Here is a 54,747-nt window from a genome sequence, read left to right on the forward strand (position 1 = left end):
ATGGGCCGCCGCGCTGCGTCCGCCGTGCACATGGCCGGCGTCCAGGAGCGCGCCGACGTGCCGCAGGCCGCGCGGGTGGCTGCGGAAGTCGGCCTTGCCGACCGTGGCGGAGCCGCCCGTGGGTCTGTCGAGGCCGAGGATCATCCTCAGGGTGGTGGTCTTGCCGGCTCCGTTGGGACCGAGGAAGCCGGTGACCTGTCCCGGCCGCACGGCGAAGGTGAGGCGCTCGACAGCCGTCTTGTCGCCGTAGCGCTTGGTGAGTTCGTTGACTTCGATCACGGCGACAACGGTGCCGGGTGGCGCACGGTGCGGGCATGAAGCCGTGGGTGGCAAACACGCACGGCGAATTGGCCCACGGGTGTACGTCCCGGGGCCGATGCCGCGGCCTCGGGCGGCTGGTTAGTCTCGCGGCATGACCACCAACGACCCCCCGGCTGCCACCGCGTCCTTCGCAGCGCCACGGGACCGCCGGAACCGCGCACGTGCGGGGACGAGCGCGACGCTCACGGCCTGGGCGGGTGGCGTTGTGTACGTCCTCCTGCTGCTGGTCCTGGTAGGGGGCGCGCCCCGGGACTCGGGCCCCCTTGTCGCCGTCGGGTCGCTGCCGGCGGTGGCCCTGCTCGTCGGGGTGCTGCGCCGGGCGCCGCTGACGGCCCTGCTGCTGACGCTTCTCGGTGCCACCGCCGTGGTGGTCGTTCCTCAGCGCTCCACCCGGGTGAGCATGAGCCTGTTTTATCAGGGCCAGTTCCTGTCGTATCTGGCGGCGGACCTCGTCCTGGGGTACATCGTCGCCACCTGCAGGCGCCGGGTCTCCATCGTCGCCGTGTCTCTGGCTTTCGTCGTCCAGTTCATGGCGATCGGCCTCTTCGCACACGGCCCGGTGGTGATCGTCGACGGTGTGATCGGCCTGCTGACGATGGCGGCGTCGTGCATGCTCGGGCTGTTGAGCCGCGAGCGCCATGAGCACGCGGTGGCGCTGCGCGCGCAGGAGGTGGCCGAGGCGGTCACCGCGGAACGGCTGCGGATAGCGAGGGAGTTGCACGACATGATCGCGCACTCCGTCGGCATCATCGCCATCCAGGCGGGGGTGGGTAGCCGGGTCATCCACACCCAACCCGATGCGGCCCGCGACGCCCTGCAGGCCATCGAGAGCACCAGCAGACAGACCTTGTCCGGCCTGCGGCGCACCCTGGTGGCACTCCGTCAGGCCGAGCCGGACACCGCGCCGGCAGGGCAGGCTCCGCTCGCTCCCTCGCCCGGTCTCGCGGACGTCGAACGGCTGGCGGCGGTGACGGCGGAAGCCGGGGTACGTGTCGAGGTGCGCGTCAGCGGGAAGTGGCGGCCGCTGCCGCCCGACGTCGATCTGTCGGCCTACCGTATCGTGCAGGAGGCGCTGACCAACGTGATCCGTCATGCGGGCACCGGGCACTGCACGGTCGCCATCGGCTACGGGAACGAGGAGCTGTCCGTGGAGGTCGTCGACGACGGGCGTGGTGTCCCCGGGGACGGCACGGGCCACGGCTTCGGCATCGTCGGCATGCGGGAGCGGGTCGCCCTGCTGCACGGCCGGTTCAGCGCGGGCCCGCGTCTTGAGGGTGGCTTCCGGGTGGTGGCCCGGCTGCCGCTGCCCGAACCTGCCGGCGTCTCGGCGGACACCCGATGAGCATCCGGATCGTCCTCGCCGACGACCAGCAGCTGGTGCGGTCCGGTCTACGGGTCCTCATGGCCGACCACCCCGATCTGGAGGTCGTCGGCGAGGCCGCAACCGGTGAGGAGGCCGTCCAGCGGGTCCGGGAGACCGCCCCCGACGTGGTGGTCATGGACATCCGGATGCCCGGCATGGACGGCATCGAGGCCACGCGCCGGATCACGGCCGGCGACGCGTCGGCCCGCGTGCTGATCCTCACCACGTTCGACGAGGACGACCATGTCTACGGCGCGCTCCGGGTCGGGGCCAGTGGCTTCGCCGTCAAGGACATGGCCCTGGACGACATCCTCGGCGCGATCCGCGTGGTCGCCGCTGGTGACGCGCTGATCGCGCCGAGTGTGACACGCCGCCTGATCGCGGACTTCGTCGAACACCGGGCGGCCACACCGCGGCACTCCGCCCGGCTGCCCGAGGGCATCACCGAGCGCGAACGGGAAGTGCTGACCCTGGTCGGACGCGGGCGGTCCAACACCGAGATCGCGCAGGACCTCTTCATCACGGTGGCCACCGCCAAGTCACATGTCTCCCGGCTGCTCAGCAAACTCGACGCCCGGGACCGGGTGCAGCTCGTGATCACCGCGTATGAGGCGGAACTGGTCACGCCGTGGAGCTGAGCGCCGTACGGCCACCCCCGGCCCTCGCCATGGACGCATCAGGATGCCCCGCGCTGCCGCCTGATCGGTTCTCCCACCCGGTGCATATGCGTGAGGGCCTCGCGGTAGGACCGGATCAGGCCGGTCTCGTGGTACGGCACGCCGATCTCCGCGCAGTAGTCGCGGACGATGATCTGGGCCCGCCGCAGATGGGGGGTGGGCATGCTCGGGAACAGGTGGTGCTCGATCTGGTAGTTGAGCCCGCCGAGCATCACATCGGTGAGCCGGCCGCCGCGTACGTTGCGGGAGGTGAGGACCTGGCGGCGCAGGAAGTCGGGTCGTTCGTCGCCGGTGAACGTGGGCATGCCCTTGTGGTTCGGTGCGAAGGTGCAGCCGAGGTAGACACCGAAGAGACACTGGTGCACGAAGAGGAATGCGATCGCCTTGCCGGGCGAGAGCACCAGGAACAGCGCGGACACATAGGCCGCGAGGTGAAGGAGGAGCAGGCCGCCCTCCAGGACCCGGTGCTTCATGGCGGGCGAGCGCAGCGCCCGTAGGCTCGCGACGTGCAGGTTGAAGCCCTCCAGCGTCAGCAGGGGGAAGAACAGCCAGGCCTGGTGTCCTCCGATGAGACGGGCGAGGCCACGACTGTCGCGGGCCTGGGCGGTGGACCACACCAGGATGTCCGGGGCGACATCCGGGTCGAGTTCCTCGTGGTTGGGGTTGGCGTGGTGGCGGGTGTGCTTGTTCATCCACCAGCCGTAGCTCATACCGATGCCGAGGTTCCCGAAGAAGCGGCCCCAGGTCTCGCTCGGCCGGCCGCGCCGGAAGACCTGACGGTGCGCCAAGTCATGGGCCACCAGGGCGACTTGACCGAACCCGAAGGCCAGCAAGGCGGCCACCGCCAGCTGCCACCAGGTGTCGCCGAGCACGAGGAAGGCGCCCCAGCCCGCCGCCAGCAGCGCGGTCACCAGACCGAGCCGTGCCGTGTAGTAGCCGGGGCGCCGCTTCATCAGACCCGCCTCGGCGATACGCCGGGACAGCCGGGCGAAGTCGCTGCCGGCTCCGGCATCGGACGTGCGGGAAGGGGCGGTGGGCGTGCCGGAAGCGACCGGGGCTTGCGGGGAGATCGTCATGCCGTCGAGTCTCGGCCGGCCCGTTCGCCCGCGACAGCCGGTCAGGCACCGTACGGGATGGGGGGCTTTCCCCAGGAAGTCCCAGGGCGTTGCCACCATGCCAAGCCGCTGACCTGGTCTTTCTCGCGAAAGGTGCAGCACTGGGAGCGGACGGCGCGGTCCGCTCCCGGTCTGCGATCAGTGCCCGGCGAGGAGTTCGAGCGTGTCGATCACGCGGTTGGAGAAGCCCCACTCGTTGTCGTACCAGGCGACCACCTTGATGTGCCGGCCGTCGACGCGGGTGAGGGCCGAGTCGAAGATCGACGAGGCCGGATTGCCGGTGATGTCGGACGACACGAGCGGGTCGTCCGAGTACTCCAGGATGCCGGCGAGCGGGCCCTGTGCCGCGGCGCGGTACGCGGCCAGGACGTCGTCGCGGGTCACGTCACGTGCGACGGTCGTGTTGAGTTCCACGATCGAGCCGACCGGGACGGGGACGCGGATCGAGTCGCCCGACAGCTTGCCGTCGAGGTTCGGCAGCACCAGGCCGATCGCCTTGGCCGCGCCCGTCGTGGTGGGCACGATGTTGACGGCGGCGGCGCGGGCCCGGCGGGCGTCGCGGTGCGGGCCGTCCTGCAGGTTCTGCTCCTGGGTATAGGCGTGCACGGTCGTCATGAACCCGTGCTCGATCCCGGCGAGTTCGTCCAGCACGGCGGCCAGCGGCGCGAGCGCGTTGGTGGTGCAGGAGGCGTTGGAGACGATCGTGTGCAGCTCCGGGTCGTACGCGTCGGTGTTGACCCCGTAGGCGAGCGTGACGTCGGCTCCGTCGGACGGCGCGCTCACGAGCACCTTCTTCGCACCGGCGTCGAGGTGGGCCCGGGCGGCCTTGGCCGAGGTGAAGCGGCCGGTCGCCTCCAGGACGACATCCACGCCGAGTTCGGCCCACGGCAGCTGCGCCGGCTCGCGTTCGGCGAGCACCCTGATACGGCGGCCGTCGACGACGAGGGCGTCCCCGTCGACGGTCACGGGTCGGCCGAGCCGGCCGGCCGTGGTGTCGTAGGCGAGCAGCCGCGCGAGGGTCGCGGGCTCGGTGAGGTCGTTCACGGCGACGACCTCCAGGGCGCTGCCGCGTTCGAGCAGAGCGCGCAGCACGTTGCGTCCGATACGGCCGAATCCGTTGATGGCGATGCGAGTCATGAGTGGTGTCCCTTCGGTTCCCCTCGTTGCCCCACCAGCGTCGCGTGCCGCCGGCGCGCATGACCGTGTCGAGAGCGCCATGGTTCGCAAGGATCGCGCCAGGCGGCTATTCGCCCTGGGTGAAGGTGCGCCGGTATTCGCTCGGGGTGGTGCCGAGGATCTGCTGGAAGTGGGTCCGCAGATTCGTGCCGGTGCCGAGGCCGACGTCGGCGGCGATCTGCTCGATGCTGCGCTCGGAACGTTCGAGCAGTTCGCGGGCCAGGTCGATGCGGGCGCGCATCACCCACTGCATGGGCGTGTATCCGGTGTCCTCGACGAAGCGCCGGGAGAGCGTGCGCGGGGAGACCGCGGCATGCTGGGCGAGCACCGTCAGGGTGAGCGGCTCGCCGAGGCGGTGCAGCGCCCACTCGCGGGTCGCGGCGAACCGCTCGCCGAGCGGCTCGGGCACACTGCGCGGCACGTACTGGGCCTGGCCTCCGCTGCGGTAGGGCGCTGCGACCAGGCGCCGTGCCGCGTGGTTCGACACGGCGACCCCGAGGTCCTTGCGCAGGATGTGCAGGCACAGATCGATACCGGAGGCGGCGCCGGCCGAGGTCAGCACGCTGCCCTCGTCGACGAAGAGAACGTTCTCGTCGACCCGGACCAGCGGGTGCTTCGCGGCGAGGGCCCGCGCGTAGTGCCAGTGCGTCGTCGCCCGTTTGCCGTCGAGCAGCCCCGTGGCCGCGAGCGCGAAGGCCCCGGTCGAGATGGCGGCGAGCCGGGTGCCCCGGGCGTGGGCGGCGAGCAGTGCCTCGACGACGGACCGGGGCGGATCCTCACGGTCCGGGAACCGGTATCCGGGGATGAAGACGATGTCCGCCCACGCGAGTGCGTCGAGCCCATCGGCGACGTGGTACGACAGCCCGTCACCGCCCGCCACCAGCCCGGGCTCCGCCCCGCACACCCGCACCTCGTACGGCATGCTCGCCCGCGTCGTGAACACCTGCGCGGGGATCCCGACATCGAGCGGTTTGGCGCCTTCGAGGACCAGGACGGCGACGCGTTGCAGACGGGGGGACGGCACGGGACACAGGGTACGAGAGGCTCGGGAGACGCTGCCGGGATCAGCGGCGGTTCCGCGACCGGGCTCCGTCTCCGTGCACTCGCCGAGGCCCGTGCGTCCGGGTTCTCAGCCGGGCGGCGTACGACGACGGGCCCCGTCGGTGCTGTCCGACGGGGCCCGCTGCCCAAGGGGTGTGCGGCCGGTGAGCGGGGTCAGTCCGTGCCGGATTCCATCGCGGCGCGGTCCAGGGCCTCGGCCTCCTCCGAGATCTCGCCGCGGGAGGCGATCGCCTCGGCGCCGCCCTGCGGCATGGCGCCGATCAGGCCGGTGGAGGCGGCCTGGGCCGCACCGATCAGGGCCGGGTGCTCGGTGCCGACCATGCCGAGACCGGCGTACTGCTCGAGGCGCGCGCGGGAGTCGGCGATGTCGAGGTTGCGCATGGTGAGCTGGCCGATCCGGTCCGACGGGCCGAACGCGGAGTCCTCGGTGCGCTCCATGGAGAGCTTGTCCGGGTGATAGCTGAACGCCGGGCCCGTGGTGTCGAGGATCGAGTAGTCCTCACCGCGCCGCAGCCGCAGCGTCACCTCGCCGGTGACCGCGGCGCCGACCCAGCGCTGCAGCGACTCGCGGATCATGAGCGCCTGCGGGTCCAGCCAGCGGCCCTCGTACATGAGGCGGCCGAGCTTGCGGCCCTCGTTGTGGTACTGCGCGAGGGTGTCCTCGTTGTGGATCGCGTTGACGAGGCGCTCGTAGGCCGCGTGCAGCAGGGCCATGCCCGGGGCCTCGTAGATGCCACGGCTCTTGGCCTCGATGATCCGGTTCTCGATCTGGTCCGACATGCCGAGGCCGTGCCGGCCGCCGATGGCGTTCGCCTCCATGACCAGCTCCACCGGCGAGGCGAACTCCTTGCCGTTGACCGTCACCGGGCGGCCTTGGTCGAAGCCGATCGTGACGTCCTCGGCGGGGATCTCGACCGTGGGGTCCCAGAACCGCACGCCCATGATCGGCTCGACGGTCTCGACACCGGTGTCCAGGTGCTCCAGGGTCTTGGCCTCGTGGGTGGCGCCCCAGATGTTGGCGTCGGTCGAGTACGCCTTCTCCGTGCTGTCGCGATACGGCAGCCCGTGCGCGAGCAGCCACTCGGACATCTCCTTGCGGCCGCCCAGCTCGGTCACGAAGTCGGAGTCCAGCCAGGGCTTGTAGATCCGCAGGTGCGGGTTGGCGAGCAGACCGTAGCGGTAGAACCGCTCGATGTCGTTGCCCTTGAACGTGGAGCCGTCGCCCCAGATCTGCACGTCGTCCTCGAGCATCGCCCGAACCAGGAGGGTGCCGGTGACGGCGCGGCCGAGGGGCGTGGTGTTGAAGTAGGCACGGCCGCCCGAGCGGATGTGGAACGCGCCGCAGGCGAGCGCGGCCAGTCCCTCCTCGACCAGGGCCGCACGGCAGTCGACCAGGCGCGCGATCTCGGCACCGTAGGCCGTCGCACGGCCGGGGACCGAGGCGATGTCGGGCTCGTCGTACTGGCCGATGTCGGCGGTGTAGGTGCACGGGACGGCGCCCTTGTCGCGCATCCACGCGACGGCGACCGAGGTGTCGAGGCCGCCGGAGAAGGCGATGCCGACGCGCTCGCCGACCGGAAGGGAAGTGAGGACCTTGGACATAGGAAGAGTATGCATCATCGCGCATGCCCATGCATAGCCCGACGGGCAACCGTGTGAACCTCTTTTCACTCCCGCCTGGTAAGAGGCCCCCGTACGCGAAACCATGGAACCGTCACGGAAGACACCCCTCCGGAGATCCGGTCATGGCCATGCTCAGCACCACCCAGTCCCCGCGCACCACCCCGCAAGGACTTCTCTGGGAGCCCAGTGCGCGCTGGGTGCGCGGCCGGAAGGGTGATGTCACCGTTGTCGACAGCCGGCACCCCGTCCTGGTGTGGGAGCCCGGCGTCCCCGTGCCGCTGTACGCCTTCCCGCGTGCGGAGATCCGCGAGGACCTGCTGCGGCCGGCGAGGAACCCGACGGCCGGGGCGCACACCGGGTCGACGGTCTTCTACGACCTCGAAGTGGACGGCGAGCTGCTGGAGAACGCGGCATGGACGTTTCCCGCCGCCGATCTGGCCGGCCACATCGCCTTCGAGTGGTTCGAGCGCACCGGCCGGGGCCTGGACCACTGGTACGAGGAGGAAGAGGAGATCTTCGTCCACCCCCGCGACCCGCACAAACGCGTCGACGCCCTGCCCAGCAGCCGGCATGTCGTCGTCGAGATCGGAGGGCGGGTCGTCGCCGACACCCGCCGTCCGGTGCTCCTGTTCGAGACCGGCCTGCCCACCCGCTACTACCTTCCCCGCGAGGACGTCCGCCTCGACCTGTTCCGCCCCACCGACCACCACACCGGCTGCCCCTACAAGGGCACCGCCGAGTACTGGTCCTGGCACGGGGAGCAAGGCGAGGCGGACGTTCCGCCCGACATCGTGTGGAGCTACCCCGAGCCGCTGCCCGCGGTGGGCGCGGTCAAGGGGCTGCTCGCCTTCTACAACGAAGCCGTGGACATCACCGTGGACGGTGAGCGCCTCGCACGCCCGGTCACGCACTTCACCGCGCCGCCATCCTGACGCGAGACGGTCGCTCCGGCCTCGCGGTAGCGCCGAACCTCGGCGGCGACGGTCTCCTCGTCGCCGATGACCGCGAGGTCGACGGCCCGGGTGCCGCCGGACAGCTCGATCACGCGCCGGCAGGAGAGGAACCTCTCGTAGAAGGAGAGCGACTCGTTCGCGGCCTTGCGCACCGCCTCGACGTCGGCGGTGACGACACCGGGCACGAAGGCGACGATCCGCGGGGCCGGCCGGCCCTCCGGCCCTCCGACCCGGAGTACCTGGAGTGACCCCTGAGGCTCACTCTCGGGAGCGTCATCGACGGGACAACGTGGTCCGCGAGGGCGCGGTCACCGAAGCGGCGAGCGACTACCCGCGCGTGCAGGGCGTGCGCCGCTTCACTTGAGTGCGTGACCGGCGGGACATCAACGCCCGCCGGCGGCGGCACGCCGACCGCCGCCGAGGACGCCGCTTTCCGGCAGGAGCGGTCACCCTCCCGCCGGGGGCCACGGTTCAGCTGCCGGTCAGCAGCCGTCGTACGACATAACCCGCCGAGTCCACGCCCGAGCTGCCGCCCTCGACGAGCGCCGCGGCCGAGATACGGGAGTTGTAGGCCGTCAGCCAGCCGTTGGTGTGGTCGCCTTCCTCCGCGGTGCCGGTCTTGGCACCGACACCCACCAGCCCGCCCAGGCGCGGCGCCGCCGTACCGCTGGTGGCCACGTTGCGCATCATCGACTGCAGATAGCCGGCCGTGCGGGCGGAGATGGGCCGGGACGCCGTCTCCTGGTGCTGTCCCGGCAGGATGACCGGCTGCTCGAAGCCGGCGCCCCGGACGGTGGCCGCCACGGACGCCAGGAACAGGGGCGTGGCGGTGACCTTGCCCTGGCCGATGAACTGGGCCGCCTGGTCGCCGCCCTGGACGTCCGGCGGAATGCTCGGGTCTGTGGTGGCGACTCCCCCGCCGATGGACCAGTTACCCATGCCGAAGACGTTCGCCGCCTCGTCGTGCAGCGCGGAGGCGTCGCCGTCGTGCACCAGGTAGTGGAAGCCGTCCTTGATGAAAGACGTGTTGCAGGACACCGTGAACGCCTGGGCGAGGGAGGAGCCGGGGTCGGCCCGCACGCCGGAGTCGTTGTGGAACAACTGGCTGTTGGCCATCAGCGAGTCCGTGCACGGCGCCGGGCTGCTCGGATTGAGACCCGCCTTGTCGAAGAGGGCCGCCGAGGTGATGATCTTCATCGTGGAGCCGGGGGACTTGATGCCGTTGATGGCGATGTCGCCGTCGTCGCCCGAGTGCGCGATCGCCAGGATGTGGCCGTTGCGCCAGTCCAGCGCCACGGTGCCGGCGGGCTTCTGCTGAAGGTGGGCATCCTTCACGGCGCGCTCGGCCACTGCCTGGAGACCGGCGTCGATGGTGGTCCTGACGACCGCGGGGCGGCCCTTGGAGAAGACCTTCAGCGACTTCACGCCCGCGCCGCCGGAGTCGACGACGGCCACACCCGTTCCGGGGGTGCCACCCGTGGGCTTCGCGTTCTTGCCGATCGTGGCCGCGATGTCCCGCAGCGACGCGAACCCGGAGAGATCGGTCTTGCCGTCGCTCGCCACGACCTTCGTGCCGCCCGCGCCGGCCGGCAGCCCGCCCGCGGTCAGCGACTGGCCGTCGCTCAGGCCCGGATAGAGCACCGAACTGTTCCAGTGGACCGCCGTCCCGCCGTTCGCGCTCTTCAGCACGGCCACCGCGCTCGGGTAGCTCCAGGTGCCGCCCGCGACCTGGGCGGTCACGTCGAAGGTGACCTTGGTGGCGCCCTGCGTCACCGACGAGGGGCCCACCGACATGATGTGACCGAACGACAGCTTCTTCAGGTGCAGGCCGTCCGCGTAGCCCCGCAGCGCCTGCGAGGCCGTAGCGGCCACGTCGGTGTCCCCCGCCGCGCCTTCCAGGTGCTGCCGGGACCAGTCGTCCAGGAACGCGCGGGCCCGCTTCACCGCCTCGGCGTCCGACGGGGGCGTGCTGGACAGCGCCGAAGGGTCGAAAGCGCGCGCGTCCCGGGAGTCATTGCCGCCTGCCGAGCCCGAGGTCAGGCCGTGCAGGATGTTGTACGTACCGATTCCCCCAAGAACGAGCAGCGCGGTGCAGGTACCGGCTATGCCGATCTTCACAGCTCTGTTCATGTACAGGATTGTATGTATGTCCCATGAATGGATGTGCTGATCGTCGGTAGATCGTTATCGGAATGACAGGCTTGCTCATCGCCCGGCCGAAACTCGGCCCGGACCCGGACCTCGGCCGCTGCCCGAGCTGACGGTCCGACAACGCTCCATATACGTCGGAGGTGTTGACCAGTAGCGGCTGTCGAACTCATTGACACGCGAACAGGCCGTCCCTACGGTCCCCGATACACCCGATGTTTCGATGAACCGTCAGGTTTGGAGGGCCACGATGACCTCGCAGCCGGAGAAACGCTCGCCGGTTCCCCGCAGATCCTTACTCGGTACCGCGCTGGGCGGGGCGGCGGTGGCGGCGTTGCCCGGGACGGCCCGCGCCGCACAGTCCGCAGGGACGGTGCCGTCCGGTGGCGCCGGATCGAGCGGCGAAGGCGCCGGCCGGCCCTGGAGACTCCGCGACACCATGACCTCCGACAGCGCGTGGGACGAGTTCCTGCGCGGCCAGGACCTGCTGTGGACCAGGCTGCCGACGCTCTGGTACGAGGGCCCGTTCCTCGGGGACGGGCTGCTCGGCAGCATGGTCTACCAGGAGCCGGGCGCCAACCGGATCCGTTTCACCGTGCAGCACGGCCGAGTCCAGGACCACCGGCCCGAGTTCGGCAGCGGCTGGGGCACCTGCCGGCTGCCGGTCGGGCATCTCACGCTCGATCCGGTCGGCACCATCACCGCCGTCGACTGGCGGCTGAGCCTGCGGAACGCCGAACTCACCGGCACCGTGACCACCACCGCCGGCACATTCACCCTCTCCGCCCTGATCCACGACGAGGTCTTCGCCGCCCGCGTCACGGCCGGCGGCGGCGAGAAGGTCACCTGGACGTTCCACCCCGAGGAGGCCATCAGCCCCCGCAAGATCCAGGAGGCCCCGCCCGCCGGCTACACCGGCAACCCGCCCTGGACCACCCGGACCACCGCGGACGGCACCGCACAGGTGCTCCAGCCGCTGACCGGCGGCGGCCAGACCGCGACCTCCTACCGCCGCTCCGGCGACGACCTACTGCTCAGCGTCGGCCACAGCTTCCCCTCGTCCTCCGCCGCCGAGGCCGACTCGCTGCGCAACCTCCGGCGCGCGAAGTCGTACGGCGTCCTGCGGCGCCGGCACACCGGCTGGTGGCACGCGTTCTACCGGAAGAGCTTTGTGTCGTTCCCCGACCAGCGGCTGCAGAGCTTCCACTGGATCCAGCTCTACAAGGTCGCCTCCGCGAGCCGCGCGGGCGGCCCCGTGATGGCCACCTCCGGGCCGTGGCTGGAGCCCACGCCCTGGCCGGCGGTCTGGTGGAACCTCAACGTCCAGCTGGAGTACTGGCTCATCCAGGGCTTCAACCACTCCGAACTCGACTCGCTCGCCAGCACGTTGCGCCAGAGCCAGGAACAGCTCACCGCCAACGTGCCCGCCGCCTACCGCTCGGACAGCTCGGGCATCGGCCGCAGCTCCGACATGTTCTGCGACCGCGAGGTGGGACAACCGGGCACCGGAGCCGAGACCGGCGACCTCACGTGGGCGCTGCACAACGTGTGGCTGTCGTACCGGCACTCCATGGACACGTCGCTGCTCCGCGACACGATCTACCCCCTGCTGCGCCGGACGATCAACTACTACCTGCACTTCCTCACCCCGGGCAGCGACGGCAAGTTCCACCTGCCGAGCACACTCTCACCGGAATATCCCGTCGTACCGCCGCAGGACACCAACTACGACCTGGCCCTGATCCGTTGGGGCTGCCAGACGCTCCTGGACTCGGCGCAACTGCTCGGGATCGACGACGAGTTGAAGCCGCGCTGGCAGGAGGTGCTGGCCCGGCTCACGCCGTACCCGGTCGACGACAACGGCTTCATGATCGGCGCCGGCACCCCGTACGCCCAGTCCCACCGGCACTACTCGCACCTGCTCATGGTGTACCCGCTCCACCTCGTCAACTGGGACCAGCCCGAGAACCGCGACCTGATCACGAAGTCGGTGGTCCACTGGCACGCGCTGACCGGAGCCCACCGGGGCTACAGCTACACCGGCGCCGCCTCGATCTACGCGATGACCGGGGACGGTGACACCGCGATCGGCTACCTGCGGAAGTTCTTCGACCCCAGCACCCGGTATCCGTGCCGCGCCAACACCCACTACACCGAGGCCGGTCCGGTGATCGAGACGCCGCTGTCCGCCTCCCAGTCGCTGCACGACATGTTCTGCCAGAGCTGGGGCGGTGTGGTCCGGGTGTTCCCGGCCGTTCCGTCCGCCTGGAAGGACGTGACCCTGCACAACTTCCGTACGCAGGGCGCCTTTCTGGTCAGTGCCGTGCGCAAGGCGGGGGCCACCCGGTTCATCCGGGTCAGGAGCCTGGCGGGCGAGCCGCTGAGGCTCCGGCACGGTCTGAGCGGGACCCTCACCGCGGTGCTGGACGACGGCACCCCGGCCCCCACCCGGGACCTGGGCGACGGCACCCTCGCCATCGACCTGCCCAAGGGGCGCGAGGTGCTCGTGCACCCCGGTGCCCGGCCCGACCTCGTCATCGCGCCCGTCGCCGTCAGCGAGCCGGGCGCGGCATGGGGCCTGCCGTGACCGCCGTCCAGAAGGGAGGATTTCCGCGGCTGTTCCACTGACCAGGGCGAGATCCGGTACGGTCAGCGAGCCGTCGACCCTCGGTATCGTCACCGAACGGGCCGATCTGTCCCGGGGGTTGCACTTCGCGCAGCGCAAGGGCCGTACGGTCGAGGAGCGTTACCGGACGACGTCCGGGAAGCGGCTCGACCGCAGGGTCCGGATGCGCGAGATCCGGCTGTCCTTCGCCTCCGCCGCCGACGTCCTCGCCCGGAGCAGCGGCGACGGCTGGTTTCTCGGCGGGGTGTACGCGAGCGCCGCCCGTACGGCCGAGGTCCCGCTGCCGATCGGACCTGGACGCCGGCTGGTCGAGACGATCCGGGACGGCGCCGACGGACTCGTCCTGGACCGGCGAGTGCTGCGCGGCGGCGACGCGTTCTCCGTCGGCACCACCGCGAACGGCGGTTTCGCCGGCGTCGCCTGCCTCTGGCATCCGGGCATCACCACCTGCTACCGCTGATCCCTCGCGCGCACGAGCGGCCGAACTGCCCTGCGCCGACGGGGCGGTTGGGTCGCGCGCACGACCGGGCCGGGCAGCACCGGTTGCCGTGCGTGGCCTAGGCGCCCGAGGTCACAGCCTTCAGTTCGGTCAGTGACTCCCGGATCAGCTGCTGCATGGCGCGTTCCTCGCCCGGGGCGATCCAGCGTTCGAAGGCGACCTTGAAGACGGCGACCGCAGCCTCGGCGGCCAGGCTCGCGGTGGGCGCCGGGATGCCGCGGCCGCGCAATGTGTCGGCGAGCGCGGCCGCCAACGACGCGAGCTTGATCAGCTCGCGCTCCTGGAGTTCCGCGTTCGCCGTGATCACGGCCTGCCGCCGGCGTGCGAACTCGCGCCGGTCGGCGAACAACTCGGCGACGGCGTCGAGCCCGACCGTCAGGGCGTCGAGCGGGACCGCGGTCTGCGGAGCGCCGGCGACCGCTCGGACGAACAGGTCCTCCAACTCGCCCGCGCCGGCGAAGAGCACCTCGCGCTTGTCGGCGTAGTGCCGGAAGAAGGTCCGTTCCGTGAGCCCGGCCCGCTTGGCGATCTCCGCCACGGTGGTCTGCTCGTACCCGTGCTCGGCGTAGAGCTCCAGCGCGGCTTTCGCCAGGCGTCCGCGCGCGTCCGGCTCCCATCTACCCATGCCGAGATCTTACGTGATGACAGAGACTGGCATCAGGTGTAGGGTCTATGACAGTCACTGACATCGAAGGGTCTGGGGTCTCCTCATGCGCATCTTCGTCACCGGCGCTTCCGGCTGGATCGGATCCGCCGTCGTACCCGAGCTCATCGGGGCGGGTCACCAGGTCGTCGGGCTCGCCCGCTCCGACACCTCGGCCACCGCGCTCACCGCGGCGGGCGCGGAGGTCGTCCGCGGCACGGTCGACGACCTCGACCTGCTGCGGGACGCGGCCGCCGCGTCGGACGGGGTGATCCACCTCGCCTTCAAGCACGACATCGCCTTCAGTGGCGACTTCCAGGGCGCCGCCGAGGCCGACCGCCGCGCCGTCGACGTCTTCGGCGAGGCGCTCGCCGGCAGCGACCGGCCCTTCGTCCTCGCCTCCGGCCTGGCCGGTCTCGCACCCGGACGGGTGGCGACCGAACGGGACAGGGCCGCGTTCGACGGCTCGCCGGTCTCGATCCGCGCCACCACCGCACAGGAGGTGCTGGCGTTCGCCTCGCGCGGTATCCGCTCCTCCGTGGTACGGCTCTCGCCGACCTGTCACGGCGAGGGGGACAACGGATTCATGGCGACACTGGTCGCCATCGCCCGCGAGAAGGGCGTCTCCGGTTACATCGGTGACGGCGCCAACCGCTGGCCGGCCGTCCATCGCCTCGACGCCGCGCATCTGTTCCGTCTGGCGGCCGAGCAGGCCCCGGCCGGATCGGTGCTCCACGGCGTCGCGGAAGAGGGCGTCGCGATCCGTGACGTCGCCGAGGTGATCGGCCGGCACCTCGATGTGCCGGTGGTCTCCGTGGCAGCCGAGGAGGCGGCCGGGCACTTCGGCTGGATGGCCGGCTTCATCGGCCTCGGCCTTCCGGCGTCGAGCACGGTGACCCGCGAACTGCTGGGCTGGAAGCCGACCCAGCCGGATCTCCTCGAAGACCTCGACAAGGGCCACTACTTCCACGCCCCTGCCACCGGCGCCTGAAAGGGACTTGGTCGCCCGGGGGTGCCGTGACGCCGAGTGCCTACGGCAGGAAACGGGCGATCGGCACATCACCGGGCTCGACGCCCCGGCCGTAGCTGCCGATCGCCACCGGGCCGATGACCAAGCGCACTGCGCATAGAGCCCGCTCACCTCGCGGACGGCCGCCTCGACCCGGGGCCGGTCGTCGACGCGGGCATGGATGAGAGGAGGGTCAGAAGTCCCTGGGCGGAAGGCCGGCCAGCCCGGTGTCGCGCATGATGCGGTCGACCGTCTCCGGCAGGCAGCTGTCGGAGCCGATGACCGTCTCCACTCCGCCGGGCAGCAGGTCGCGCTGCCGGTACCAGTCCCGCAGGTCGGCCTCGCTCACCCGGGTGGCGATCGACTTGGTCGCGTGGCGGGCGAGGGTCTCGGCGAACGGCACGTCGAGGTAGTAGCCGTGGGTCGGCCCCCGGTGGTCGGCGCGCAGCCGCGCGAGCATGTCGCCGTAGCGGTCGGCGTACAGGATGCCCTCGACGACCACGTGATAGCCGGCGTCCAGGGCATAGCGGGCCACCGTGTCGATCAGGCCGATGTTCGCCGCTCCCGGCCGGTCCCGCTCACGCAGCACGACCCGGCGGAGGTTGTCCTGTGCCACCAGCGCCAGCCCACGCCCGAACCGGTCGCGGATGCCCGCCGCCACGGACGACTTGCCGGAGGCGCTGTTCCCACGGAGCACCACCAGCCGGGTCTGTTCGGTACCGACTCGCATCCGACGCAGGGTACCGGCGGCACCGCCCTAGCCGAGTTCCAGCCGCCCGTGGGAGTTGGCATCGAGGGTGGCGGCCATGTTGACGAGGATCGCCGGGTGACCGTTGAACGCGAAGCTCATCGCCTCAACTCGGCCCTGGCATACGGCTGTCGAGATGAGTCAGGTAGGCGTTGAGCTGTGTGGCCGCGTGCAGCATGGCCAGGCCCTGGGCGGTGAGTTTGTGCTGCCAGGCCGCCAGGGAGGAGGCGAGTGCCTCCGTGCCGCCTGCGGTGCGGATCTGCTGGACCACGGTGGCGATGTGGTCGAGCGGATAGCCCCCGCGTCGCAGGAGGTGGGCGAGTTCGGCGTCGCGGATGTCGTCGGCATGGAAGACGCGGTATCCGGTGGCCGGGTCCCGGGTGGGCGTGAGGATGCCGGCGTCCTCCCAGTTGCGCAGGGTCGCCGGTGTGACGCCGAGTCGGTGCGCGAGTTCGCCGACCGTGCGGGTACCGGGATCCCGGGCGGCAGCCAAGGTGGCCTCGGACTCCGCCGTCAGGTGGGACACCGCGGTGCGCACCGCGGCGAGGGTGTCCCGGTCGCGGAGCAACTGACCGTGGCCACGGTCGATGATCGCGAGCGCCTCGTCGAGTGCGTCCCGGTGGAGGGCGTTCATGATCTGGCCGCCGGCCGCGTACCCGAACGCCGGGACGAGCGAGAGGTAGGCGCGGAGCGCTGCCGCGTGCGCCTCGGTGTAGATCCGGTAGCCGCTGGGGGTGCGCTCGGCGGGCGGGATGAATCCATGCCGCTCGTAGTTGCGCACGGCCTGGGTCGAGAGGCTGTGCTCGCGCGCGAGGTCGGCCGGTCGCAAGGTACTCACCGGTTGAGACTTTACCGCAGGCTCTGACCGCCACCAGCGGCCTATCTGACCGCCGAAGGCTCCCAAAGTCTCAATTGTTCTTTCAAGGATACGATTGAGGCTCATGAGTCATGACATCCGAGACTTCGTCACCCCGTCATGCGACCTTTTGGCACTGGGTGAGCCGACCCACCAGGAACCGGCCTTCGGGCGGATCCGGAACGACCTCTTCGCCCGGCTGGCCGGGCACGGCTTCCGGTCGATCGCCCTCGAGACCGACCGCGTGGCGGCGCTCGCCGTGAACGACTACGTCCAGGGAGGAGCCGGAAACCTCGACGCACTCATGCGCGAGGGCTTCTCCCACCGGTTCGGGGAGCAGGACGCCAACAGGCGGCTGGTCGGCTGGATGCGGGACTACAACCGGCACCGGCCGCCGGCCGAACGCCTGGCCTTCCACGGCTTCGACGCGCCGCTGGAGAACACCTGCGCACCCAGCCCCCGGACCTATCTGGAACACGCCCGCGACTACCTGGCACTCGACCTCGACATCGCCGGCCTCACCGGCGACGACTCTCGGTGGAGCCGACCGGAGGCCGTCCTGGACGCCGCAATGTCACCCGGCGCCACGGCTGAGGCCGAGCGGCTGCGGTCGATCGCGGACGACATGCTCACCACGCTCCACGCACGCGCCCCGGAACTGATCGCGGCGACCTCACGCGACGAGTGGTTCAGGGCCAGGACCCGTCTCACCGCCGGCCTCGGCCTGCTGCGCTACCACAGGCAGTCGGCACGGCCCCTGGAGCCGAGTGCCCGGATCGCCGGCCTGCTCGCCACCCGCGACGCGCTCATGGCGCAGAACCTCCTGGACATCCGGAGCACCGAGGACAGGCGAGGCGCGACCCTGGTCTTCGCGCACAACCTCCATCTGCAGCGGAATCTCAGCATCTGGCAGCTGGGCGACCGGGGCGCCGAGTGGTTCTGCGCCGGTGCCATCGTGGCGTCCCTGCTGGGCGAGCGGTACGTCTGTGTCGCCGGCAGTCTGGGGCGCAGCGAGGCCCTCGGGCTTCAGGACCCCGCCCCTGACACCTACGAGGGCCTCCTCCAGAGCCGTATACCGACCTGGGGTCTGGAGGCGGCCACCACTCCCCCGTCCGCCCACACGCGGACGGACACACATCCCCGGCAGGGCTACTTCCCGCTCGACCGGGCGACGTTCGACGCGGTGGACGCGGTCCTGCACATCAGCGACGGCACGACCGCCGGCACACCGGCACGCATCTGATCGCGACCGGGAGGCGACGGCGACGCCATGACCGGCACCGCCCGCCTCCGGGGAGAGCGGCCGGTCGGCCCGTAGGCTGGAGCCGTGACCGGCGAGACTGATCTGCAGACACTGCTCAGCGGCATGCGTCCGGAACTGAATCCGGGCCGCTATGTCTTCACCATGGCGGAGGGCGGCGTGCCGTCCGGTGTCACCCCGGTGGTGACGGTGGCCGAACAGGAAGGCCTGACCCTAGTCGTGCCCCAGGCGGACGCGGACGCGGCGGGGATGGCGTACGACTATGTGGCCGGATGGATCACCCTGCGGGTCCAATCCGCACTGGCATCGGTGGGGCTGACCGCCGCTGTCTCCCGGGCCCTCGCCGACGCGGAGCTGAGCTGCAACGTCGTCGCCGGCTTCCACCACGACCACCTCTTCGTGCCCTACGACCGCGCCGAAGAGGCCGTGGACGTCCTGCGGCAACTGGCGCGCGACTCCTCCTGACCCGTCGATGACGGTGCCGCAGTGGGCGGTGCCCCGGCCGTACGGTGACGGCCGCTGGGAGGTGCGGCTCGTGCTGTCGCTTCGTGGCCGCTCGGTTCTCCGCCCTGTCGCCGCGGTCGGTCTCCATGCTGTTCCGAAGTCGGGTGCGCCAGGCGTTCGCCGACACGGAGGACGGGCCGCGCCTCGGAACGCCTTGACCTTGCCGCTGAGGGCAGGGTTTAGCGTGTGAGCGAGGTGAACGGCATGAGGATCAGTGAGCTGGCGCGGCAGGCCGGTGTGACGACCAAAGCAGTGCGGTACTACGAGTCGCTGGGGCTGATCACACCCGAGCGCCTGGCCAATGGCTACCGGGACTACGGCGAGGACGACGTACGCCTCGTACGGGAGATCAGGACGCTCCACCGGCTCGGTATCCCCGTCGAGCGCACCCGGCCCTTCCTCGAGTGCCTGGCCGCCGGACGGGCGCACGCGGACGACTGTCCCGCCTCTCTGGCGAGCTACCGCGAGGCCATCGACGAGCTCACCGGGCGCATCGAGTCCCTGACCGCCCGCCGCGCGACGCTGATCGCCAACCTGAACGCGGCCGCGCACCGGGGCAGGGGTGGCACACCGGCCGAGGAAAGCGGCACCGGACGCCTGGACTATCTGACACTGCCCGCGGATCTGCCCGTCCCCGAGGACGACGGTGCGGCGGACCATCTCCCCGGCATGAAGGTGCCTGGTCTCGCCCTGCTCGACACGGCGGGCCGAACGGTCCGCCTGGACCTGCTCGGCCCACGGCGCACGGTCGTCTATGTCTACCCGCTCACCGGCCGCCCGGGCACGGACCTTCCCGAAGGCTGGAACTCGATTCCCGGAGCCCGCGGCTGCACACCCGAGTCATGCGGCTTCCGCGACCACTTCCACGACCTGCTCGAAGCCGGCGCGGGCCGTGTCTACGGGCTGTCCAGCCAGGACACCGACTACCAGCACGAGGTCGTGGAGCGGCTGGGACTGCCCTTCGACATGCTCTCCGACCCCGCCCTCGGCCTGGCCGACGCGCTCGGTCTGCCCACGTTCGAGGTCGAGGGGATGCGGCTGTTCAGGCGCCTGACGCTCGTGCTCCGCGACGGAGTCATCGAGCATGTCTTCCACCCGGTCTTCCCGCCGAGCGAGCACGCCCAGCAGGTGCTGACCTGGCTGCGCGAGAACCCGCTGTAGGCACCGGACCGGCCTGCCGAGGCCGGCCCGGCGGCCGGACTACAGCGTGCCGGCCCTCTTCGGCGGGATCTCGCGACGGCCCATGGTGTCTCCGTGCACGGCCGCGTGCCGCTGCCGGTGCCGGTGCAGGGCTGGGAAACGGCTGGAATGCCCGGTCCGGCGGCGCGACACTCCGTTGGTCGTGCGTGGATGCCGTACAGGGAGGACCGGCCGGATGAGGACGACCCGGCTGGGGCGCAGCGCGGTGAAGGTCACGGAACTGGCTTCGGCGGCGGTCCCCTCGGCGGCCTCTTCGTGCCGCTCGACGACGACACCGCCGAGAACACGCCGACGGCCGCCTGGAGTTGTGGCATCCGCTACTTCGACATGTCACCCTGCTACGGCATCGGGCACTTCGAGGACGCGCTGCGCGAGGGGTATCCGGCGCCGGCGGAGCTGCGTGCGCAGGGGTGGGCGCCGTCAGGGCCCGCATGTACCGCCCACAACACGCTCGACGACCTGCTGTCGGCCTGCGTCTCACGCGGGGTGTCCGTCCTCGCCGCCTCGATCTTCCACTCCGGCCTGCTCGCCACACCCGTCCCGCCCGGGAGCGTCCTTCGACCATGCCCCGCCCTCACCGGGGTCCTGCGGCAGGCACGGAAGATCGCTGGCGTGTGCGAGGCACATGGTGTGACGCTCTCCCATGTGGCGATGGCATTCCCTGGTCGCGGCAGGTCTCCTCGACGATCGGGCGTCGATGCGGGGATGAGTGCCGGGTGACACACCGTTCGCATTCGGCTTTCGGCGGCTATGGCTCTTCGTTCGCACCACGGACGTGGCCTGCGGACACATGGGCGGGCATCGGCTCGCGGACCATGAACACATCCACCGGGTCCTCGGTCTCGACCTCGAATCCGTGCCGCTCGTAGAGCCGTCGGGCCCGGCTGCCCCGGAGCACGTTCAACCGGATCCGGGTGCCGTCGCGGTCGCAACACTCCGACAGAAGCCGGAGCACGGCCGATCCGATGCCCCGGCCCTGCAGGCTCGGGTCCAGGTAGAAATGCTCCAGCCAGTGCGCGTCGTCCGCCGGCCGCAGCGCCACGCATCCGGCCAGGACTCCGCCCGTCTCGATCACCCAGGTGTGCTCCGGTGCGAACCCGTCCCGCAGCCGCTGCCGCACCCGGTACTCGTCGTACCGCCCGAGACGCTCCAGGTCCGCTCTGAGCACCACGGCCCGCAGCGCGGCCACCGCCTCGACGTCCGCCGCCGATGCGGGACGCATCTCCCAGTCCGCCATGATCGCGATGCTAGCGCGGCGGAATTCGGGCCGGCTCCGGGGACCACCGGTCGGCCGCGTCCAGCCATGGGAAGTGTCGCGCCGGGTGGCTCCCGGGGGACACGTTGGGCGACAGGGATGGCACAGGGGTGCGACGGCACACGGAAGAACGGCACATCGAGGCGCAACGCACAGGGTTCACTCAGTGGAAACCCGCCGGACCATCCGTATCATCCATGTGTCGGGGGACCCGCAGGACAACTCCCGCTCCCCGCCTGCCGCAACCGCGGGCGACGGAGCGCACCAGAGTCACGATTGGAGCCACAGATGCCTGAGCCCACCGCCCCCGTCACCGAGTTGACCTCCCAGTACGTCAGCCAGGTGACCAACGACCTCGAGCACAACGTCAAGGAGCAGGAACGCATCACCGCCGAAATCTCGGCGCTTCAGGAGCAGTTGGCCGCCCTGCAGCACGACCAGACGATCCTGGTGAACATGCGACAGGCACTCGGTGTCGCCACCCCGGTGAGCACACCCGCCCCGGCCGAGGGCGCCGTGGTGCCCGCCCCGCGCACGAAGTCCGGCACCGAGTCCGGGACGCGCCGATCGCCGAAGAAGGCGGTTCCGGAGCAGTCCGGGAGCAAGAAGCAGCCCGCCAAGAAGCCTGCGGCGACGAAGTCCTCGGCGAAGAAGGCGACCGCCCAGTCGGCCCAGCTCACCCTCATCGAACTGGTCCGCCGCCACCTTGCCGAACAGCAGGAGCCCCGCTCCGCGGCGGAGGTCACCGAGGCGCTCGACAAGGCACATCCCGAGCGGGAGATCCAGACCAAGGTCATCCGCACCACTCTGGAGAACCTAGTGGCCCGCAACTCCGCCCAGCGCACCAAGCAGGGCTCGTCCGTCTTCTACACCCTCACCCCCGCGTCCGATTCGGCGGCGTCGAACCCGGATGAGTCCCGGCCTGACGCGGCCGAATGAGCCGTGGCGACATCGCCCCGTCCCCCATCGACAAGTGTCAACGGGGTCCGGACGGGGCGATTCAGCGCATCTGACTCTCCCGCTCCGCCCAGCGCACGGTTGTTCGCTCGAATTGACGATGAATCAGAAAGTGGTACCACGACTCACAAACCGGCCGTGGCCCTCTGCCGGGTCTGGTCGAACTCGGTCACCGGATCGCCGCCGGTCTGCCAGGGCCACGCGGTGACGACACCACCGATCTGCTCGAAGACGGAGCCCGCCTCGGCGCGCCGGTCCGCGGCGACCAGGGCGTAGGCGAGGAGGTTGAGGTCGGCAAGCGCCTTGGCATGGCGCAGAAACCCCGGCTGGGTCCACGTGTGCGCCGCCCGGTCGAGGGCCTGTGTGGCCATGAGCTGGGACCAGTGGTTCCGGGCGACCAGCGCCTCCAGCCCGCCGCGGTCGAGGATGGCGTGGTACTGGTGGACCTGGGCGGTGAGTTCGGTCGCCACGCACGGCGCGTTGGCGGGCATGCGGGCGCGCAGGGTGTCCACGAACTCCAGGACCTGGATGCGCGATCCGGCCTCGTCCGGGCTGAGGTAGGCCAGCATGTTCAGATACGCCTCGCGGTTCCAGCGATCGCGTGCGAGCACCTCGTTCCACAGCCCGAAAACCTGCGACTGCTCCCGGCGGTCCAGGCGGGCCACGGCGAGGAGGGCCACCCAGGGAGTGGGGTCCTCCGGGGCGAGTTCGGCGGCGCGCAGACAGACATCGACCGCGCCGGCGGGGTCCTCCAGGTACCCCTGTGCGCGGGCCTGCGCGACCTGGGTCCAGGCCTGCAGGACGAGTGCGTCCACATTGCGGGGCTCGCGCGTGACCCACGACCGCGGCAGATGCGATCCGACGAGGTACCCCGCGAGTACGTCCATACGATGCGTCCGGCGGTCCCAGTCGCCGGGGTCCTGCCCCAGGAGGCGGGACATCTGCGCCACACACAGTTCGGTGGTCGCGATGGTGCCGGTCCTAGTGGTCGCCACAAGTGACTTCAGCAGCTTGCCCAGGTCCTGGTCATCGAGCTCGGGAGCAAGGCGGGCCCTTCTGCGGCGACTGGAAAGAAATGCCATGTGCGGAGGCTAGGGCGGATCCGTGGGCGCGCAAGGTCTCGGCCGAGATCGTTATGGTTTTACACGTACAACTTGCCCATATTCCCGTCCATGCCCGAGATACAGCCGCTCCGTCCGGCTCACGCCCCCGCGTTGTGCCCCTTCGAGCAGCAGAACCGGGCCTACTTCGCCGCGTCCGTCCCCGACCGGGGTGGCGACTACTTCGCCCGGTTCGACGAGCGGCTCCGTGCCCTGCTCGCCGAGGAGGAGGCCGGTCTCGGCTTCTTCCATGTGCTGGTGGACGAAGGGAGCGAGGTGCTGGGCCGCATTCAATCTCGTGGACGTCGCGGATGGCGGCGCCGACCTCGGGTACCGGATCGCAGAACGTGCCGCGGGCCGGGGGATCGCCACCTGGGCGGTGCGGGAGATCTGCCACCTGGCCGCCCACCGCTACGGGCTGACGGCCCTGCGTGCCGCGACCACCTCGACAATGCGGCATCGCGGGCCGTACTCGCCCGTTCTGGGTTCGCCGTCGTCGGCGAGACCCGGCTCTCCGGCCGCCCCGGTCTGTCGTATCTCCGCAGTCTGTCGGACTTCACCGCCCGGCCGGACGCAACGGCGGGCTAGGCCTGTGCGGAGTCGTGATCAATGAGTGGGTCGGAGGCGGGCGCATCGGAGCCCCACCGCGGGTTCCGGTGACCGTCGCCCGGCGCCCATGATGTGGCCATGAAGATTCCCGACCGACGGATCGAACTGTTCACCGGCACCGGCAGCGAGCACCGGTTCACGGGCCCCGCGACCGGTGACGAGCGAAGCGTGCTCGTGGCCGTGCTGGACGCCCAGCGCGCCACCTTGAAGCTGAAGTGCTCCGGGCTGGGGCCGGAGTTGGCCCTGCGGTCCGTGTCCCCCTCCTCGCTCTCCCTGCTCGGCCTCGTCCGGCACCTGGCCGACGTGGAACGCCGCTGGTTCCGGGCCGTGCTCGCCGGGCACGACGTCGAACTGCGCTTCTCCTCCACGGACGTGCCCGAGGGCGACTTCGACGGCGCCGCCCAGGACCCCGAGGTCGTCGCGGAGTCCTGGGCGGCCTGGCGGGCCGAAGTCGCCTTCGCGGAGGCGTTCGTCGCCGAGGCCTCGCACCTCGACATCGAGGGCCACGACCCCTGGCGCGGCACGGTCTCGCTGCGCTGGGTGCTCATCCACATGATCGAGGAGTACGCGCGTCACAACGGACACGCCGACCTGATCCGCGAACGGATCGACGGCGCGGTCGGCGTGTGACTCCCGGCGGCTGTGCCGCCCCCGCTACAGCGCAGATCAGCCTGGCCGGAAACACTCTTCGGACGCTTCGCCGGCGTGCAGTGGTACGGCGAAGAAGGCCGGCGCCGCGCAGGCCGCCACGCCCGCTGCGGTTGCCAGTGTGCCGGGAAGGGACCAGGTCGCCAGGGGGCCTGCGATCGCCGCGCCCATGGCGAAGGCGGTGATCTTCAGGCTGGCGCCGGTGGTGAAGATCTGGCCGCGCAGACGGTCCGGAGCCTCCCGGTGGCGTATCGCGAACAGGGCGGTGAGCTGCGGCCCTTCACCGATCCCGGCCAGCAGCAGGGCCACGACGAGCACGGCCGGGCGGCCTGTCGCCGCCAAGGCGAACGCGCCGGCCTGGATCAGGGCGCCGGCCCAGATGACCGGGTCGGGCGCGACGTGCTGCGGGAATCGTGCGATTACGGCGTTGGCCACCAGGGCCGAGACGGCCGCACAGGACAGCAGCAGCGCGCCGCGCCCCGCCGCGCCGAGGACTCGTTCTCCCAGCAGCGGCACGCAGGCCGTCAGCATGCCCTGCGCGGCACAGCACACGACCGAGGCCAGGGTCGCCCGCGCCAGCCGGGGATTGCCCACGATGACCCGCGTTCCGGCGGCGAGGTCACCGATCAGCGCACCGGGCTGCCGCTCCCGCACCCGCGCGGAAGGCGCCGGCAGGGTCCACGCCGCCGGTGCCGCCGAACCGATGAGCGCCGCGGACACCACGACGGCCGTCGGCGCCCCCAGCACCTCGGCCAGGCCACCGGCGAGGACCGGACCGGACAGGCTCGCCACGCCGAAGGTCATGGCATCGAGCGCGTTGGCCCGTGGCAGCCGGTCCGCTGCCGCCACCCTCGGCAGCTGACCCGTCCAGCCGCCCGACAGTGCCGGCCCCAGCAGGCCGGTCAGGACGGCGATCAGCACGGTGACGGCGAACGGGAGCCTGCCGAGCCCCACGAGGATCACCCCCACGCCGGTGGCGTAGAAGGCGAGCGCGGCGGCCAGCAGCCGTCCCGGCCGCCGTTGCCTGTCGAGCACCGCGCCCAGCACGGGGCCGCCTGCGGCCGCCGCGGCCGTGATGCCCGCGAGCAACGCCGCCGCTTCGGAGGCCGAGCCGGCGACCGCGTATCCCGCCAGCATCAGCGCCGGTCCCGACATCTCGTCCCCGACGCGGGCCATCGTCGCCCCCGCGAAATACCTGGTCAGCACGTAACGCCTGGTCACCCGAGCGACGTTACGGAGGTAACTCAAAACTCCGCAATATGCGTTACAGTGCGCTGGTGTCCCCCAGCAACGGCACCGACGGCGAATGGTCCGCCCGGCACTCCGTCCTGACCATGGCCCGCCGCACCGCCGCTCTCGTCAACGCCCTCGCCGAGGACCGCCCCCACCCGGGCCATGTGGCGGAGGTGCTGCTCGCCTACGGCGAGACGGGCCCCGTGCACCTCACCTCCCGGGATGTCGCGCAGATGCGGGAGGCCGCGGACCGGCTGCGAGAGGTCTTCGCCGCCGAGGGCGCCGACGAGGCCGCCGCCGTCCTCAATCGACTGCTCGGCGAACACACCGGGCCGCTCCGACTCACCTCACACGGTGGCGACACGCCCTGGCATCCCCACCTCGATCGCGACGACGACGCTCCCTGGGGTGAGTGGCTCCTCGCCTCGTCCTGCCTGGCCCTGACCGTACTCGTCTGGGACCGCCAACTCCCGCCCGGAAGGATCTGTGCGTCGGTCGCCTGCCGGAACGTCTTCGTCACCCAGGGCCCCGGCCCCCAACGCCGCTACTGCTCCCGGCGCTGCGCGACCCGCGAACGGGTCGCGGCCCACCGCAGCGCGCGAAGGAGCCGCACCAACTCGCCGCGGCTGCACACCACCTGAGGCGCGGACACCACGGCCCGACGGCTAGGAGCCGCTGCCCTCGCACATCGACCAGACCTCCCGGAGCAGGGCCGGGTAGTCCTCGCCGTACGTGGCGATGCCCGCGTACACCGCGTCGAGGGCCGCCCGCAGCGGGTCGGGATCCGCGGCGCCGAGCAGTGCGGGGACGGCCATGTGCGGCTGTGAGACGGGCAGCGACGGTCTCGGCTCGCCGATCGTGACGCACACGGTGTACTGCGTCGCTCCCGTGGGCTCGGGTACCGGCCATTCGGACGGCGTCGGTGCCGTCGCCCGGTCGGCCGCGGGACCGTGCGCCGTGGGCTCGGACTCGGGAATCGGCAAGGACACCTCGGCCCAGTCCGGCGCCGGTGCTTCGAACGGCGGGCGCTCGGGCGGCACGGCCTGGCCGACGGTCCGGTCCGGGACCCTCGGGTCGCCTTCGAGGGCCCGCCACACCTGGTCCCCGTCGTCCAGCGGCGGTGGCAGCGGCCGGCCCTCGGCGACGGCGGTGAGTCCCGCGGCGATCCAGTCCAGCTCCACGAGCCCCGCCGCCTCGCCCGCGCGGCGCGCGGCCAGCAGGGCCACCGCCCGCTGTGTGACGGGGCCCGCCGCGTCCATGGCGTGCACGAGCGCAGTGTCGAAGGCGAGCAGGCCGCGCACGTTTCCGCCGACGGCGCGCAGCGCCGGGCTCGGTGAGCGCCCGCCCCACTCCCAGCGTTCGTAGGCAAGTTCACGTTCTCTGTCCGCCTGTTCTTGCTTGAGGCGGGCCTGGCGCAGCGCCTCGGCGCGTTCGGCCGGTGTGGGAGGCGGCGGCAGCCGACGGGCGTAGTCGTGCCAGTACGCCGCCATCTTCGAGGTCTGCCGCAGGACACGGTCCGGCGCGGGTGGTGCGGGCCAGAACTGCAGGAGATAGCGGTCCAGTTGCGGCTCGTCGTCGAGTCGGGTGTCCTCCTCGTGTGCCGCGTCCACGCCCTTGGCGCTGTAGCGGACCCGGTAGTCGGTCTCCTCCAGGTCCAGCTCCCAGGAGCCCTCGCCTCCCCACAGCACGAGCGCGGTACTGTCCGAGACCCGCCGGAAGGACACCTCCACGACGTCCTCCCAGTCCGGGTCCAACGGCGGGGCCTCGTCGTGCACTTCGACGGTGAAGCCGACGTGACCCGTATGCAGTCCGGTCGTCAGCCACAAGGTCCCGGGAATCGCCGCGCCGCACAGCCCGGAACCCTGGCCTGCGAACGCCTCGGCGAGGTCCGGGCCGTAACTCTTCGGATCGCTCTCGACGTAGAGCTGGCCGTAGTGGACGTGGACTTCTCCTTCGACCGGCCTGCGCACCACCATCACCCCCATCGCCTCCGGGAACGGTCATGCTCGGCACACTACGACGCGCCACTGACAACGCCGTTCTTCCTCAGGTCGAGGTCCGTTCGCCGCCAGCCTTCCTCTCGCCTCGCCGGTGAGATGGAGGCATGACTTCACAGGCACCCCTTGGCGGTAAGAAGGCCCTGGTCACCGGCGGCAGCCGGGGCATCGGTGCGGCGGCGGCACTGCGCCTGGCGCGGCAGGGCGCGGATGTGGCCGTGACCTATGTGCACGGGAAGGAAGCGGCGGAGGACGTGGTGCGGGCCGTCGAGGCCCTGGGGCGGCGGGCGGTGGCCCTGCGCGCCGACGCCGCGGACGCGGAGGAGGCGGCGGGCGCGGTGGAACGTGCGGCCGAGGCACTCGGAGGCCTGGACATCCTGGTGAACAACGCGGCCGTCGGGCTGATGCAGCCGCTGGAAAGCCTGACCCTCGCCGACGTGGACCGCCTGATCGCCGTGAACATCCGCGGGATGTTCCTGGCCGCCCAGGCCGCTGCCGCGCTCATGGCGTCCGGCAGCCGGATCATCACCGTCGGCAGCTGTATCACCCATCACGCGCCGGGCCCCGGCGCCACCCTGTACGCGATGAGCAAGTCGGCCGTCGTCGGGCTGACAAAGGCACTGGCCCGCGAGCTGGGCGAGCGCGGGATCACGGCGAACGTGGTACATCCGGGCCCGACCGACACCGACATGAACCCCGCCGGCGGTCCCTTCGCGTCCGCTCAGGCGGCCATGACTGCCCTCGGCCGCTTCGGCACAGCCGAGGAGGTGGCCTCCGCCGTGGCCTATCTGGCGGGGCCGGAGGCGGTGTACGTGACCGGAGCGGAGCTCTCCGTGGACGGCGGGTACGCGGCGTGAGCGAGCGGGGCGCGCCGTGCTCCCGAGCCCCGGGGCACCCCGTTCTGAACCGCCGGACCGGTCATGTCTGGCGCAGTCGGCGTACGTCGTCCTCGTGCCACTTCCTGGTGTCGCGCGGCTGGGTGTAGGGCTCGGCCCCCGGCGGATGCCCGCCGGCGACGGCCCGCTGGCGCACGATCTCCGCGTCGAACTCCAGGCCGAGCAGGATCGCCAGATTGCTGATCCAGAGCCAGACCAGGAAGACGATCACGCCGGCCATGGTGCCGTAGGTCTTGTTGTAGGAGGCGAAGTTCGCGACGTAGACGGCGAACCCGGCGGAAGCGATCATCCAGATCGCCAGGGCGAGGACGCTGCCCGGGGTGATCCACCTGAAGCCCTTGGTCCTGGCGTTCGGGGTCGCCCGGTACAGGATCGCGATCATCACCGTGACCAGCAGGACCAGCACCGGCCACTTCGCGATCGACCACACCGTCAGGGCCGTGTCGCCGAGCCCCAGCGCCCGACCCGCGTAGCGGGCCAGGCCGCCGGTGAGGGCGACCATCAGCGCGCCGGCCACGGCGAGCACCATCAGCATGACAGTGACGCCGATCCGCAGCGGCAGGATCTTCCACACCGGGCGGCCCTCCGGCATGTCGTAGACGGCGTTGGCGGCCCGGATGAAGGCGGCCACGTACCCGGAGGCCGACCAGACCGCCAGTACGACGCCGACGACGGCCATGACCGATCCGGTGCCGGCGTTGTTCTGCAGCTGCTCCACGGACCTGATGACGATGTCCCGGGCGGAGCCGGGCGCGAGGTGCCGGAGATCGGCCAGCACCTTGCCGGTGACCGACCTGCCGGCGATGCCCAGCAGTGACACCAGGACCAGCAGCGCCGGGAAGAGGGCGAGGACCCCGTAGTAGGTCAGGGCGGCGGCCCGGTCGGTCAGCTCGTCGTCCTGGAACTCGCGCAGGGAGCCCTTCAGCACCGCACCCCAGGCCCGCTTGGGCAGTTGCGCCGATGTGTCGGGCGCGGCCCGCTCGATCCGTGGATCGGGTCCGGCGTCCTGCGGCGCCGGCACACGCGGCCCCGGTGCGTCGTCGCTGTGGCGGTGGCTGCGCCCGGCAGGATGCGGCTTCGGCATGCGGGCCGGGTAACCCGGGCTCGCGGTTCCAAGCAGGTGTGCCCGTCGGATCCGGCCGTGCATCCCGCGGTGGGCTGGGTACTGGGACCGAGAAGTCCCACGTATGAGCGGGCGCGCCTGAGACGGCACGGGTGCCGTGGACACGGGCGCAGCGGTGAAACGGCACCGAAGTGGAGGTGACGATGATGAGGTACGACGAGTTCCTCGCCCGTGTGCGCGAGCGCGGCGAGTACGCCAGCCAGGATGAGGCGGCGCAGGTCACGGAGGCCGTGCTGAGTGTGCTGGCGCAGCGGATCAGCCCTGGGGAGATCGACGACCTCGCCTCCCAGCTGCCCGGGCCGCTGGGCCCGAATCTGGCCGACGCGAAGCAGCCCCGGCCGGAGCGGTTCGGGGTCGAGGAGTTCCACCGCCGGGTCGCCGAGCGGATCGGGAGCAGGCCGCGTACGGCCCAGTGGGACGCCGGCGCGGTCCTGACCACGGTCGCCGACAGCGTCAGCGGAGGAGAGCTGAACCAGGTCTTCAGCCAGCTCCCGTCGAGCTACGCCGCCATGTTCGGCAGGACGGACCTGGCGGACTGAGCCCGGCACCCTGTGCCGGCATCGGGGCGTGCCTCCTGATTGACCGCGCCGGCGGCGTGGGATTTGATGTGGCGCATGCCGGGTGAAGCACAGACGGGTGGAGCACAGCACGGGGCCGATCCGGTCATGGCCTTCGCCACGCAGCAGGCGTGGGAGATGTGGCTGGAGGAGCATCACACCGATGTGCCGGGCATCTGGCTGAAGATCCCGAAGGCAGACTCCGGGCTCGACGGCGTCGGCTACGCGGAGGCGCTGGAGGCGGCGCTCTGCTTCGGCTGGATCGACGGGCAGAAGAAGAAGCTGGACGAGCGGCACTGGCTGCAGCGCTTCACCCCGCGGCGGCCGGGCAGCAAGTGGTCGAAGGTGAACCGGGAGAAGGCCACCGAACTCACGGAGCGGGGCCGGATGCGACCGGCCGGCCTGCGGGAAGTGGAGAAGGCCAAGGCCGACGGCCGCTGGGAGGCGGCGTACGAGGGTCAGCGCACGGCGACGGTGCCCGAGGACCTCCGGGCGGCTCTGGAGGCCTGTCCTCCGGCCCGGGACTTCTTCGCGACGCTGGACAGCCACAACCGGTACGCGATCCTCTACCGCGTCCAGGACGCCAAGAAGCCGCAGACGCGGGCGGCGCGCATCGAGAAGTTCGTCGCCATGCTCGCCGCGCAGCAGAAGCTCCACCTCTGATCCCGCGCCTCGGGCCCCCATCGCTTCCGATCCGCGCGGTACCGAAGAGGCGACGCACGGACCGCACTTGGAGGCGCGTCAGCGTGGTGTCAGCCGGTTCCGGCACCGTTGTCCATGTGAACGGCGGAGCGGGCGACCGCGCAGCCGGGAGCGAGGAGAGGTGCCCGGAGTGGTTGATCGGGGACCGGTGAGCGTTGGCTCGAGGTCGGATCCGTAGGGTCCACGCAGGTTCGAATCCTGCCCTCTCCGCACTGCCGAGGCCCTGGGCCTACGCCCGCCCCGTACAACCTGCGCGGTATCCGGGAGGCACTCCGCCCGTCGGCTGGCGTCACACGGTGGCCCTCAGGTGGCGGACGCGTGGCCCAGGGCGCCCAGTCCCGCGGCCACCACGACGTCCGTCACTCCGTCCATCGGGTGTCGCGGTTGGCCATCAGGGTGGAGGTCACCGCGCCGATCGCGGACACCACCCGCACCCGCCGCTCCTGGGCCTGTGCGAGGCGTTCGAGGATCTCGGGGTCGCGGGTGAGCCAGAAGGCGCCCACGATGAGCGCGCCCGTGCCCGGCCACTCCTCGATCATTTCGACGAGCGCGTTGAACAGGGCCGCGTCGCGCCGCTTTCCGACCGGGAGTCCGGCGGCCGCGGCGGCGACGCGCGTGATGTGTTCCTCGGTGCGGGCGACGACGGCGGCCTGGATGCGTTCCTTGGACCCGAAACACTTGAGGACGGCGGCCTTCGAGTAGCCGGCGGCGTCGGCGATGACCTGGACGGGCCCCTGGGCGAATCCGTGCCGGGCAGACACGAAGGCGGCCCACGTCGAGCAGTGCGCGGTCGATTTCCTCGCTCGTGAGCTTCAGATGGGGGCTCAGCGTGCCCGCGATCACCGCCGTGGCCGTGGTCGTCCAGAGCGTCCTCGCCCTGCTCGGCGGCCTGGGCATGGTGGTCAACCTCTTCCTGTTCATCGTCCTCTCGGTCCCGAGCGCCGGCGGTACGGCCCCGCTGGAGGCCACTCCGTCCGTCGTCCGCTTCCTCGGCACCTTCGAGCCGCTGCACCAGATCTACGTCGGCGTCCGCTCGGTGCTGTACTTCGGCGCCGTCTGGGACGCGGGCCTCGGTCGCGCGGTGACCGCCGCCGCGGCAGCTCTTGTCCTCGGCCTCGGGGCCGGCCTACTCGGCACCCTCGCCTACGACCGCAAGGGCCTGGCGCGGCGCCTCGGCACACCTGCCACAGAGCTGCCCGGGACGGCCGGAGCCGCGTGACCGCCGCCCCGGCCGGCATCTGCGAACACCGCCCGAGTCGGCTCCGGCCGGCGCCACCGTCCCCCAGGCGGTGCCGCCGGCCGTCCTCATGTGTCAGCGAGCGGCCCGCACCCCCAGGTGGCGCAGTGCGGCCGCCGCGGCTCCGGCGCCGCACATGCCGTGCGCGCCGGCACCGGGCGGGGTCGCCGCCGAGCACAGGAACACACCCGGCAGGCCGGTCGAGTACGGCTCGGTGGTCGGGCGAGGGCCCAGGAGAAGCTGAGGGTTCGTACTGGCCCCGGTGATGATGTCGCCGCCGGCGAAGTTGGGATTGGCGGCGGCGAACCCGGCGGGCGGGGTGACCCGGCGGCCCACGATGCGGTCGCGGACTCCGGGGGCGAACCGCTCCAGCTGACGGAGTATCGCCTCGGTCGCGTCCCCGTCGTAGCCGTACGGGACATGGGCGTAGGAGTAGACGGGGTGGACGTCGCCCACCGATCGGGCGGGGTCCGCCAGGTACTGCTGGCCGACCAGCACGAAGGGGCGTTCCGGCAGGCGGCCGGCCACCACGGCCCGCTCCGCGTCGGCCACCTCGGCGAGCGGGCCGCCGAGGTGTACGGTGCCTGCCCGGCGTGCGTGCTCGTTGGTCCAGGGCACGCCCCCTTCGACGGCCAGGTCGAGCTTGAAGACGGCGGGGGCCCGCCGGAACCGCCGGTAGGCACGGCGCACCCGGGCCGGGAGCCGGTCGCCGTAGAGGGCGACGACCTGGCCGGGGTCGAGGTCGAGGAGGGTCACATCGGCGGGTGGCAGCTGCCGGTGGTCGGTGACACGCACGCCGGTGTGGACGATGCCCCCGTGCAGGCGCAGCACGCGTTCCATGCTGCGGGCGATGGACTGTGAGCCGCCTTCGGCCACGGCCCAGCCGGCGGCATGGCCCGCGGTGAGGATGCCGAGCCCGATGGCCGAGGTGAACGGCTGCGACAGCGGGCGGAAGGCGTGTGCCGCGACGCCCGCCCACAGGGCCCGCGCCCGCGGGGTGGTGAAGAGGCGGGCGAGGAGGGAGGCGGGAAGGGTGGTCGGCAGGCCGAAGCGGGCGAGCAGCAGCGGGTGCGAGGGGATGCGCAGCAGGGGGCCCATCACATCCTGTGCCAGGGCGTCCCAGTGTCGCACCGGGGTGGTGAGGAGCGCGCGATACCGGTCACCGTCCGGGCCGAGCATGCGGGCGGTGTCCGGCACGGAACGCAGCAGGACCCCGGCACTGCCGTCGTCCAACGGGTGCACGCAGTCGACGTCCGGCAACAGCCAGCGCAGCCCGTGCCGTTCGAGGCCGAGTGCGCGCAGCGCCGGGGAGCTGACGGTCATGGGATGGATGGCCGAGCAGTGGTCGTGCACGAGTCCCGGCAGGATCGCCTCGTGGCTGCGGGTGCCGCCGCCGACCTCGTCCGTCGCTTCCAGGAGCGTGACCTGCAGTCCCGCCTTGGCGAGGAGGGCAGCGGCGGCGAGGCCATTGGGCCCGCCGCCGACCACCACGGCGGAGGTCATCTGGCGTACCTCGACGTGGTCGCGGCCGTGGGGGCGGGCGGTGCCGTCGTCATCCTCATACGCCTGAGTCTGGCATCAGTCCCAGGCGTCCGAGGTCGTCAGGACTGGGGCCGCTTGCCGTGATTGGCGCGATGGTTGCGCCGCGACTTCTTCTTACGGCGTCGCTTCGAGGACATCGATGCCTCCTGGAAGGAGAGGGAAACCGGTGAAGAAAACACCTGGAAACACCGTATATCGGGATACTCGGGGCCTCCACCGCAGCCGCCGCCCCCGACCGCCACTGCATGGCGGCACTGCCCCCGGGCTCTCGTTGATACGATGCGAAAAATGTCCGACTCGTGAATGTTCTCCCTGGACCGTAGGAGCGGAAATGACCGGTGACCCGGAGCCGATCGGTGCCGCTGCCCGCCGCGCGCTGGAGCAGGAGCTGGCCGACCTGCGTGATGAGCGCCGGCTCGTCGCCGGAATTCTGCAGGACCGCACGGAGGTGGGCGATCAGGCGGACCAGGCCGAGCAGTTGCAGCGCGCCAATCAGCTCGACCGCCTGGACCGTCGTATCGAGACCATCACCGAGCGGCTGCGCCGAGCCGACGTGGCCGGGCCCGCCCCCACGGACGTGGTCGGCGTGGGCAGCACGGTCACCGTCCGCTTCCCGGACGGCTCGGTGGAGACGCTCCAGATCGGGGAACTCGCCGAGGCCCTGGACCAGAACCTGGTCACCTCCGACAGTCCGCTCGGCCATGCGCTGCTCGGACACCGCCCCGGTGACTCGGTCCACTTCGACACGCCCGACGGCCCGTCGAGCGTGGTCGTGATGTCGATCGGGGAGCACGGCGAGCAGGGATGAACGCTGGGGAGTCAGCCCTCAGTCGGCTCTACGGACCCTGCAGTGGAGGGAGTCGTGTTCGACGTCGGCGACGATGGTGTCGCCGGGATCGGCTTCGCCGCTGAGCAGAAGGGTGGCGATCCGGTTGTCGAGTTCCGCCTGGATCGTGCGGCGCAGCGGCCGGGCACCGAACTCCGGCTGGTGGCCGTGGGCAATCAGCAGTTTCTTCGCCGCATCGGTCACCTCCAGCGTCATGCCCTGGGCGTGGACGCGGCGTTTGCTGTGGTCCAGCAGATGGTCCACGATCTTCCCGAGATCCTCCTCGGTCAGCCCGTGGAAGATGATGATGTCATCGATCCGGTTGAGGAACTCCGGCAGGAACCTGGTCCTCAGGTCCTCCATCAACTCGTCCTTGAGCTCCGACACATCGCCCTTGTGGTCCAGGATCCGGTGCGCGCCGATGTTGGACGTCATGATGATCACGCAGTGCCGGAAGTCGACGGTGCGGCCCTGCGCGTCGGTGAGCCGGCCGTCGTCCAGGATCTGCAGCAGGGTGTTGAAGACGTCCGGGTGCGCCTTCTCCACCTCGTCGAACAGCACCACGCTGTAGGGCCGTCGGCGCACCTTCTCCGTCAGCTGGCCCGCTTCCTCATAACCCACGTATCCGGGAGGGGCGCCCACGAGGCGGGCGACGGTGTGCTTCTCCTGGAACTCGCTCATGTCGAACCGGATCATCCGGTCCTCGTCCCCGAACAGCAACGCCGCGAGCGTCTTGGCGAGTTCGGTCTTGCCGACACCCGTGGGACCGAGGAACAGGAAGGATCCCACCGGCCGGTTCGGATCCCCCATGCCCGCCCGGTTGCGCCGTACCGCCTGGGAGACGGCGGTGACGGCCTCGTCCTGGCCGACGATCCGGGCGTGCATCTCCTCCTCCAGCCTGAGCAGCTTCTCCTTCTCGCTCGCCGTCAGCTGCGACACCGGGATGCCCGTACGTCGGGAGACTACGTCGGCGATGTCGGCGGCCGTCACCGACACCACGCCCTCGCGGCGTTCTTCGATGCCGGCGAGTTCGCCCTCCACCTCGGAGATCTGCCGCTTCAGCTCCGACGCCTTCTCGAAGTCCTCCCCGGAGACGGCCTGGTCGAGTTCACGGCGGAGCTGGGCGATGCGGTCCTCGCGGCTGATCACCTCCGTGGACCGGCCCACGCTGCGCAACCGCACCCGCGCACCGGCCTGGTCCATCACATCGATCGCCTTGTCGGGCAGGAAGCGGTCGGTGATGTAGCGGTCGGACAGTTCGGCCGCGGCCGCCAAGGCTCCGTCGTCGAACCGGACCTGATGGTGCGCCTCGTAGGAGTCCCGCAGACCCTCCAGGATCTGCACCGTCTCCTCCACCGTCGGTTCGGGCACCATCACCGGCTGGAACCGCCGCTCCAGCGCCGCGTCCTTCTCCACGTACTTGCGGTACTCGTCGATCGTCGTGGCTCCCACGACGTGGAGTTCACCGCGCGCGAGGGCCGGCTTGAGCATGTTGCCCGCGTCCATCGACCCCTCCCCCGTCGCCCCCGCGCCCACGACGGTGTGCAGTTCGTCGATGAACAGGATGATCCGGCCCTTGGCGGCCTGGACGTCCTCGATGACCTTCTTCAACCGCTCCTCGAACTGGCCCCGGTACTGCGCCCCCGCGACCATCCCCGACAGATCCAGGGCCACGACCCTCTTGTCCTTGAGGGTGTCCGGCACCTCACCGGCCACGATCCGCTGTGCCAGCCCCTCCACGATCGCCGTCTTGCCGACTCCCGGCTCGCCGATCAGCACGGGATTGTTCTTCGACCGCCGCGAGAGGATCTCGACCGTCTGCTCGATCTCCTCCCCACGCCCCACCACCGGATCCAGCTTCCCCGCCGTCGCCTCCTCCGTCAGATCCCGCCCGTACTCGTCCAGCGTCGTCGCCGGTGCCTTCTTCCGTTCGGCGGGAGCTCCGTCGCCGCGAGCGGCCTGCTCGGTCAGACCGGCCAGTTTCTGCGTGTCCATGCCCTCGGCACGCAGGAGCTTGGCGGCGCCCGTCTCACTGTCGCCGAGCAGGGCGCCGAGGACGTGCTCGGGACCGATGTACGACACTCCGGCCGCCTGTGAGTAGGCGTAGGCGGCCCGGAGCGTGCGCTTGGCCGCGGGGGTCAGGCCCGGTTGCGCGGACGGCTCGCCGGACTCCCGGGGCAGGGTCCTGTCGAGCTCGGCCGCCAGCGTGTCGGGATCGACGTCCAGCTTGGAGAGCAGTCTCCGGGACGGTTCGACCTTGGTGGCCGCCCACAGCAGATGTTCGGTGTCCAGGTCGGACGTGCCGTCCTCCAGCGCCCGCTGCGCGGCCACGTTGAGCAGTTCCTGCGACGACTCCGTCAGCAGCCGGCCGATGGGCACCCGCTGTACGGCGGGAGGCGACGACGCGGGCGACATCCCGAAGAAGCGGCTGAACAACTCGCCGAAGGGATCCGACGAACCGAACGGTGCACCGAACGACATCGACATGACAGCTCCTGAGCGCGCGGGAGGTCGATAATCCGCGGGGTGGTTGTTCCGGGGGTCCGTAATCACTGAACCCCGCTGTGCACGGCACCGCAAACGGAAGACACGCATTGCCGTTCCGGTAACGCTGGGTCACGAGCCGCTCGGGGCATCGGGCAGGTCGTCGAGAAAGGTGACGGTGGGCACATGGAAGAGGCAGCCCGTGACCGGCACAGAGAATTCGAGAATCCGGTCGGGCCGGCCCGGATCCCTACCGAGGAACATGTTCCTCAGCATTTCCTCCGTCACATCCGGGGTACGGGCATATCCGATGAAATAGGTGCCGAACTCGCCTTTGCCGACGGTACCGAAGGGCATGTTCTCCCGTACGATCTTGCGTTCGTCGCCGTTCTCGTCGGTGATGGTGTTGAGCGCGACATGGGAATCGGCGGGTTTCACATCGTCGGGGAGTTCGATGTTGGCCAGTTTGGTGCGCCCGATGACCAGGTTCTGTTCCTCGACCGACAGGGCGTTCCAGGCCGTCATGTCGTGCAGGTACTTCTGCACGATCACATAGCTGCCGCCCGCGAATTCCGCGTCCTCCTCGCCGATGAACACAGCGTCGTCCGCGACGTTTCCCTCGGGGTTCTCGCTGCCGTCCACGAAGCCCAGCAGGTCACGTTCGTCGAAGAATTTGAAGCCGTGCACCTCGTCGACCACGGTGGCCGCTCGCGCGAGTCGCTCGCCCAGCAGCCGGGCCAGTTCGAAGCAGAGGTCCATACGGTGGGAGCGGACGTGGAAAAGCAGGTCGCCCGGTGTGCCGAGCGCTCGATGGCGGGGGCCGACCAGGTCCGTGAAGGGATGCAGCTGACGTGGGCGCGGGCCGCTGAACAGCCGGTCCCATGCGTGCGATCCGATGCCGACGACACAGCTCAGTTCCTCGGCCGGTTCGCGGAAGGCCACCGAGCGGCGCAGCCCCGAGACGTCCTCGAGCAGGCCGCGGACCGTGTCCTCCCCGCCCGGATCGATGGTGGCGACGAGGAACACCGCCGCCCTGGCCGGCGGGACGATGACGGGCTGCGGTTCGACCACGGCAGTACGCCTCCTCATGAGGTCCTGGAGACACGAGGGCCTTGGAACCAAGTCGTCGGGTCCTTGGAACCAAGTCGTTCCAGCATGGCGCTGCCCGGTCGGCTCGGCAGGTCGTACGCAGTGCGGCGCCGGGACCGGCGGAGGGGCCGACGGGCCGGGGTTGGCTTTACGGGGAGCGGTCGGGTACACCCGTGCCGTGCTCTTTCGTCAGCTGGAATACCTCGTCGCCCTCTCCCGGGAGCGGCATTTCGCCCGTGCCGCCCAGGCCTGCCATGTCTCCCAGCCCGCTCTGTCGGAGGCGCTGCGCAAGCTGGAGGAGGAACTCGACGTGCCGCTGGTGCGGCGTGGCCGCAAGTACGAGGGCCTCACCCCGGAGGGGGAACGCATCGTCGTATGGGCGCAGCGGATCCTCGCCGACCGGGATGCCCTCAAGGACGAGGTGGATGTCCTGCGCAACGGCTTGAGCGGCAGGATGCGGATCGGCACCGTGCCCACCGCGTCCGGTGCCGTCGCCGAGTTGACCGGCCCGTTCTGCGCGGCGCACCCGCTGGTCACGGTCGAGGTGACAGCGGACATGCAGTCGGTGGACATCCTGCGGCAGCTGCAGAACTTCGAGCTCGATGCCGGGGTGACCTATCTGCGCGAGGATGTGTCGGAGGGTGGCTTCCACACGGTGCCCCTGTACCAGGAGCGGTACGTGCTGCTGCTCACGACCGCCGACGGGCTGGCCCGGCGTACGTCGGCCACCTGGGCGGAGGCGTCGCGACTGCCGCTGTGCATGCTGACCCCGGCGATGCAGGGACGCCGGGTGCTGGACGAGCTGTTCGCGCAGGCGGGGACGCAGCCCTCGCCCCGACTGGAGACCGACTCCGTGGCGGCGCTGTTCGCCCACGTCAGGACGGGCCAGTGGGCGGCCATCGTGCCGCATGCCTGGCTCCATGTGTTCGGTGTCCCGCACGGTATGCGGACGGTGCCGCTGATCGAACCCGCCGCGGCCGTGCCCGTGGGCCTGGTGGTCGCCGCCAGGGAGCCCGGTTCGGTGATGGCGAGGGCGCTGACGGACATCGCCCGCACCACCGACGTGGCCTCGGCCCTGGAGCGCGTGCCGGGGGATCCGGGGCGGTAGCCGACGGCGCCGGGCGCGGCTGCGGCTCCCCTGGCGTGCACTGCCGTCGCCTTGGAACGGCCGACTGCTGTCTGCCGCCCGGTCCCGCTGAGCCGTCGGCCAATCGCCCCGGGCCCGCGGCCGCCGGACGCGGTGGCTCGACTCGGCGATCGTTGGGCAGCACAGCCCCCGGTCGCTGGGCGCATCAGCTCAGCTCCACGACCGCCGGGCACGGCCACTCGGCTCCGGCGATACCCGGCACCGCGGCTCAGCCCCACAGGATGCCGCACCCGGCAACCCAGCCCCGCAGTCGCCGAAGGCCGCGGCCCGACTCGGCGACGCCGGGCGCCACGGCCCAACCCAGCAGGTGCCACCTGGCAGCTCAGCCCCGCAGATGCCGAGCGCGGCCACTCAACCCCACAGGATGCCGCACCCGGCAACCCAGCCCCGCAGTCGCCGAAGGCCGCGGCCCGGTTCCGGCGACGCCGGGCGCCCCCGTCGGCCCCCACGTGAGCCCTCGCGTCAGCCCGCTTCAAACCCCCACCAGCACACGTCAGACCCCCCACCAGCACACTTCAGGCGCCCGCCGCCCCACGTCAAACCCGCCTCAGCCCACGTCAGCCCACCGGCTGCGGCTGGAGTCGTTCCGCGCCGGCGTACACGTTCATCGACGTACCGCGCAGAAAGCCGACCAGGGTCAGCCCGCTCTCGGCCGCCAGGTCCACGGCCAGCGAGGAGGGGGCCGAGACGGCCGCAAGCAGGGGGATTCCGGCGAGCACGGCCTTCTGCACCAGCTCGAAGGAGGCGCGGCCGCTGACCATCAGCAGGGTGCCGCGCAACGGCAGCAGGTCCGAGCGCAGGGCGTGTCCGACGACCTTGTCCACGGCGTTGTGCCGGCCCACGTCCTCCCGCAGGCACAGCAGTTCGCCGTCGGCCGTGAACAGTCCGGCCGCGTGCAGGCCCCCGGTGCTGTCGAACACCTTCTGCGCCGCACGGAGCTTTCCGGGCAGGGCGGCGAGGAGCTCCGGGCCCACGCGCAGCGCGTCCTCGGCCACGGACCACCTCGTGGCCATGCGCACCGCGTCCAGGCTGGCCTTGCCGCACAGGCCGCACGAGGAGGTGGTGTAGAAGTTCCGCTCCAGCGACGCGCCGGGCACAGCCACGCCCGGGGCCAGGCCGACGTCCACCACGTTGTAGGTGTTGCGGCCGTCCGCCGTGGCGCCGGCGCAGTAGCGGATGCCGGTCACCTCGCCGGCGGCATGGACGACGCCCTCGCCCGCGAGGAAGCCGGCCGCGAGGTCGAAGTCGTCGCCCGGGGTGCGCATGGTCACGGTGAGGGGGCGCCCGCCGACCCGTATCTCCATCGGTTCCTCGGCGGCCAGGGTGTCCGGCCGGGCGGAGGGTACTCCGTCGCGGATCCGGAGCACCCGCCGCCGTGCCGTCACTCGTCCCATGGACCTGCTCCTCTCCTGCGGATCCCAGGTGCTCCAGGTCGCTCAGCCGGCGGCGCGCGTGGGCTCCAGGCGGATCAACACGCCTTTGGACGTAGGGGTGTTACTGATGTCGGCGACACTGTCCAGCGGCACCAGGACATTGGTCTCGGGGTAGTAGGAGGCCGCGGAGCCGCGGCTGGCGGGATAGGCGACGACACGGAAGTCCTCCGCCCGGCGCTCCAGCCCGTCGTGCCAGACGGCGACCAGATCCACCCGGTCGCGGTCGGCGAGCCCGAGGGCGGCCAGGTCGGCGGGGTTGACGAGCACCACCCGGCGGGCGTTGTGGATGCCGCGGTAGCGGTCGTCCATCGCGTACGGCACGGTGTTCCACTGGTCGTGGGAGCGCAGCGTCTGCAGCAGCAGATGGCCCTCGGGGATGTCCGGCATCGTGAACTCGTTGACGGTGAAGACGGCCTTGCCGCTCGGCGTCCGGAACACGCGCTGGTTCACCGGGTTGGGCAGCCGGAAGCCGCCGGGCCTCGCGACCCGGGCGTTGAAGTCCTCGAAGCCCGGTACGACCCGGGAGATGCGGTCACGGACGGTGCCGTAGTCCGCCTCGAACTCCTCCCAGGGGATGGCGGGTTCGTCGCCGAGGGTGCGGCGGGCCAGCCGGCTGATGATCGCGACCTCGCTGAGCAGGTGCGGGGAGGCCGGCGCCAGGCGGCCGCGGGAGGCGTGCACCTCGCTCATGGAGTCCTCGACGGTGATGAACTGCTCGCCGGACGCCTGGATGTCGCGGTCGCTGCGGCCGAGGGTGGGCAGGATGAGGGCCGTGTCACCGCAGACCGTGTGGGAGCGGTTGAGCTTGGTGGAGATGTGCGCGGTGAGCCGGCACCGCCGCATCGCCTCCTCGGTGACATGGCTGTCGGGGGTGGCCCGGACGAAGTTGCCGGCGACGCCGAGGAAGAGCTTCGCGGTGCCGTCGCGCATGGCCCGGATGCCGTCGACAGAGTCCAGTCCGTGCTTCGCGGGCGGGGTGAAGCCGAACTCCCGGCCCAGGGCATCGAGGAACGTCTGGGGCATGCGCTCCCAGATGCCCATCGTGCGGTCGCCCTGGACGTTGCTGTGGCCGCGCACCGGGCACACGCCCGCGCCCGGCCGACCGACATTGCCGCGCATCAGTAGGAAGTTGACGACCTCACGGATGGTGGGGACACCGTGCTTGTGCTGGGTGAGGCCCATGGCCCAGCAGACGATGATCTTCCCGCTGCGCAGCACCCGGTCGTGGACGCTTTCGATCTCCTCACGCGTGAGCCCGGTCGCGGTGAGGACGTCCTCCCATGCGACCTTCCGGGTGTGGTCGGCGAAGTCGGCGAAGCCGGTGGTGTGGGTGCTGATGAAGCCGTGGTCGAGTACGGTGCCCGGGCGCTCGTCCTCGGCCTCCAGCAGCAGCCGGTTGAGGGCCTGGAACAGGGCGAGGTCGCCGCCGGGCCGGATCTGCAGGAACTGGTCGGCTATCGCGGTACCCCGGCCGACCACTCCGCGTGCCTTCTGGGGATGCTTGAAGCGGATGAGTCCGGCCTCCGGCAGCGGATTGACCGCGATGACCTTGCCCCCGTTGCGCTTGGTCTCCTCCAGTGCGGTGAGCATCCGCGGATGGTTGGTTCCCGGGTTCTGTCCGACGACGAAGACGAGGTCCGCGGTGTGGATGTCGTCCAGGGAGACGCTGCCCTTGCCGATGCCCAGGGTCTCCATCAGCGCGGACCCGCTGGACTCGTGGCACATGTTGGAGCAGTCCGGCAGGTTGTTGGTGCCGTGGGCGCGGGCGAAGAGCTGCAGCAGGAAGGCGGCCTCGTTGTTCAGCCGACCGGAAGTGTAGAAGAGGGCCTCGTCCGGGGAGTCCAGCCGGCGGAGCTCGTCGGCCAGTATGTCGAGCGCCTCGTCCCAGCCGACCGGTTCGTAGTGTTCCGCACCGGGCCGCTTGATCATGGGCTCGGTCAGCCGGCCCTGCTGGTTGAGCCAGTAGTCCGACTTGGCGCCCAGCTCGGCGATCGGGTACTGGCGGAAGAACTCGGCGGTGACCCGGCGCGAGGTGGCTTCGTCGCTGATGTGCTTGGCGCCGTTCTCGCAGTATTCGTTGAGGTGCCGCTTGCCCGGTGCGGGCTCGGGCCAGGCGCAGCCCGGGCAGTCGAATCCCTTGACCTGGTTGATGTTCAGCAGGGTCAGCGCGGTACGTCGTACGGTCGTCTGCCCCAGCGAGTACTCCAGTGCGTGTGTCACCGCCGGGACACCGGTCGCCCAGCGCTTGGGCGGGGTGACCGACAGATCGTCCACGGGGTCCTCGTTACCGCTCATCTTCCGGTCCGCCTCTTTCTCCGATGGGCACTGCGGGGCAGCATCCGCCTCTTTCCGGAGACACGTCAAAGAGGTGTTTTCGATGGCGTGATAAGCGCGGGTTATCGGATAGGCGCCACCTATCGGCGCCCAAGGGGGGCCTCTTTGACTTCCTCGGACGGCTCACCAACGATGACCCGCATGACGGCATCCCGGACGCACCCGGCCGATGGCCCGGCACCGCACGGACCGCGAACCCAGCCGGACCCGCTCCGGGCCGCGCGGGCCTGGGAGACGGCCCGCGCGATCGCCCGGTCCTGCGCCGGGCACCCGCTGCCCGCGGTCCCCCGCGTTCTCACCGACGCGCTGGGCCACGCACTGGCCGAACCGCTCGTCGCGCTCACCGACCTGCCTCCGTTCGCGACCGCCGCGATGGACGGCTGGGCCGTGGCCGGACCGGGCCCGTGGCGGCTCGGCGGCACCGGCGTCCTGGCCGGCCGGGAACCCGGGCCGCTCGCGCCGGACTCGGCCGTGCCCATCGCCACCGGCGCCCCGGTGCCGGCCGGCGCGACCGCCGTACTGCGGCGCGAGCACGGCGCGGCGGACCCCGAGCGCGGCCTGCTGTACGACCGCTCCCCCGCGCCGGTGCCCGAAGGCCGCGACATCCGGCCGCGCGGCCAGGAGTGCCGCTCCGGTGAGCCGCTGCTGCCCGCCGGCACCACCGTGACCGAACGGGTGCTGGGCCTGGCGGCCGCCGCCGGGTACGACCGGCTGACGGTGCACCGTCGGCCGAGTGTGGAACTGCTGGTCCTCGGCGACGAGTTGCTCCGGCAGGGCGTGCCGCGCGGCGGACGGGTCCGGGACGCGCTCGGGCCGCTGCTGCCGCCGTGGCTGCACGCGTGTGGCGCCGGGCTGATCGGCCATCGTCTGCTCGCCGACGACCTCGACGCGCTCCGGGAGGCCGTACGCCGCTCGCCCGCCGATGTCGTGGTCACGACGGGGAGCACCGCGGCCGGACCGGTGGACTTCCTGCACGACACGCTCCGGGCGGTGGGCGCCCGGCTGCTCGTGGACTCCGTGGCGGTACGGCCGGGTCACCCGATGCTGCTCGCCGAGCTGCCGGCCACGGCCGACGGCCGGGCACGCCGGCTGGTCGGGCTGCCCGGCAACCCGCTCGCCGCGGTGGCCGGCATGGTCACGCTGGCCGAGCCGCTGTTGCGCCACCTCGGCGGGCACTCCGGCGCCGAGCCGGTCAGGCTGGTGGCCGGCTCCGCCCTGCCCGGGCATGCGCTCGACACCCGGCTGCTACCCGTGTTCACCACGGGGCAGGAGGTGACGCCGCTGCCGTTCGACGGTCCGGCGATGCTGCGCGGCCTGGCCCTGGCGGACGGCCTCGCGGTGGTGCCGGCAGCCGGCGTGCCGGCCGGCACCGGAGTGGACGTGCTGAAGCTGCCCGGCCGGTGAGGCCGGCCACTCACCCAGCTCGACGGCACGATTTGGCGCCATCTGGCGGCGCCAACCGGTGCCAACCAGAATGGTGCACCCTTCGCAACACGTCCACCCCGTCCGAGGCCCCGGAGCAGACCGAGGACACCGTCAAGGTCCACGCCCGGACGGTTGGGGCAACATCGACATCCGCCGTGCCCAGGCCTGGCGTGGTGGGATGCAGCACGAGGTGACCGATGCCGACACCGCGGTGGCGGTGGGCAGCGGTGACGTGCCGGTGCTCGCCACCCCGCGGCTGATCGCGTGGCTGGAGGCGGCCACCGTGCGAGCCGCCGCCTGCTTCACCGACTCCGGTCGGACCACCGTCGGCACCGAGGTGCGGGTCCGGCATCTGCGGGCCACGCCGGTCGGCGGCCGAGTGGAGGTGAGCGCCGAACCTTCCGCCTCCGTCGCGGGCGGGCGCCTCACCTTCGTGGTGCGGGCCGTCGACGGCTCGGGCCGGCTGGTCGCCACGGGCGAGATCGACCGGGCGGTCGTCGACCGGCAGCGGTTCCTTGCTCGCGCACTGGACTCGGCAGACCACTGACGGCCGGGCGCGTCATACGGGCGTGTGTCCCCGAAGGTACTCGCGTACGGTCGCGGGGAGTTCGACGTCGGCGGTCTCGGGGATCGGCGCCCAGCGCACCTGCTCCGGGGTGAGAGCGGCCCCGTCCGACGGGGTCCCGCTCAGCAGCTGGCACACCACCGCCGACGTGCCGTCCGGGGGTGGACCGTCGTGTCGGGCCAGGGACTCCGTGCCGTCGACGAGGTACCTGGTGAGTTCGTAGACGACGCGCGCCGCGGTGGCCTCGGCGGGCTCGGCCGGGTCGGGAGTGCCGGACGGCAGTGCCCAGCCGTGGCCGTCCTCCACGAGCAGCAGCCGGCCGTCGTACAGGACGACCGCCTGCACCACGCCCTCGGCGAGCTCCAGCGTCATGACCGACCACCAATCCCCCGGCGCGCGCGGCCGGTTTCCCCTCCGCCTACCCAGACCTGGCAGGTCATGCACCGGTGCCGTGTCATTTCCAGCTGCTGGGCTCAGTACAGCACCGACAGGTCTCCGGGGCGTACCCGCACCGTCACCGGCAGGGTAGCGTCGACCTCCCCGTCCGCGCCGTAGGGGACGGGCCTGTTCGCCTCGATGCGCAGTTCCCTGCCGCGCAGCACGCGCACCTCGGGGCGGTGCACATGACCGCCCGTCTTCAGCTCGTTCATGAGGGTGAAGAAGAGCCTGCGCGGTGCCTCGCGGATCATCACCACGTCCAGCAGGCCGTCGTCGACACGCGCGTCGGGGGCGATGAGCCGACCGGAGCCGTAGTAAGGGGAGTTGGCGGCCACGACGGTGTAGCCGCGGTGGGTGTGTTCCTCGCCGTCGACGGTGACGCGGTAGTTGGCCGGCCGCCACGTGGTGACGGCACGCAGGCCGCCCGCGTAGTAGGAGGCGGAACCCCGCAGCAGCCGGGCGTGGTTGGCGTGCCGGTTGGCCACCGCGTCCACGCCGGCGTAGACGCTGCCCAGGACGACCGTCCGCGGGTGGACGGCCGACTCCACCTCGATGGTGTCGACCGGCCGTGGCTCGGCGTGCAGCAGGATGCCGGCGAGTGCCGCGGGGTCGGCGGGCAGTTCGAGGGCGCGGGCGAAGTCGTTGCCGCGTCCCGCGGGCACCAGGCCGAGGACGGTTCCGGTGCCGCTGAGTGCGCCGCCGATGCCGCCGGCGATGCCGTCGCCGCCGACGGCCAGCACGATCCGGCCGCGCTCACCGGCGCGGCGGGCGAGGTCCTGGGCGTGGGCGAGGCTGTTGCTGTACTCCGTCTCCAGTTCGGCCCCGGCTTCGCGCAGCAGCCGGGCCAGGTGGAGCAGGGTCGCCGCCCCGGTGGAGCCGCCCGCGGTGGGGTTGACGACGGCGGTGAACTGTCGCATCGGTGTGCCTCCGAAGCAGGCGGATCGGGTGGTCGGTCAGCGGAACGGTGGGTCAGTCGGTGGGGAGCAGGACGCCGGGGTTGAGCAGGCCCTCGGGGTCCAGGCGGCGCTTGACGGCACGCAGGGCCGAGATGCCGAGCCGTCCGGCCTCGCGGACGTACCAGTCGCGGTGGTCGGTGCCGACTCCGTGGTGGTGCGAGATGGTTCCCCCGGCCGCCAGTACGGCCTCGTTGGCCGCGTGCTTGGCGGGCGTCCAGTGCGCCACCGGGTCCTCACCCTGGGCGCTGACGACCGTGAAGTACAGCGAGGCGCCGTTCTCATAGACGTGGGAGATGTGGCACATCACCAGGGGTGGGGTGCCGGCTTCGGTGAGGGTGTCGGTGAGCGCGCTGCGTACGGCCGTGTAGAGGTCGGGGATGCGGGACCAGAAGGCGGCGGTCTCCAACGTCTCGGCGAAGGCGCCGACGTCGAGGAGGGCGTCGCGCAGGTACGGCGCCGAGAAGCGGCCATGGGCCCAGCGTTCGCCCGGTTCCGCTCCCACGAGGGTGCCGCCGCAGGCGGTGAGGACGGCCGCCGCCTGCTCCCGGCGCTGTGCGGTGTCCTCGGCCGTGCCCTCGTAGCCGGTGATGGCGAGACAGCCGGCCGCGCTCTGCGCCAGGTCGCCGCCGATGGCGTCGGGCTGGGCCAGGCCGATGAGGGTCTCGGTCTCGTCGGACAGCCGCAGCACGGTCGGCCGGGGTCCGTCCTGGGCCAGCCTGCGCAGCGCGGCGGCGCCCTCCTCGAAGGAGGCGAACCGCCAGCCCTCGTAGATCCGCACCTGCGGCACCGGGCGGATCCGTACGGTGACCGAGGTGATCACGCCGAAGGCGCCCTCCGAGCCGAGGATCAGCTGGCGCAGGTCGGGTCCGGCGGCGGAGCGCGGGGCACGGCCGGCCTCGATCGTTCCCTCGGGGGTGGCGAGGGTCAGGCCGAGGACCATCTCGTCGAAGCGGCCGTATCCGGCGGAGGCCTGGCCGCTGGAGCGGGCGGCGGCGAAGCCGCCGATGGTGGCCCACTCGAAGGACTGCGGGAAGTGGCCGAGGGTGAAGCCGTGTTCGGCGAGCAGGGCCTCGGCCTCGGGGGCGCGCAGACCGGGCTGGAGTACGGCGGTGCGCGAGACGGGGTCCAGGTCGAGCAGGCCGTTCATGCGGCGCAGGTCCAGGGCGATGAACGCGGTGCGCTGGGGGGCGAGTCCGCCGACGACCGAGGTGCCGCCACCGAAGGGGACGACGGCGAGGCCGTGTGCGGCGCAGGCGCGCAGCACGGCGAGGACCTCGTCGTGGGAGGCGGGCAGGACCACGGCCTGCGGGACGTCCGCGAAGTCCCCGGTGCGGATGCGCAGCAGGTCGGGAGTGGACTTGCCGCGGGTGTGCCGGATGCGGCTCTCGTTGTCGGTGCGGACGTGGTCCTGACCGCCGACGGCCTCGGCGAGCGCCTTGAGCGCGGCCGGGGAGGCCGTGCTGGCGGGCAGTTCGATGTCCTCGAGGGTGAGGGCGGGGGTCGTGCGGGGCTTGACGCCGAGCAGGTCGCGCAGCAGTCCGGTCACCGAGTCGGGCAGCGGTGCCGCCTTGGCCGGGTCGCCCCAGCCGTTCCACAGCATGTCCATTGAACGGTCGTCCTCACAGGTCGGTGTGCTCGGTGTCCTCGGTTCACGCGACGGCCGGCGGGCCGCGCCGGGGGTGACGGTGTCTGCTCCGCCCGACCCCGGGGCGTTACACTGTGACACATGACGCCTATTCGTCACAACGGCTCGGACAACGATCATGTGCTCGACGCGGTACGCGACTGTGTGCTGGCCGTCGGCGTCCGCCGCACCACCCTCGCCGACGTGGCCCGCCGCGCCGGTGTCTCACGGATGACGCTGTACCGGCGCTGGCCGGATCTGCGGACCCTCGTGGGCGATCTGATGACCCGCGAGTGGATCGACGTGGCCACCCGCGCCATCCCCGAGCCCGCCTCCCGCACGGACACCCGCACCCGGATCGTGGACGGACTGGTGGCGGGCGTCGAGACCTTCCGGGCGCACCCGCTCTTCCGCAAGATCGTCGACGTCGACCCGGAACTGCTGCTCCCCTATGTGCTCGACCGGCGCGGAGCCAGCCAGGAGGCGCTGCTGGCGCTGCTGGCCGACGGGCTGCGCGACGGCCACGCGGACGGCTCCGTGCGCCCCGGGCATGTCGAACGGCAGGCCCGCGCCCTGCTGTTGACCGTGCAGTCCTTCACCCTGTCCCTGCGCACGATGACCGACGAGGACGATCCGGAGCTCGACTCCGCCGCCTTCCTCGGCGAGTTGCGCACCCTCCTGGAGAGGACCCTCACGCCATGAGTCACACCCGGGCCGACGCCGGCTCGTCCCTCAGCGCACACCGCCGTAGCCGGGAACTGGCCGAGGCCGCCGACGGCAGGATTGCCGACGTCCTGGTCGTCGGGCTGGGCGCCACCGGGGCAGGAGCCGCGCTGGACGCGGCGGCCCGCGGCCTTGACGTCGTCGCGGTGGACGCCCACGACCTGGCCTTCGGCACCTCCCGCTGGAGTTCGAAGCTCATCCACGGCGGGCTGCGCTATCTGGCCTCCGCGCAGTTCGACGTGGCGCACGAGAGCGCGGTCGAGCGCGGGGTGCTGATGACCCGCACCGCCCCGCACCTCGTGGCCGCCCAGCCCTTCGTCCTGCCGCTGACCCCCCTGGTGTCCCGGGCCCAGGCCTCGCTGGCGTGGGCCGGGTTCCGGGCCGGGGACATGCTGCGGCTGGCCGCCCGGACCCCGCGCCAGGTGCTGCCCGCCCCGCGCCGGCTGTCGGCGACGGAGGCCCGGCATCTGGCGCCCTCGGTGCGCTCGGCCGGACTGCGCGGCGGACTGCTGTCCTGGGACGGCAAGGTGACCGACGACGCCCGGCTGGTCACGGCCCTGGCCAGGACGGCCGCCGCACAGGGCGCCCGGGTGCTGACCCGGGTCAGGGTGCTGGAGCTGACCGGCACCGGAGCGCGGATCCGCGACGAACTCACCGGCGAGGAGGGCGAGATCAGGGCCCGTGCGGTCATCAACGCGGCCGGGGTGTGGGCGGGCGAGCTCATCGAGGGCATCCGGATCCGGCCCTCTCGCGGCACCCATCTGGTCCTGCGCTCGGAGCGGCTCGGCACCCTGCCGGCCGGCCTGCACATCCCCATCCCCGGCGAGACCAACCGCTTCGTCCTGGTCCTGCCCCAGGGCGACGGCCGGGTGTACGTCGGTCTCACCGACGAGCCGGTCGACGGCGGGATCCCGGACGTCCCTGAGGTGCCCGAGACCGACATCGGCTTCCTGCTGGACGTGCTCGGCTCGGTCCTCGACACGCCGGTGGCCCGGGACGAGGTCGTCGGCGCCTTCGCCGGACTGCGCCCCCTGCTGGACGCCTCCGGCCACGACGCCCGAGCCGGAGCCCCCGCCCGCACCTCCGACATCTCCCGCCGGCACGCCGTGCTGACGTCCCCGGACGGCATCACGACGATCGTCGGCGGCAAGCTCACCACCTACCGGCGGATGGCCCAGGACGCCGTGGACGCCGCGACCGCCGCGCGGGGACTCCCCGCCGCGCCCTCCCCCACCGCCGCGCTGCCGCTGGTCGGCGCCGCCGCACCCGACCGGCTGCGCACCCTGTCCGCTCCCCCGCGCCTGGTCCGCCGCTACGGCACGGAGGCGGAGGCCGTCCACGCCCTCGCGGCAGAGGATCCCGCCCTGGCCGAGCGGGTCCTGCCGGGCCACCCGGTGACCCGTGCGGAACTGCTGTGGGCCGTACGGCACGAGGGCGCCCTGGACGAGTCCGACCTCCTGGACCGGCGCACCCGCATCGGGCTCGTACCCGAAGATCGCGCCGAGGCGCTGGCCGTGGCACGGGAAGTACTGGACGAAGCGGCCGCGCGACGCTGACGCGCCGACCGCCTTGCCCGGGCGAGGCGGTGCCTGTTGTCGGTGGTGATCTCCGATGGAGGCGGCCTGGTCACGTCCCCGACGCAACCGAGCGGGCAGCGCGGCGGAGGCGCCCCTCCGCACCCGGGCAGGGCTCGCTGAGGCGCAGGTCGTGCGGCCTTGAGGTGCCGGCCGGCTGGACCGAACGGCGCAGGAGAGCGGGAGCGTCACAGCAGGCGGCGGATGTCGCCGCGGACGCGGTAGAAGCCGCCGGGTGCAGGGCGTCCACGACGTAGCGGGCGCCCGGCTGGCGTATCGCCCGCGGGAACTGGACCTTCCAGGAGGTGTCGTAGCCCTGGGACACCACATGCACCCGGAGTCGGCCGCCGTCCTGCACGCACTCGACCACGACGGCTCCGGCCGGTGCCTGTGTGACGGTGGCCACCGCGGCCACGGCGGTGGCGGGCTGGTAGGTCGGCAGGGCCGCGGCAACAGCACGCGGTCCGGGCTTCAGTCCTGCCGCCAGTCTTGCCCGCGACAGCGGCCGGCACGTGCCGGTGGCGCTCGGTCGGTGCGCGACCTCGAGGGTTCGCCCCTGGCGCATGTACTTTTTATCCGAGCGGCGCAGCTGCTTCTGCGTGCGCCGCGTCACAACGGCCATCACCCACCGATGAGTTCGGCGAACCGCACGGTGTCGATGTTGCCGCCGGAGGCGATGATGCCGATGCGGCGCGGGAGGCCGTCGACGCGTCGGGCCAGGAGTGCGGCCAGGCCGGTGGCGCCGCTGGGTTCGAGGACGATCTTCAGGCGTTCGAAGGCGAAGCGCATGGCGGCGACGATCTCCGCGTCGCTGACGAGGGCTATGGCGTCGACCAGGCGCCGGTTGATCTCGAAGGTGATCTCGCCGGGCGTGGACAGGGCCTGCCCGTCGGCGATGGTCCTGGGCACGGGCACAGTGACGCGGGCGCCGCTCTCCAGGGACCGCTTGGTGTCGTCCCCTGCCTCCGGCTCCACACCGATGACCCGGACAGCGGGGTGCAGGGCTTTGGCGGCGGTGGCGCTGCCGGCGATCAGGCCGCCGCCTCCGACGGGCACGAGCAGGGCGTCGATCGGGCCTGTCTCATCGAGGAGTTCCAGGGTCGCGGTGCCCTGTCCGGCGATCACGTGGGGGTGGTCGTAGGGCGGGATGAGGGCCAGCCCACGGTCCTCGGCCAGCGCCGTACCGAGCGCGGTGCGGTCCTCGGTGTAGCGGTCGTAGGTGACGATCTCGGCACCGTATCCGGCGGTCGCCTGCCGCTTGAGGCGCGGGGCGTCCTCGGGCATCAGGATGACGGCGCTGGTGCCGAGTTCGCGAGCGGCGAGGGCGGTGGCCTGGGCGTGGTTGCCGGAGGAGTAGGCGGCGATGCCCTTCGCCAGCTGGTCCGGGGAGAGCTGGGCGGCCGCGTTGTAGGCGCCGCGGAACTTGAAGGCGCCGACGCGCTGGAAGTTCTCACACTTGATGAACACCTCGGCGCCGACGAGGGCGTTCAGGGTGCGGGAGGTGACCACGGGGGTGCGGTGCGCGACGCCTTCGAGGCGCGCGGCGGCCGCACGGATGTCGTCGTACGTTACGGGCGAAGCGGCGGCCATGGCGGTCTCCGGAAGCTGCCTGGACGGATTTTCCATTCTTAGACTCGAACTCTATGGAGATCGGCGTCCTTCTGTCCAGGGAGAGGCGAGACGGACGTTCGCTTCCGGCACTGACCAGGCTGCGCGTCAGGACCGGGCGAGGACGCAGAACTCGTGGCCCTCCGGGTCGGCCAGGCACGTCCACGGGACGTCGCCCTGCCCGACGTCGAGGTCGGTGGCGCCGAGGGCCCGCAGCCGGGCCACCTCCGCTGCTTTGTCGTCACCGGGGCAGGGCACCAGGTCAAGATGGACGCGGTCCGGCACGGTCTTCACGCCGGGCGTGCGGAGGAACTCGAGATACGGACCGACACCCTTGGCGGAGCGCAGCACCGCATGATCGTCAGTCACCTCGCGCAGGGTCCAGTCCACCGCCTCACCCCAGAACCGGGCCATGGCCCGCGGATCCGCGCAGTCGACCACCACCCGGGCGATCGGTCCGGTGTCCCGGTAGATGTCCCGCGGCTCCAGCACGCAGAACTCGTTGCCCTCCACGTCGGCGAGAACCGTCCACGGCACGTCACCCTGACCGACGTGCGCGGGCGTCGCACCGAGATCCCGGAGGCGCGCGACCAACTCCGCCTGATGGGCTGCGGAGGTGGTGGCGAGATCGATGTGTACACGGTTCTTTGTGGCCGTCTTGGGTTCCGGCACGGCGATGACGTCGACGCAGACGCCGACCGGGTCCAGCCAATCGAAGCCGGCGGGTTTGGCGGCGGTCGCGCCGGGTTCCGAGCTGGAAACGCTCCAGCCGAGCGCCTCCGCCCAGAACCGGCCGACCGCCGAGTCGTCAAGAGCCTTTACGTTCACCAAAACCGGTCGCAGCGCCATGCCGACGATCTTACGCATCCGCTCTGCAACGACATCCGCACTGTCGCCGAACGGAGATCAAGGCACCGCCCGCATGCTCAGCTCGCCAACCAGACCACGCCGGTTGCGGCGTGGTGATCGACGCGGCCTGGCTGCGAGCGCCGGGTCCGCCGGCCGGAGCGGGCGGCGCCGCGGCGGCGGCGAGCCTGGGCCACTCCGCTCTCGCAGGGGAGCCGAGCACGTGCTCGCCGTGCAGCCCGAAACGCGTTCGCCGGTCTCGCCGGTGCTCGTGGACGCCCGGATAAGCCCGTACCGGGCGAAACTGAAGTACAGCGCTTGCGTGGACTGCAAGTTGTAGGTCGTCCCCTGCCCGGTGGGCGCAACCGGCGAGGACGGCCCGTGCGACGCCCTGACCTGTACGGCCACAACCGGACCGCACGCCGTACCCGGATGGACGGGACCAGACCACGGAGCGCGGACTCCCCCGGCGCACGCACCGAGCGGCGGCGAGGCCCGGACGAGCCGGGGTGGGAGGGGCGGGGAACGACCCGAGCGCAATGGATTCACCGTTCCCCGCCCCCGGCGCGTCGGCCCGCCTCGTCACGGACACGGAGGGACGACCCGCGACCGGTCGGACGAAGCTTCGACTCACCGATCTTGTTCCGACCTTCCGACGCCCGCGACGTGCAGGCCAGCGGAGCCGGTCCGGCCGGGTGACGGGCCCCCGCGCAGGGGACGGGACGGCGGTTGAGGGGCGCCCCGTACAGGGGGCGGGACGGCGGGTGACGCATGGGCCGCGCACGTCACGCTGGGGCCGGCCACGGATGCCGCCTCCGCTCGCACGGTGACCGGAAGCAGGCCACGGGCGACACCCCGCCGAGCCAGGCAGCAGGCGTACGGCGCCCACCCTCGCACGGGGTCCGGAGCCACGCCGCTTGCGACACCCCGACCCGGACGGTCCCTGGCCGGCGGAGAGAGGCAGATGGAGCCGCCGCATGAGCCGCGCCCGGCGGGCAGCAACTCTGGCCGTTCTCCGCCCCCGCCCCCGCCTCCCAGGTGTGCCTCATGCGCCCCTCACCACTGCGTCCCCATCGCCCAGGACGGGGCCCTCATCCCTGTCCGACGGCTCCACTCGGCGGAACCTCCGCTGGTCTCGGTGCCGGCCCGCGCTGGACAGCGCCGCTGCCAGCTGAGCCGGACGCCCAGCGCCTCCTGGGCAGGGCGGGGGCGAGGGCGGCACCGGTCACGCCCACGCCGTAGGCGAAGGTGAGCAGGGTGAACTCGCGCGTCTCGGCGGCCGGATCGACGTCGGCCTGGCTGTCGAAGACCCACACGAGAAGCTCGCACGCGCTCGCACTGCGGTCGCGCTGCGCCTGGCCAACGCCCCACAGCTCGGCCAGGCAACCGTCGTTGCCGCAGGTGCCCGAGCCCAGGACGTCCCCGGGGCGCACACCCGATCCGGTGCCACTGCCGGCCGCCAGACGCCGCACCGCACCATCCTGAGCTCGGGGAACTCCCCGCGCACCCCGGATAGTTGATGTGGGAAGCTTTGGCCAACCGTTTGCGGGACCGAGGCCGTGACGGTCGTGGAGAGGAGCACAGCGTGACTCAGGACGGCGGCCAGTCCGTGCACATCGACACCAGCAAGCCGCATCCCGCACGGATCTACGACTACCTCCTGGGCGGCAAGGACAATTACGAGGTGGACCAGCTGGCGGGCGACCAACTGGCCGCGGCGGCCCCCGAGGTGTGGATCTCCGTGCGGGCCAACCGCGCCTTTCTGCACCGTGCGGTCCGGTACGTCATCGACAGCGGCGTCCGCCAGATCCTCGACATCGGCACCGGGCTGCCCACCTCGCCGAACGTGCACGAGGTCGCCCAGGAGCTGGCTCCGGACGCGCGCGTCGCCTATGTCGACAACGACCCGATCGTGAAGGCACATGGCGACGCGCTGCTCAGCCGGGCCGGCACGACCAGTATCGTGCTCGCCGACCTGCGCGATCCGCAGTCCGTCATCGATCATCCCGAGGTCCGCCGGGTCATCGATTTCGAC

General features: G+C 71.5%; 51 protein-coding genes and 4 pseudogenes (2 of these 55 cut by a window edge). 26 read left to right on the forward strand and 29 right to left on the reverse strand.

The annotated features are described in order from the left end of the window. Positions 1-279 carry the 5' portion of an ABC transporter ATP-binding protein gene (locus ACZ5NH_RS30265; RefSeq protein WP_468779641.1) on the reverse strand. 651 nt of this gene lie to the left of the window's left edge, so only the first 279 of its 930 coding nucleotides appear in the window; it begins with the start codon at positions 277-279; its stop codon lies off the left edge, out of view. Positions 280-412: 133 nt separating this feature from the next. Here ACZ5NH_RS30265 and ACZ5NH_RS30270 point away from each other — a divergent pair, with 133 nt between their 5' ends. Beyond that, on the forward strand, positions 413-1,663 hold the full coding sequence (locus ACZ5NH_RS30270; RefSeq protein WP_468779643.1) for a sensor histidine kinase: 1,251 nt from the start codon (positions 413-415) through the stop codon (positions 1,661-1,663). Further along, positions 1,660-2,322 carry a response regulator gene (locus ACZ5NH_RS30275; RefSeq protein WP_468779645.1) on the forward strand — a complete coding sequence of 221 codons (663 nt, stop codon included), beginning with the start codon at positions 1,660-1,662 and terminating at the stop codon, positions 2,320-2,322. The genes ACZ5NH_RS30270 and ACZ5NH_RS30275 overlap by 4 nt, the downstream gene beginning before the upstream one ends. A gap of 38 nt (positions 2,323-2,360) precedes the next feature. On the opposite strand, the gene ACZ5NH_RS30280 is transcribed toward ACZ5NH_RS30275, so the two are convergent. The 4 genes from ACZ5NH_RS30280 to argG form a co-directional block, all read right to left on the reverse strand. Next, entirely contained in the window at positions 2,361-3,437 is a 1,077-nt protein-coding gene (locus ACZ5NH_RS30280; RefSeq protein ID WP_468779647.1) for a fatty acid desaturase family protein, read from the reverse strand. A gap of 177 nt (positions 3,438-3,614) precedes the next feature. Then, entirely contained in the window at positions 3,615-4,613 is a 999-nt protein-coding gene (gap, locus tag ACZ5NH_RS30285) for a type I glyceraldehyde-3-phosphate dehydrogenase (protein ID WP_388631459.1), read from the reverse strand. A 106-nt stretch (positions 4,614-4,719) separates the two neighbouring features. Then, positions 4,720-5,676, reverse strand: a complete 957-nt coding sequence (locus tag ACZ5NH_RS30290) for a GlxA family transcriptional regulator (RefSeq protein WP_468779649.1) — start codon at positions 5,674-5,676, stop codon at positions 4,720-4,722. Positions 5,677-5,867: 191 nt separating this feature from the next. Further along, on the reverse strand, positions 5,868-7,316 hold the full coding sequence (gene argG / locus ACZ5NH_RS30295) for an argininosuccinate synthase (RefSeq protein ID WP_468779651.1): 1,449 nt from the start codon (positions 7,314-7,316) through the stop codon (positions 5,868-5,870). A gap of 143 nt (positions 7,317-7,459) precedes the next feature. Between argG and ACZ5NH_RS30300 the strand changes: the two genes are divergently transcribed. Beyond that, positions 7,460-8,269 (forward strand): DUF427 domain-containing protein, encoded by an 810-nt coding sequence (locus ACZ5NH_RS30300; protein WP_468779653.1) that lies wholly within the window; start codon positions 7,460-7,462, stop codon positions 8,267-8,269. A gap of 8 nt (positions 8,270-8,277) precedes the next feature. On the opposite strand, the pseudogene ACZ5NH_RS30305 reads toward ACZ5NH_RS30300, so the two are convergent. Both ACZ5NH_RS30305 and ACZ5NH_RS30310 read right to left on the reverse strand, forming a co-directional pair. Further along, positions 8,278-8,603 (reverse strand): annotated as a pseudogene (locus tag ACZ5NH_RS30305) (LLM class oxidoreductase); the annotation flags it as partial. Between the two features lie 158 nt (positions 8,604-8,761). Then, on the reverse strand, positions 8,762-10,420 hold the full coding sequence (locus ACZ5NH_RS30310; RefSeq protein WP_468779655.1) for a penicillin-binding transpeptidase domain-containing protein: 1,659 nt from the start codon (positions 10,418-10,420) through the stop codon (positions 8,762-8,764). Positions 10,421-10,688: 268 nt separating this feature from the next. Here ACZ5NH_RS30310 and ACZ5NH_RS30315 point away from each other — a divergent pair, with 268 nt between their 5' ends. Together ACZ5NH_RS30315 and ACZ5NH_RS30320 are read left to right on the forward strand one after the other, a co-directional pair. Further along, positions 10,689-13,025: a glycosyl hydrolase family 95 catalytic domain-containing protein gene (locus ACZ5NH_RS30315; protein ID WP_468779657.1), complete on the forward strand. Its 2,337-nt coding sequence runs from the start codon at positions 10,689-10,691 to the stop codon at positions 13,023-13,025. A 118-nt stretch (positions 13,026-13,143) separates the two neighbouring features. Then, positions 13,144-13,524 carry a hypothetical protein gene (locus ACZ5NH_RS30320; protein WP_468779659.1) on the forward strand — a complete coding sequence of 127 codons (381 nt, stop codon included), beginning with the start codon at positions 13,144-13,146 and terminating at the stop codon, positions 13,522-13,524. Positions 13,525-13,621: 97 nt separating this feature from the next. On the opposite strand, the gene ACZ5NH_RS30325 is transcribed toward ACZ5NH_RS30320, so the two are convergent. Then, positions 13,622-14,188, reverse strand: a complete 567-nt coding sequence (locus tag ACZ5NH_RS30325; RefSeq protein ID WP_468779661.1) for a TetR/AcrR family transcriptional regulator — start codon at positions 14,186-14,188, stop codon at positions 13,622-13,624. A gap of 85 nt (positions 14,189-14,273) precedes the next feature. Between ACZ5NH_RS30325 and ACZ5NH_RS30330 the strand changes: the two genes are divergently transcribed. Further along, positions 14,274-15,197, forward strand: coding sequence for an SDR family oxidoreductase (locus tag ACZ5NH_RS30330; protein WP_468779663.1), 924 nt, complete (start codon positions 14,274-14,276; stop codon positions 15,195-15,197). Positions 15,198-15,408: 211 nt separating this feature from the next. Here ACZ5NH_RS30330 and ACZ5NH_RS30335 read toward each other — a convergent pair whose 3' ends face one another. Next, positions 15,409-15,945 (reverse strand): AAA family ATPase, encoded by a 537-nt coding sequence (locus tag ACZ5NH_RS30335; RefSeq protein ID WP_468779665.1) that lies wholly within the window; start codon positions 15,943-15,945, stop codon positions 15,409-15,411. Positions 15,946-16,069: 124 nt separating this feature from the next. Further along, a complete protein-coding gene (locus tag ACZ5NH_RS30340; RefSeq protein ID WP_468779667.1) occupies positions 16,070-16,801 on the reverse strand; it encodes a TioE family transcriptional regulator in 732 nt (243 codons plus the stop codon). 103 nt (positions 16,802-16,904) lie between these two features. Here ACZ5NH_RS30340 and ACZ5NH_RS30345 point away from each other — a divergent pair, with 103 nt between their 5' ends. From ACZ5NH_RS30345 to ACZ5NH_RS30360, 4 genes are all read left to right on the forward strand, one after another. Further along, positions 16,905-18,062 carry an erythromycin esterase family protein gene (locus tag ACZ5NH_RS30345; protein WP_468779669.1) on the forward strand — a complete coding sequence of 386 codons (1,158 nt, stop codon included), beginning with the start codon at positions 16,905-16,907 and terminating at the stop codon, positions 18,060-18,062. Positions 18,063-18,146: 84 nt separating this feature from the next. Next, positions 18,147-18,545 (forward strand): ACT domain-containing protein, encoded by a 399-nt coding sequence (locus ACZ5NH_RS30350; protein ID WP_468779671.1) that lies wholly within the window; start codon positions 18,147-18,149, stop codon positions 18,543-18,545. A gap of 243 nt (positions 18,546-18,788) precedes the next feature. Further along, entirely contained in the window at positions 18,789-19,745 is a 957-nt protein-coding gene (locus ACZ5NH_RS30355) for a MerR family transcriptional regulator (protein WP_468779673.1), read from the forward strand. A gap of 189 nt (positions 19,746-19,934) precedes the next feature. Continuing rightward, on the forward strand, positions 19,935-20,504 hold the full coding sequence (locus tag ACZ5NH_RS30360) for an aldo-keto reductase family protein (RefSeq protein ID WP_468779675.1): 570 nt from the start codon (positions 19,935-19,937) through the stop codon (positions 20,502-20,504). A 28-nt stretch (positions 20,505-20,532) separates the two neighbouring features. On the opposite strand, the gene ACZ5NH_RS30365 is transcribed toward ACZ5NH_RS30360, so the two are convergent. Then, positions 20,533-21,021: a GNAT family N-acetyltransferase gene (locus tag ACZ5NH_RS30365; protein ID WP_468779677.1), complete on the reverse strand. Its 489-nt coding sequence runs from the start codon at positions 21,019-21,021 to the stop codon at positions 20,533-20,535. A gap of 306 nt (positions 21,022-21,327) precedes the next feature. Here ACZ5NH_RS30365 and ACZ5NH_RS30370 point away from each other — a divergent pair, with 306 nt between their 5' ends. After that, on the forward strand, positions 21,328-21,978 hold the full coding sequence (locus tag ACZ5NH_RS30370; RefSeq protein WP_468779679.1) for a hypothetical protein: 651 nt from the start codon (positions 21,328-21,330) through the stop codon (positions 21,976-21,978). Between the two features lie 143 nt (positions 21,979-22,121). Here ACZ5NH_RS30370 and ACZ5NH_RS30375 read toward each other — a convergent pair whose 3' ends face one another. After that, complete coding sequence (locus ACZ5NH_RS30375) at positions 22,122-23,078, reverse strand: tetratricopeptide repeat protein (RefSeq protein ID WP_388631506.1); 957 nt, start codon at positions 23,076-23,078, stop codon at positions 22,122-22,124. Positions 23,079-23,168: 90 nt separating this feature from the next. Between ACZ5NH_RS30375 and ACZ5NH_RS30380 the strand changes: the two are divergent. Continuing rightward, positions 23,169-23,684 (forward strand): annotated as a pseudogene (locus tag ACZ5NH_RS30380) (GNAT family N-acetyltransferase). A 99-nt stretch (positions 23,685-23,783) separates the two neighbouring features. Then, positions 23,784-24,335, forward strand: coding sequence for a mycothiol transferase (locus tag ACZ5NH_RS30385; RefSeq protein WP_451555680.1), 552 nt, complete (start codon positions 23,784-23,786; stop codon positions 24,333-24,335). Positions 24,336-24,371: 36 nt separating this feature from the next. On the opposite strand, the gene ACZ5NH_RS30390 is transcribed toward ACZ5NH_RS30385, so the two are convergent. Further along, positions 24,372-25,574: an MFS transporter gene (locus ACZ5NH_RS30390; RefSeq protein WP_468779682.1), complete on the reverse strand. Its 1,203-nt coding sequence runs from the start codon at positions 25,572-25,574 to the stop codon at positions 24,372-24,374. A gap of 113 nt (positions 25,575-25,687) precedes the next feature. On the opposite strand from ACZ5NH_RS30390, the gene ACZ5NH_RS30395 reads away from it, so the two are divergent. Further along, positions 25,688-26,227: a CGNR zinc finger domain-containing protein gene (locus ACZ5NH_RS30395; RefSeq protein ID WP_468779753.1), complete on the forward strand. Its 540-nt coding sequence runs from the start codon at positions 25,688-25,690 to the stop codon at positions 26,225-26,227. 24 nt (positions 26,228-26,251) lie between these two features. On the opposite strand, the gene ACZ5NH_RS30400 is transcribed toward ACZ5NH_RS30395, so the two are convergent. Then, positions 26,252-27,562, reverse strand: coding sequence for a hypothetical protein (locus ACZ5NH_RS30400; RefSeq protein ID WP_468779684.1), 1,311 nt, complete (start codon positions 27,560-27,562; stop codon positions 26,252-26,254). 128 nt (positions 27,563-27,690) lie between these two features. On the opposite strand from ACZ5NH_RS30400, the gene ACZ5NH_RS30405 reads away from it, so the two are divergent. Then, positions 27,691-28,440 (forward strand): SDR family oxidoreductase, encoded by a 750-nt coding sequence (locus tag ACZ5NH_RS30405; protein WP_468779686.1) that lies wholly within the window; start codon positions 27,691-27,693, stop codon positions 28,438-28,440. Positions 28,441-28,501: 61 nt separating this feature from the next. Here the strand turns inward: ACZ5NH_RS30405 and ACZ5NH_RS30410 are convergent, their stop codons facing one another. Continuing rightward, on the reverse strand, positions 28,502-29,563 hold the full coding sequence (locus ACZ5NH_RS30410; RefSeq protein WP_468779688.1) for a YihY/virulence factor BrkB family protein: 1,062 nt from the start codon (positions 29,561-29,563) through the stop codon (positions 28,502-28,504). Between the two features lie 185 nt (positions 29,564-29,748). Between ACZ5NH_RS30410 and ACZ5NH_RS30415 the strand changes: the two genes are divergently transcribed. The 3 genes and pseudogenes from ACZ5NH_RS30415 (at position 29,749) to ACZ5NH_RS30425 (ending at position 31,071) form a co-directional block, all read left to right on the forward strand. Beyond that, positions 29,749-30,141 carry a DUF2267 domain-containing protein gene (locus tag ACZ5NH_RS30415; protein WP_468779755.1) on the forward strand — a complete coding sequence of 131 codons (393 nt, stop codon included), beginning with the start codon at positions 29,749-29,751 and terminating at the stop codon, positions 30,139-30,141. A 126-nt stretch (positions 30,142-30,267) separates the two neighbouring features. Further along, a complete protein-coding gene (locus ACZ5NH_RS30420; protein WP_468779690.1) occupies positions 30,268-30,822 on the forward strand; it encodes a YdeI/OmpD-associated family protein in 555 nt (184 codons plus the stop codon). Between the two features lie 154 nt (positions 30,823-30,976). Further along, a pseudogene (locus ACZ5NH_RS30425) lies at positions 30,977-31,071 on the forward strand. 149 nt (positions 31,072-31,220) lie between these two features. Here ACZ5NH_RS30425 and ACZ5NH_RS30430 read toward each other — a convergent pair. Next, positions 31,221-31,622 (reverse strand): TetR/AcrR family transcriptional regulator, encoded by a 402-nt coding sequence (locus ACZ5NH_RS30430; RefSeq protein ID WP_468779692.1) that lies wholly within the window; start codon positions 31,620-31,622, stop codon positions 31,221-31,223. Between the two features lie 68 nt (positions 31,623-31,690). Here ACZ5NH_RS30430 and ACZ5NH_RS30435 point away from each other — a divergent pair, with 68 nt between their 5' ends. Beyond that, entirely contained in the window at positions 31,691-32,080 is a 390-nt protein-coding gene (locus tag ACZ5NH_RS30435; RefSeq protein ID WP_468779694.1) for a hypothetical protein, read from the forward strand. 93 nt (positions 32,081-32,173) lie between these two features. On the opposite strand, the gene ACZ5NH_RS30440 is transcribed toward ACZ5NH_RS30435, so the two are convergent. Both ACZ5NH_RS30440 and ACZ5NH_RS30445 read right to left on the reverse strand, forming a co-directional pair. Then, positions 32,174-33,601 carry a phytoene desaturase family protein gene (locus ACZ5NH_RS30440; protein ID WP_468779696.1) on the reverse strand — a complete coding sequence of 476 codons (1,428 nt, stop codon included), beginning with the start codon at positions 33,599-33,601 and terminating at the stop codon, positions 32,174-32,176. 98 nt (positions 33,602-33,699) lie between these two features. Continuing rightward, complete coding sequence (locus ACZ5NH_RS30445) at positions 33,700-33,777, reverse strand: 50S ribosomal protein bL37 (RefSeq protein WP_468370288.1); 78 nt, start codon at positions 33,775-33,777, stop codon at positions 33,700-33,702. 194 nt (positions 33,778-33,971) lie between these two features. Here ACZ5NH_RS30445 and ACZ5NH_RS30450 point away from each other — a divergent pair, with 194 nt between their 5' ends. Then, entirely contained in the window at positions 33,972-34,448 is a 477-nt protein-coding gene (locus ACZ5NH_RS30450) for a GreA/GreB family elongation factor (RefSeq protein ID WP_468779698.1), read from the forward strand. 18 nt (positions 34,449-34,466) lie between these two features. On the opposite strand, the gene ACZ5NH_RS30455 is transcribed toward ACZ5NH_RS30450, so the two are convergent. Together ACZ5NH_RS30455 and ACZ5NH_RS30460 are read right to left on the reverse strand one after the other, a co-directional pair. Continuing rightward, complete coding sequence (locus ACZ5NH_RS30455) at positions 34,467-36,953, reverse strand: ATP-dependent Clp protease ATP-binding subunit (protein ID WP_468779700.1); 2,487 nt, start codon at positions 36,951-36,953, stop codon at positions 34,467-34,469. Between the two features lie 129 nt (positions 36,954-37,082). Next, positions 37,083-38,021 (reverse strand): Dyp-type peroxidase, encoded by a 939-nt coding sequence (locus ACZ5NH_RS30460; protein WP_468779702.1) that lies wholly within the window; start codon positions 38,019-38,021, stop codon positions 37,083-37,085. A 196-nt stretch (positions 38,022-38,217) separates the two neighbouring features. On the opposite strand from ACZ5NH_RS30460, the gene ACZ5NH_RS30465 reads away from it, so the two are divergent. Next, positions 38,218-39,147 (forward strand): LysR family transcriptional regulator, encoded by a 930-nt coding sequence (locus ACZ5NH_RS30465; RefSeq protein WP_468779704.1) that lies wholly within the window; start codon positions 38,218-38,220, stop codon positions 39,145-39,147. Positions 39,148-39,743: 596 nt separating this feature from the next. Here ACZ5NH_RS30465 and fdhD read toward each other — a convergent pair. Together fdhD and ACZ5NH_RS30475 are read right to left on the reverse strand one after the other, a co-directional pair. Beyond that, a complete protein-coding gene (gene fdhD / locus ACZ5NH_RS30470) occupies positions 39,744-40,580 on the reverse strand; it encodes a formate dehydrogenase accessory sulfurtransferase FdhD (protein ID WP_468779706.1) in 837 nt (278 codons plus the stop codon). 42 nt (positions 40,581-40,622) lie between these two features. Further along, entirely contained in the window at positions 40,623-42,914 is a 2,292-nt protein-coding gene (locus tag ACZ5NH_RS30475) for an FdhF/YdeP family oxidoreductase (protein WP_468779708.1), read from the reverse strand. A gap of 171 nt (positions 42,915-43,085) precedes the next feature. On the opposite strand from ACZ5NH_RS30475, the gene ACZ5NH_RS30480 reads away from it, so the two are divergent. Continuing rightward, positions 43,086-44,357: a molybdopterin molybdotransferase MoeA gene (locus ACZ5NH_RS30480; RefSeq protein ID WP_468779710.1), complete on the forward strand. Its 1,272-nt coding sequence runs from the start codon at positions 43,086-43,088 to the stop codon at positions 44,355-44,357. Positions 44,358-44,556: 199 nt separating this feature from the next. Further along, the gene (locus tag ACZ5NH_RS30485) at positions 44,557-44,925 is read left to right on the forward strand and encodes a thioesterase family protein (RefSeq protein ID WP_468779712.1); all 369 of its coding nucleotides are present in this window, start codon (positions 44,557-44,559) and stop codon (positions 44,923-44,925) included. A gap of 12 nt (positions 44,926-44,937) precedes the next feature. Here the strand turns inward: ACZ5NH_RS30485 and ACZ5NH_RS30490 are convergent, their stop codons facing one another. The 3 genes from ACZ5NH_RS30490 to ACZ5NH_RS30500 all read right to left on the reverse strand — a co-directional run bounded on the left by ACZ5NH_RS30490 (position 44,938) and on the right by ACZ5NH_RS30500 (position 47,943). After that, a complete protein-coding gene (locus ACZ5NH_RS30490) occupies positions 44,938-45,315 on the reverse strand; it encodes an NUDIX domain-containing protein (protein ID WP_468779714.1) in 378 nt (125 codons plus the stop codon). A 101-nt stretch (positions 45,316-45,416) separates the two neighbouring features. Continuing rightward, on the reverse strand, positions 45,417-46,298 hold the full coding sequence (locus ACZ5NH_RS30495) for a diacylglycerol kinase family protein (RefSeq protein ID WP_468779716.1): 882 nt from the start codon (positions 46,296-46,298) through the stop codon (positions 45,417-45,419). Positions 46,299-46,350: 52 nt separating this feature from the next. Then, on the reverse strand, positions 46,351-47,943 hold the full coding sequence (locus ACZ5NH_RS30500) for an FAD-binding oxidoreductase (RefSeq protein WP_468779718.1): 1,593 nt from the start codon (positions 47,941-47,943) through the stop codon (positions 46,351-46,353). 120 nt (positions 47,944-48,063) lie between these two features. Here ACZ5NH_RS30500 and ACZ5NH_RS30505 point away from each other — a divergent pair, with 120 nt between their 5' ends. Together ACZ5NH_RS30505 and ACZ5NH_RS30510 are read left to right on the forward strand one after the other, a co-directional pair. Then, the gene (locus tag ACZ5NH_RS30505) at positions 48,064-48,663 is read left to right on the forward strand and encodes a TetR/AcrR family transcriptional regulator (protein ID WP_388631568.1); all 600 of its coding nucleotides are present in this window, start codon (positions 48,064-48,066) and stop codon (positions 48,661-48,663) included. Continuing rightward, the gene (locus ACZ5NH_RS30510; RefSeq protein ID WP_468779720.1) at positions 48,660-50,240 is read left to right on the forward strand and encodes a glycerol-3-phosphate dehydrogenase/oxidase; all 1,581 of its coding nucleotides are present in this window, start codon (positions 48,660-48,662) and stop codon (positions 50,238-50,240) included. Before ACZ5NH_RS30505 ends, ACZ5NH_RS30510 begins: the two co-directional genes overlap by 4 nt. Before the next feature lie 206 nt (positions 50,241-50,446). On the opposite strand, the pseudogene ACZ5NH_RS30515 reads toward ACZ5NH_RS30510, so the two are convergent. From ACZ5NH_RS30515 to ACZ5NH_RS30530, 4 genes and pseudogenes are all read right to left on the reverse strand, one after another. Further along, a pseudogene (locus tag ACZ5NH_RS30515) lies at positions 50,447-50,769 on the reverse strand (WGR domain-containing protein); the annotation flags it as partial. A gap of 110 nt (positions 50,770-50,879) precedes the next feature. Beyond that, positions 50,880-51,848, reverse strand: a complete 969-nt coding sequence (locus ACZ5NH_RS30520) for a threo-3-hydroxy-L-aspartate ammonia-lyase (protein WP_468779722.1) — start codon at positions 51,846-51,848, stop codon at positions 50,880-50,882. A 126-nt stretch (positions 51,849-51,974) separates the two neighbouring features. Then, entirely contained in the window at positions 51,975-52,715 is a 741-nt protein-coding gene (locus tag ACZ5NH_RS30525) for a VOC family protein (RefSeq protein WP_468779724.1), read from the reverse strand. Positions 52,716-53,803: 1,088 nt separating this feature from the next. Further along, positions 53,804-54,184: a hypothetical protein gene (locus tag ACZ5NH_RS30530; protein ID WP_468779761.1), complete on the reverse strand. Its 381-nt coding sequence runs from the start codon at positions 54,182-54,184 to the stop codon at positions 53,804-53,806. A gap of 113 nt (positions 54,185-54,297) precedes the next feature. Between ACZ5NH_RS30530 and ACZ5NH_RS30535 the strand changes: the two genes are divergently transcribed. Beyond that, a protein-coding gene (locus tag ACZ5NH_RS30535) for an SAM-dependent methyltransferase (protein ID WP_468779726.1) crosses the window boundary here: on the forward strand, positions 54,298-54,747 show its 5' portion. Its footprint extends 351 nt past the window's final position; 450 of the gene's 801 nt are visible here — the first part of the coding sequence; its start codon is at positions 54,298-54,300; the stop codon falls past the right edge of the window.

The sequence above is a fragment of the Streptomyces sp. NPDC031426 genome (assembly GCF_055581585.1).

Excerpts from the sequence above, each read along its gene's own strand:
- ACZ5NH_RS30270 (WP_468779643.1), top strand. The coding sequence starts at position 413 with ATGACCACCAACGACCCCCCGGCTGCCACCGCGTCCTTCGCAGCGCCA.
- ACZ5NH_RS30275 (WP_468779645.1), top strand. The coding sequence starts at position 1,660 with ATGAGCATCCGGATCGTCCTCGCCGACGACCAGCAGCTGGTGCGGTCC.
- ACZ5NH_RS30280 (WP_468779647.1), bottom strand. The coding sequence starts at position 3,437 with ATGACGATCTCCCCGCAAGCCCCGGTCGCTTCCGGCACGCCCACCGCC.
- gap (WP_388631459.1), bottom strand. The coding sequence starts at position 4,613 with ATGACTCGCATCGCCATCAACGGATTCGGCCGTATCGGACGCAACGTG.
- argG (WP_468779651.1), bottom strand. The coding sequence starts at position 7,316 with ATGTCCAAGGTCCTCACTTCCCTTCCGGTCGGCGAGCGCGTCGGCATC.
- ACZ5NH_RS30300 (WP_468779653.1), top strand. The coding sequence starts at position 7,460 with ATGGCCATGCTCAGCACCACCCAGTCCCCGCGCACCACCCCGCAAGGA.
- ACZ5NH_RS30310 (WP_468779655.1), bottom strand. The coding sequence starts at position 10,420 with ATGAACAGAGCTGTGAAGATCGGCATAGCCGGTACCTGCACCGCGCTG.
- ACZ5NH_RS30315 (WP_468779657.1), top strand. The coding sequence starts at position 10,689 with ATGACCTCGCAGCCGGAGAAACGCTCGCCGGTTCCCCGCAGATCCTTA.
- ACZ5NH_RS30325 (WP_468779661.1), bottom strand. The coding sequence starts at position 14,188 with ATGGGTAGATGGGAGCCGGACGCGCGCGGACGCCTGGCGAAAGCCGCG.
- ACZ5NH_RS30330 (WP_468779663.1), top strand. The coding sequence starts at position 14,274 with ATGCGCATCTTCGTCACCGGCGCTTCCGGCTGGATCGGATCCGCCGTC.
- ACZ5NH_RS30335 (WP_468779665.1), bottom strand. The coding sequence starts at position 15,945 with ATGCGAGTCGGTACCGAACAGACCCGGCTGGTGGTGCTCCGTGGGAAC.
- ACZ5NH_RS30345 (WP_468779669.1), top strand. The coding sequence starts at position 16,905 with ATGAGTCATGACATCCGAGACTTCGTCACCCCGTCATGCGACCTTTTG.
- ACZ5NH_RS30355 (WP_468779673.1), top strand. The coding sequence starts at position 18,789 with ATGAGGATCAGTGAGCTGGCGCGGCAGGCCGGTGTGACGACCAAAGCA.
- ACZ5NH_RS30360 (WP_468779675.1), top strand. The coding sequence starts at position 19,935 with ATGCCGTACAGGGAGGACCGGCCGGATGAGGACGACCCGGCTGGGGCG.
- ACZ5NH_RS30365 (WP_468779677.1), bottom strand. The coding sequence starts at position 21,021 with ATGGCGGACTGGGAGATGCGTCCCGCATCGGCGGCGGACGTCGAGGCG.
- ACZ5NH_RS30370 (WP_468779679.1), top strand. The coding sequence starts at position 21,328 with ATGCCTGAGCCCACCGCCCCCGTCACCGAGTTGACCTCCCAGTACGTC.
- ACZ5NH_RS30375 (WP_388631506.1), bottom strand. The coding sequence starts at position 23,078 with ATGGCATTTCTTTCCAGTCGCCGCAGAAGGGCCCGCCTTGCTCCCGAG.
- ACZ5NH_RS30385 (WP_451555680.1), top strand. The coding sequence starts at position 23,784 with ATGAAGATTCCCGACCGACGGATCGAACTGTTCACCGGCACCGGCAGC.
- ACZ5NH_RS30395 (WP_468779753.1), top strand. The coding sequence starts at position 25,688 with ATGGCCCGCCGCACCGCCGCTCTCGTCAACGCCCTCGCCGAGGACCGC.
- ACZ5NH_RS30400 (WP_468779684.1), bottom strand. The coding sequence starts at position 27,562 with ATGGTGGTGCGCAGGCCGGTCGAAGGAGAAGTCCACGTCCACTACGGC.
- ACZ5NH_RS30405 (WP_468779686.1), top strand. The coding sequence starts at position 27,691 with ATGACTTCACAGGCACCCCTTGGCGGTAAGAAGGCCCTGGTCACCGGC.
- ACZ5NH_RS30410 (WP_468779688.1), bottom strand. The coding sequence starts at position 29,563 with ATGCCGAAGCCGCATCCTGCCGGGCGCAGCCACCGCCACAGCGACGAC.
- ACZ5NH_RS30415 (WP_468779755.1), top strand. The coding sequence starts at position 29,749 with ATGAGGTACGACGAGTTCCTCGCCCGTGTGCGCGAGCGCGGCGAGTAC.
- ACZ5NH_RS30420 (WP_468779690.1), top strand. The coding sequence starts at position 30,268 with ATGGCCTTCGCCACGCAGCAGGCGTGGGAGATGTGGCTGGAGGAGCAT.
- ACZ5NH_RS30440 (WP_468779696.1), bottom strand. The coding sequence starts at position 33,601 with ATGACCTCCGCCGTGGTGGTCGGCGGCGGGCCCAATGGCCTCGCCGCC.
- ACZ5NH_RS30445 (WP_468370288.1), bottom strand. The coding sequence starts at position 33,777 with ATGTCCTCGAAGCGACGCCGTAAGAAGAAGTCGCGGCGCAACCATCGC.
- ACZ5NH_RS30450 (WP_468779698.1), top strand. The coding sequence starts at position 33,972 with ATGACCGGTGACCCGGAGCCGATCGGTGCCGCTGCCCGCCGCGCGCTG.
- ACZ5NH_RS30455 (WP_468779700.1), bottom strand. The coding sequence starts at position 36,953 with ATGTCGATGTCGTTCGGTGCACCGTTCGGTTCGTCGGATCCCTTCGGC.
- fdhD (WP_468779706.1), bottom strand. The coding sequence starts at position 40,580 with ATGGGACGAGTGACGGCACGGCGGCGGGTGCTCCGGATCCGCGACGGA.
- ACZ5NH_RS30475 (WP_468779708.1), bottom strand. The coding sequence starts at position 42,914 with ATGAGCGGTAACGAGGACCCCGTGGACGATCTGTCGGTCACCCCGCCC.
- ACZ5NH_RS30480 (WP_468779710.1), top strand. The coding sequence starts at position 43,086 with ATGACCCGCATGACGGCATCCCGGACGCACCCGGCCGATGGCCCGGCA.
- ACZ5NH_RS30485 (WP_468779712.1), top strand. The coding sequence starts at position 44,557 with ATGCAGCACGAGGTGACCGATGCCGACACCGCGGTGGCGGTGGGCAGC.
- ACZ5NH_RS30490 (WP_468779714.1), bottom strand. The coding sequence starts at position 45,315 with ATGACGCTGGAGCTCGCCGAGGGCGTGGTGCAGGCGGTCGTCCTGTAC.
- ACZ5NH_RS30495 (WP_468779716.1), bottom strand. The coding sequence starts at position 46,298 with ATGCGACAGTTCACCGCCGTCGTCAACCCCACCGCGGGCGGCTCCACC.
- ACZ5NH_RS30500 (WP_468779718.1), bottom strand. The coding sequence starts at position 47,943 with ATGGACATGCTGTGGAACGGCTGGGGCGACCCGGCCAAGGCGGCACCG.
- ACZ5NH_RS30505 (WP_388631568.1), top strand. The coding sequence starts at position 48,064 with ATGACGCCTATTCGTCACAACGGCTCGGACAACGATCATGTGCTCGAC.
- ACZ5NH_RS30510 (WP_468779720.1), top strand. The coding sequence starts at position 48,660 with ATGAGTCACACCCGGGCCGACGCCGGCTCGTCCCTCAGCGCACACCGC.
- ACZ5NH_RS30520 (WP_468779722.1), bottom strand. The coding sequence starts at position 51,848 with ATGGCCGCCGCTTCGCCCGTAACGTACGACGACATCCGTGCGGCCGCC.
- ACZ5NH_RS30525 (WP_468779724.1), bottom strand. The coding sequence starts at position 52,715 with ATGGCGCTGCGACCGGTTTTGGTGAACGTAAAGGCTCTTGACGACTCG.